Below are 57671 nucleotides of genomic sequence, written 5' to 3'. Positions count from 1 at the left end.
TTTCCGGCTCGTCGTCCTGCACCACCCGCCGCATGAGGGCGCGGTGTCCAAGCGCAAGTCGCTGGATGACCGTCACGCCCTACGCGACGTGCTCGCGCGACGCGGCGCCGACCTCGTTCTCCATGGCCATGCTCACGAGGCGCTTCTGGGCGCTCTGCGCGGGCCAGACGGCGCGACGATTCCGGTGCTGGGCGTCCCCTCCGCCTCGGCGCGGCCCAACCGACACGGCCCGGCCCGCTGGAACGCCATCGAGATCGAGCCGCGGACCAGCGGCGGTTTCGACGTACGGATCGTCGCGCGCGGGATCGAGGCCGGCCGCGAGGGCCTGACCGAACTGGGCCGCTTCAGCCTTTCGAGCGCCGCGGCTCAGCGCGGATAGCGGATCTTGATCCGGATGGTGTTGTCGCCCGGCTTCACCATGAAACGGACGGCGTCATAGGACGGCTTGGCGTACCGGGTCGGCGCGTCGTTCGAGAAGCCGTAGCCCTCCGTCGGCAGGCCTTGCGTATTGCGATCCAGTTGCCGATCGGCGTCGACGTCGTGATAGGCCTCGACCGCATAGGCGTCGGCGACGGGCAGGTTGAAACAGGCCTGGGTCATCGGCGCGGACGCCTTGACCCTTTGGCGCAGCAGCTTGCCGCGCGGAACCAGAAAGCGATCCGGATCAGATGGATAGACCGTGATCGACACCTCGCCGGCGTTCGAGCGCAGCGCGCCGACCTGCACGATCAACCGCACGTCGCCCTTGCGGCCGACGCAGTCCTTGTCGGTCAGAGGCGCGGCAAGCCCCTCGGCGCTCGCCGAACCCGCCGCCAAAGTCGCGAAGATCGCGCCGATGAGAACGGATGGTGCTTTCATCTAAAACGCCGCATCCCTATTGTTACGCCCAGGCGACACCAGCCTGAAGTTCCCGGCTTTCTCATGACCAATCCCACCGCTCTGGCGTTCGGCTATCCCGGTTCCAAGATCGCGGAGACCGATCACTGGCTGATTCTGCTCCGCCCCAAGCAGCCGACATTTGGGTCTTTGGTGCTGGTGTGCAAGGAAGCTGTCCAGGCGTTCTCCGAGGTGAGTCCCGCCGCCTTCGCGGACTTGCAGGTCGCCGTGGCCGGCATTGAGCGCCTGCTGAAGGCTCAGGTCGACTATGAAAAGATCAATTACCTGATGCTGATGATGGTCGACAAAGACGTCCATTTCCATGTGCTGCCGCGCTATGCGGGCGCGCGCGAGCATGACGGGCTGAGCTTCCCGGACGCCGGCTGGCCCGCCGCGCCGGCCCTGGGCTCGGCCGTGGAGCTGTCGCTCGACGCGGTCGAGCGCCTCGCCGCCCGTTTCGCCAAGGCCTGGGTCCAAGCGTGAGCGCCAAGACGATGTCCGCTGGTCCCGTGCGGCTGATCGATCGCTACCTGCTGCGCCTGCTGTTCTGGCCGCTGGTCGGCTGCCTGGGCGTCACGGTGGTGGCCCTTCTGCTGGAGCGCATCCTGCGCCTTCTGGACGCGCTGTCGCAAAGCAGCGCGCGGTTCGGCTATGTCGCCCAGCTCGCCGCCAATCTGGTGCCGCACTATCTGGGCCTGGCCCTGCCGGTGGCCTTCTTCGTGGCGCTGTTCATCGTCATCGTGAGGCTGTCGGACGGCTCCGAGGTCGACGCCCTGCTGGCCAGCGGCCAGTCGCTAGAGCGGATCGCCGCGCCGTTCCTGGCCGTGGGCCTGTTCCTTAGCGTCTTCAGCCTGATCGTCTTCGGCTACATGCAGCCCTACAGCCGATACGCCTATCGCGCGGTGATGCACGCGGCGATCAACGCCGGCTGGAACGGACGTCTGGCGGGCGGCGCCTTCATCGACGACAAGGGCTCGCTGCTGACGGCCGACAGCGCCGACATCGCGGGTCAGCGCCTGACCCGGGTGTTCATCCGCCGGCAAGACAGCAAGGGCCAGGAAGAGATCATCACGGCCGCCTCCGCGGACCTGAAGCTGGATCCCGGCGGCAAGACCGTGACCATGGACCTGCGCGACGGTCGCCGCATCGGCCGCGACGCCAAGGGCGAGTATCGCAATCTGGCCTTCAGCAGCCTGACGACCCAGACGCCGCTGGCGGCGGCGGCCGTCCTGCTGCGCGATCGCGGCGGCGACGAGCGCGAGCTCACCTTGGGCGAGCTGGCCCAGCAGGCCAAGTCGCCGAATCCGGTGGTGTCCAAGGGAACGTTGCTCAGCGAGCTCTACGGCCGTATCGCCCGCGCGGCCTTCTTGCCCTTCCTGCCACTGCTGGCCTTCCCGCTGGGCTTGGCGTCCAAACGCGGCAACCGCGCGCCGGGCCTGATCATGGCCGGCGTACTGCTGCTGGCCTTCCAGCACGCCCTGCTGCTGGGGCAAAGCCTGGCCAAGGCGGACAAGATGGCGGCGGGGCCGGCGATCTGGATCCCGTTCGCCCTGTTCTCGGGATTCGCTCTCTGGCTGTTCCTGGGCAGCCGGACGAGGCCAGGCGACACGCCGGTCTCGCGTCTGGTTCGCCGCGTCAACAACCTGGTCACGCGCCTGGTGCGCGCCCTGCCCCTGCCGAAACGACAACCCGCATGAAGCTGCAGCTCTACGTCCTGCGGACCGTCGCCACCCGCATCCTCGGCGCGGCGCTGATCCTGATGTCCATCCTGCAGATTCTGGACCTGCTGGACGTCACCACCGACATCCTCGACCGCGGCCTGGGCATCGCGGGCGTGGCCTATTACGCCGCCCTGCGCCTGCCCCGCCTGTTCGAGCAGGTCGCCCCGATCGCCGTGCTGGCAGGCGGCCTCTTCGCCTTTTCGCAGCTGGCCCGCGAAAGCGCCGTGGTGGCCATGCGCGCTAGCGGCATTTCCGGTTATCGCATCGTCGCCATGGCCCTGCCGGCCGTCATCGTCGTCATGCTGCTGGACGCCCTGTGCGGCCAAGTCCTGGCGCCGCGCGCCGATCCGGCCCTGGCCGACTGGTGGAAGAAGACAACCCCGGTCGCCGAGCGCAAGGCGCCCTCGCCCCGCACCTTCCGCGCTGGGGCCGACCTGGTCATCGGTACCGACGCCTCGGCGGACGGCCGCCAGATCGCCGGCCTGACCATCTTCCGCCGCAACGCCAAGGGCATTCTGGTCGAGAAGGTCGAAGCGCCGAAGGCCCTGTACGCCCACGGCGCCTGGACTCTGGAAGATCCGAAGACCACCCGCTTCGTCGGCGACCTGGCCCAGGCCTCGACCGCCGCCTCGACCCGCTGGCCGACGGCCCTGCGCCCGCAGGACGTCCAGGGCCTGTTCGGCGACGACAGCGCCCCCACCGCGGCCACGGCGCGGCGCGCGCTTGAGAACGGCGGCTCGGACCGGCCGGAAAGCTTCTACGCCACCCACTTCCAGTCGGCGTTCGCCAGCCCCTTCGTCTCGCTGGTCATGCTGCTGCTGAGCGCGCCCGTGGCTCTGGCCAACTTCCGCAGCGGCCAGGGCGCGGTCCTGCTGACGGCGGGGCTCGGCGCGGGGCTTCTCTTCCTTGTCGCGAACGGCATGCTCACCGCCCTCGGTGAGTCCGGCGCCCTGTCGCCGATCCTGGCCGTGTGGGCGGCCCCCGCCATCTTCGGCGCGTTGGCGGCGCGCACCTTCTTGGCCCTGGAGGGGTGATGCCTTTCGACTCCACGAACGCCGACCTGCAGGTCATCCCGGTCAAGACGCCAGACGAGCTGAAGCGCTTCATCGCCCTGCCCGCGCGGCTGAACGCCAAGGATCCGAACTGGGTCACCCCGCTGACCCTGGAGCGGACCGAGGCCCTGACGCCGAAGACCAATCCGTTCTTCGCCCATGCCGAGGCGCAGCTGTTCCTGGCCACGCGCGGCGGTCGCGACGTCGGCCGGATCAGCGCCCAGATCGACCGCCTGACGCCGCAACCGACGCCGGGCCGCCTGGACGGCCACTTCGGCATGATCGCCGCCGAGGACGACGCGGCCGTCTTCCAGATCCTGTTTCGCACGGCCGAGGACTGGCTGCGGGCGCGCGGCCGTACGCACATCGTCGGCCCCTTCAACCTGTCGATCAACGAAGAGGTCGGCCTGCTGGTCGACGGCTTCGACACACCGCCGATGATCCTGATGGGCCACGACCCGGCCTATGCCGGCAAGCGCGTCGAGGAGCAGGGCTACGTCAAGGCCAAGGACGTCTTCGCCTATATCGCCGACGAGACGGGCGACATCCCCGAGATCGCCCGACGCCGGGTCAAGCGCGGCCTGCCCTCGGGCGTGGTGCTGCGCCAGCTCGACATGTCCCGGTACGACGAGGAGGTCGAGACCCTTACGGACATCCTCAACGACGCCTGGAAGGACAACTGGGGCTTCACCCCCACGACCGAGGCCGAGACCCGCCAGTTGGCCAAGGCGCTCAAGGCCGTGATCGACAAGCGCCTGACCTGGTTCGCCGAGATCGACGGCGAGCCGGCCGGGTTCCTGGTCTTCCTGCCCAACGTCAACGAGGCGATCGCCGACCTGAACGGCAAGCTGCTGCCGTTCGGCTGGGCCAAGCTGCTGTGGCGGCTGAAGGTCAAGCGCGTGAAGTCGGCCCGCATTCCGCTGATGGGCGTGAAGCGCAAGTTCTCGACCACCCAACGCGGCCGCATGTTGCCGTTCTGGATGATGAAGGCGGGCCGCGATACGGCGATCGGGCTGGGCTACAATCGCTTCGAGATCTCGTGGGTGCTCGAGGACAACACGGCCATGTGCCACATCGCCGAGAATGTCGGCGGCACGCACTACAAGACCTATCGGATCTACGAGAAGGCTCTGTGACCAGCTTTAAAGCGCTGATCCTGGCCGGATCGCGCGGCGGCAAAGTCGACTCCGCCGCCGCCTATGCCGGCGTCACGCACAAGGGCCTGATCGTCCTGCAGGGCCGGACGCTGTTGGACCGCGTGCTGGGCGCCGTCCAGGCCGCTGGCGCGCAGACGATCGGCGTCTCGGCCAACGACGAGGCGATCCGCGCGGCGCTCGCCACCGCCGACGTGAAGGTCCTGCCGCCGTCGGCAGGTCCCAGCCAGAGCGTCGCCGATGGCGCGACGGCCCTGGGCTTTCCCCTGGTCGTCACCACGGTGGATCACGCCCTGCTCAAGCCGGAGTGGATCACACAGTTCGTGGCGGACACGCCGGCCGACGCCGATGTCGCCGTGCTTCTGGCGTCGGAAGGGCGCGTGCAAGCCGCCGCGCCCCAGACCAAGCGGACCTATCTGAAGTTCCGCGACGGCCGCTATTCGGGCTGCAACCTCTTCCTGCTGCGCAACGAGAACGCGCTGAAGGTGATCGCCGTCTGGCGCAAGGTTGAAGCTCTGCGCAAGCAGCCCTGGAAGATCGCCGCCATGCTGGGGCCGAGCTTCCTGCTCCGCTACGCCCTGGGCCTGCTGACGCTGGACGAGGCGGTGGCGCGGCTGGGCAGGCTGGCGGACGTAAAGGCGGCCGCCGTGCGGGCGCAGGATGGCCTGGCGGCCGTCGATGTCGACAAGCCGTCCGATCTGGATCTCGTTCGGGAACTGGTAGGCGAGGCCTAAACGGCCTCGGCCTCCTTGGCGGCCCACTGCGCGGTCAGGGCCCGGTTGCGGACCAGATCTTCGGGGAAGTCCATCTCGGCCCAGTCCAGGCCCTCGATCGAGCGCACGCGCACGGCGTCGTGGTTCTGGGCGATCTCGTTGATCACGCTGAGATACCAGCGCTTCAGCCCCTCGGGCGTGCGCATGATCGCCTCCAGCGTCTTCACGAACAGGGCCGAGCCCTCCGTGTTGAAGCGCAGGAAGCCGATCGACTCGGCGTCGTATTCGGTGATCGTCTTGCCGATGGCGCGCAGGGCGTCGCCCTCGGTCAACACCTTCATGTCGTCGGCGTCGTAGCCGCCCGCCTTGCGGTCCACGGTCACCGTGATCGGCGCGTCCGGCGCGCTGATCAGGCGCTCGGCGATGGCCGGCTCGAACAAGGTGTCGCCGTTGAGGATCATGAACGGCCCGCCGCGCATCTCCTCGCGCGCCAGCCAGCACGTCGCGAGGTTGTCGGTCACGCTGTAGAAGGGGTTGTAGAGCGTGCGAACCGTCATGCCCGGCAGCGACAGCCGCGCGATCTCGGCCTCGACCAGATCGCTACGGAAGCCGGTGACGACCACCGCCTCCGGCACGCCCGCCTGATGCAGATGGCGCAGCTGCCATTCCAGGACCGTCTTGCCGGCCAGCTCCACCAGGCACTTGGGCCGATCGTCAGTCAGCGGCGACAGCCGCTTGCCCTGACCGGCGGCGAGGATGAGGGTCTTGACCGGCTGCATGTCGTTCTAAAAATCTCGCTGGATCGGGGCTTGTTATAGCCCGCAAGGAATCGTCGGACCGCGAACCGGGCGGCCGCGAGCGCATAACTGAGCACGAACCAGCCTCGCGGCAAGTCCGCACGCCCCCTCAAAAGCCGCCCGCCTTCCGTTGCGCAAGCCTCGGCGGCTTCTTTTTTCGCGAGGGGGATCAATCGGCAACGGTCGATCGCTTCTTGTCGGCAGCCGATCCGCCGCACCCCATGGTTCAGCTTCGGTTCAGCTTGCCCCAAAGATTGTGGGGATGACCGATGGCCTTCCCCTTCCGGAACCTGAACCATTCCACCATATGCCCATTGTCATATTCGGGTGGGGGCCTCGGAGTCAGACCAGGAGGCGTCGTGCAGCGCGCGGAAAGAAATATTCGTCAGCCCGCTGAGGAAAAGCCCGCCGAAGGCCTTCGCCTCGCCCTTTTCTCAGGCAACTACAACTACACGCGTGACGGCTCCAACCAGGCGCTGAATCGCCTTGCGGCCTATCTGATCGAGGCTGGCGCGACGGTCCGCGTCTATTCGCCGACCACGGACACCCCGGCCTTCGAGCCCGCCGGCGACCTGGTCTCGGCGCCGTCCGTCGCCATCCCCGGGCGTAGCGAATATCGCCTGGCGCTGGGCCTGACCTCCAGCCTGAAGGCCGACCTGGCCGCCTTTCAGCCGAACATCGTCCATCTTTCGGCCCCGGATCTTCTCGGCTCGCAGGCCGGTCGTTGGGCGCGCGCCGCCGGACTGCCTGTGGTCGCCAGCCTTCATACGCGCTTTGAGACCTACCTATCCTACTACGGCCTCGACTGGCTGCGGCCGACCGTCGAGCGCTATCTGGATCGCTTCTATCGCGGCTGCGACCGTGTGCTGGCGCCGAACGCGCCGATCGCGGACCTCCTGCGCGAGCAGGGCCTTGGCGACCGAGTGCGGGTGTGGGGACGCGGCGTCGATCGCGGCCGGTTCTCGCCCGAGCGCAAGGACATGGCCTGGCGGCGGTCGCAGGGGATCGCCGACAACGAAGTCGTGGTCGCGTTCCTGGGTCGTCTGGTCATGGAAAAGGGCCTCGACGTCCTGGCCGAGACCCTGGCCCTCCTCGCCGACCAGCCGATCCGTCCGCTGATCATCGGCGACGGTCCCGCTCGCGCCTTCCTCGAAGAGCGTGCGCCGAACGCGATCTTCACCGGTCATCTGGACGGCGACGCCCTGGGCCGCGCCGTCTCCAGCGCCGACATCCTGTTCAATCCCAGCCTGACCGAGGCCTTCGGCAACGCCAGCCTGGAAGGCATGGCGGCGGGCCTGGCGGTTCTGTGTCCCCGCGCCCCTAGCACCAGCGCCCTGATCACCGACGGCCAAGACGGCGTCCTGGCGCCGAGCGCGGACGCGGCGAGCTATGCGGCGGCCCTTCGCGCCCTGATCGCCGAGCCGCTGCGCCGCTTGAGGATCGGCAGGACGGCCCGCGCCTCCAGCGCCGCCTACGACTGGGATGCGATCTGCGCGGCCGTCTTGGACGTCTATCGCGAACTGGGAGCGGCCCCGACCGCTCGCGCGCGCTCGGCGGCATGACCGAAAAGGCGGGTAAGCGCGGGGCGTCGGCGCGAGGCTGGCTGCTGACCGCCGGCGTCGCGCTGTTGGCGATCCTTCTGGCCACCCACGGCGCCGGCGCCGTGCGCGAAATCCTGGCCCAGGTCGGCTGGCAGGCCGTTCTTGTCATCGCGGCCCACCTTCCGGTGACGTTCTTCGCCACGGTCGGCTGGCAAGTGCTGCTGCCGCCCGACCGCCGCCCCTCCCTGCCCTTCCTGTTTCGCCTGCGGCTGATCAAGGAGGCCGTCAACGCCTTGCTGCCCGTGGCCCAGGTCGGCGGCGAAGTGGTCCGCGCCAAGCTGGCCGTTCGTAAGGGCCTCAGCCTGGCCGAGAGCACGGCCAGCTGCGTCGTCGACGTCCTGGCCGGCACGGTGGGTCTGGTCCTGTTCGTCCTGGCCAGCTTGGCGGTGGCCCTTGTCACGCTGCGCGATCCGCGCCTGGCGCAGGCCGGCCTGACCCTGGTCAGCGTCGTGGCGCTGATCGCCGCCAGCCTGTTCGTCGCCCATAAGGCGGGGGTGGGCCAGCGGATCGGACAGTTCTCGCAGCGCTGGACCGCGATCGCGAGCCGCGTCGGCGCGCTGGGCGACGCCTTTCGCGACATCGGCGCGCGTCGGAAGGAGATCGGCGCTTCCTGGGCCTGGCACATGGCGGCCTGGCTGGCGGGAGCCTTCGAGACCTATGTGTCGATGTGGGCGCTGGGCCTGCATCCCACCCTGGTCCAGGCGCTGATCGTCGAGGGACTGGCGCAGACGGCCAAGGTCGTGGGCTTCGCCATTCCTGGAGCGCTGGGCGTGCAGGAAGGCGGCTATCTGTTGCTGGGCGGCGCGCTGGGCCTTTCGCCAGACCAGGCGATGGCCCTATCGCTGCTGCGACGACTGCGCGAGCTGACCCTGGGCGCCCTGGGCCTGATCCTGTGGCGCACGACGCGTCCGGCGCCCCCCGTGGTCGCGAACGATACGCCGCAAACAGCCACCCCTTAATTCCCACATAACAGGACAATATCCTGTATTTTGACATTGAATCCGTCAGCGAGCGCCGCTACCAAGAGAGCGGACTCTGCGCGCGAGGGAGGCGGCATGATCCTGGATCGGCGCGCCTTGCTGGCGGGCCTCGCGCTCGCGCCTAGCATCTCGCTGGCCAGGGAGGTCGCGCCCGTGTGGGCCTTTGATTTAGAGACAGCGCCTCGGACCCCTTACGACTCCTCCACGGACCATGGCTGGGAGCCGGGCCCTGGCCAACTCTTCTCGGTTCGCGTTCCCGAAGGCGACTATCGCGTCACCCTGGAGCTCGGCGCCGCCAAAGCCTCGGAGACCACCGTCAAGGCCGAGTCCAGACGGCTGATGCTCGAGAGCGTCCCCGTCGCCGCGGGCAAGACCGAGCGCCGGACAATCGTCGTCAATGTGCGCCGGCCCGATCTCGCCCCGCCGCCGCCGAACGCGCCGGGCGAGACCCGGGTGCTGCTCAATCCGCGCGAGGAAGGCAGCTACGACTGGGACGACAAGCTGACCCTCGAGTTTCTCGGCCCGACCGCCGCCATCCGCCGCCTGCGCGTCGAGCCCGTCACCGTCCCGACCGTGTTCCTGGCCGGCGACTCCACCGTCACCGATCAGCGCTTCGAGCCAGCCGCCGGCTGGGGCCAGATGCTGCCCCGCTTCTTCAAGCCCGAGATCTCGGTCGCCAACCACGCCGAGTCCGGCGAGACGCTCAAATCGTTCCTGATCGAGCGCCGCCTGGACAAGATCCTCAGTCGGATCAAGCCCGGCGACTGGATGCTGATCCAGTTCGGACACAACGACCAGAAGACCCAGTGGCCGCAGAGCTACGCCGAGGCCGCCACGACCTATCGCGACTATCTGCGCGTCTATGCCGGCGAAGCGCGGCGGCGCGGCGCGACGCCGGTGTTCGTCACGTCGATGCATCGCCACCGCTTCGACGCGGCCGGCAAGGTGGTCGACACGCTGGGCGACTATCCCAAGGCCATGCGCGAGACGGCGCACGCGCTGGACGTTCCGCTGATCGACCTGCACGCCATGAGCGCCGTGTTCTACGAGGCGCTCGGGCCCAAGGAGGCCTGGAAGGCGTTCAATGACGGGGGCAAGGACCTGACTCACCACAACAACTACGGCGCCTATCAACTGGCGCGCTGCGTGGTGGAAGGCCTCCGCGCCAGCGTTCCCGCCCTGGCCGCGCACCTGGCGACCGACTTGGCGCCGTTTGACCCGGCCCGTCCGCCTTCGCCCGACACCTTCGCCCTGCCGCCCAGCGCGGCCGCCAGCCAGGAGCAGCTCCGTGGAAACTGACCGCCGCGCCGTGCTGGCCCTCGCCGCCGGCATGGCCGCCCTGCCCGTCGTCGCTCGCGCTCAGAACGCGCCGTCGGCCGTCGAGACCGTGGACCTTTGGCCCCAGGGCGCGCCCGGCGGCGAGAAGGTCACCGTCACCGAGCAAGTGATCCTGCGCACGCCGGGCGGTGATCCAAACGACACCGCGTTCCTGAACGTGACCAAGCCCTGGCTGACCATGCGCCGCCCCGCCAAGCCGAACGGCGCGGCGGTGCTGATGATTCCCGGCGGCGGCTATGTGCGCGTGGCGGTCGGCAAGAACGGCGGCCCGATCGATGCGTGGCTGGCCAGCCTGGGGATCACCGCCTTCGTCATGGACTACCGCCTACCCGCCGACGGCTGGGAGGCCGGTCCCGACGTGGCGCTGCAGGATGCTCAGCGCGCCATCCGGCTGATCCGGGCGCGCGCGCCCTCGCTAGGCGTCGATCCGGCCAAGGTCGCGGTGATCGGCTTCTCCGCTGGCGGTCACGTCGCCGCGCGGCTCGCCACCCAGTACGGTCGTGAGACCTACGCGCCGGTCGACGAGGCCGACAAGCTGCCGACCCGTCCCTTCGCGGCCGGCCTGTTCTATCCCGTGATCACCGGTACGGCGCCCTACGCCCACGGCCAGTCGCTGAAGCAACTGCTGGGCCCGAACCCGACAGACGCCCAGCGCCAGGCCGTGTCGGCCGAGCAGCACGTGCCCGCCGACGCCCCGCCGACCTTCATCGCCGCCGCGGCGGACGACAAGGTGGTCCCGGTCGAGAACAGCGTCCTGATGTGGCAAGCCCTCCGCGCCAGGAAGATCCCCGTCGAGATGCACCTGCAGGAGGTCGGCGGCCACGGCTTTGGCCTGAAGGGGCCGGATGGCCAGATCGCCCCGTCCATGCTGGCGCTGGACGTCTTCTTTCGACGGCATGGTCTCTACGCATGACGCGAGGCGGTCCCGCCCTGGCGACCGACGCGATCAACGCGGCGATCGTCCATGCCCATGCACGCGGCGGCGGCGAGGTGGTGCTGCCGGCGGGTCGCCATCTGTCCTTCTCGATCCGGCTGCTCAGCGGCGTCACCCTGCGGCTGGAGGAAGGATGCGTGCTGGAGGCGGCCGATCCGGCGCGTCACGGCGGCGCCTATGATCCGGCCGAGCCCAATCCGCACGATCGCTGGCAGGACTTCGGGCACAGCCACTGGCGCAACAGCCTGATCTGGGGCGAGGATCTCGAGGACGTCGCGATCCTGGGTCCCGGCCTCATCGACGGCGCTGGCCTCACCCGCGAAGGCCCAGGCTCGCGCTGGTCGCGCCAAGCCGGCGAGTTTCCGCTGAGCATGGCCGGCCTGTCCGCGGAGACCCTGGCCGAGCTGTCGCCGGCGATCGAGGCGATGGCGGGGCTCGGTAACAAGACCATCGCTCTCAAGCGCGTGAGGCGGGCGCGGATCGAGGGCCTGACGATCTTCCGAGGCGGCCACTTCGCGGTGCTGGCCACGGGATGTGAGGACCTAGTGCTGCGCGACCTCCTCATCGACACCAATCGCGACGGGCTGGACATCGACGCCTGCCGGGACGTGCTGGTGTCCGGGTGTCGCGTAAACAGTCCCAACGACGACGCCATCGTGCTGAAAAGCTCGCTGGCCCTGGGCGAGGTCATCCCCACCGAGCGCGTGACTATCCAGCACTGCGAGGTCAGCGGCTTCGATCTCGGCACGATGCTGGACGGAACCTTCGGCCGGACCCAGCAGCTCGCGCCCGACCAGGACCGCGTCACCGGCCGCATCAAGCTGGGCACGGAGTCGAACGGCGGTTTTCGCGACATCGTCATCCGCGACTGCCGCTTCAACCGGTCGCGCGGCCTGGCGCTGGAGGTGGTCGACGGCGGGACGATGGAGAACGTCGTCGCCGAGCGTTTGGTGATGCGGGAGGTCACCACCGCGCCGATCTTCCTGCGCGTCGGCGACCGACGTCGAGGGCCGGAGGGCGCGCCCCTGGGCGCGATGCGCGGCATCGTCCTGCGCGACATCGAGGCGACCGACATCCTGCCGGACTACGCCGCCACGATCGCCGGCTTGCCAGACTCGCCGATCAAGGATGTCACCCTGTCGAACATCCGCCTGTCCTATAGGGGCGGCGGATCGCCCGCATGGGCCGAACGGCGGCCCGGTGACCTGCCGCAAGCCTATCCCGAGCCCAGCATGTTCGGCCCCTCCCCCGCCCACGGCCTGTGGGCGCGGCACGTGGACGGCCTGAAGATCGAAAACCTCGTGATCGAGACCGTCGCACCGGACCCGCGCCCGACGCGCCTGTTCGAGAACGTGCGCGAGACGGAGACCGCCTGATGCTCGACCGCCGCAGCCTGTTGGCAAGCCTCGCCGCGACACCTTTCGCCGCGGAGCCGCCGCCAAGCCGCCTGTTCGCCGACGATTTCCGCCAGAGCCTTGGCCAATGGGTCGTGGAGGCGGAAAAGCCGGCTGTCGTGACGGCGCGCGACGGCGTGCTGGATATAATGACGCCGGCGGGCCTGACGGCCTGGTTCAAGCCCGAATTGGTCGGCCCGATCGCGATCACCTACCAGGCCATGGCGGTGTCCGAGGGCGGCCCCTACGATCGGGTCAGCGACCTGAACGCCTTCTGGATGGCGCGCGAGGTCGGCGGCGGCTCGCCGTTGAAGCATCGCCGAAGCGGCGCCTTCGCCGACTACGACACCCTGGAGACCTACTATGTCGGTCAGGGCGGCAACGGCAATACGACCACCCGCTTCCGGCGCTATGTCGGTCGCCCCGGCGAACGCCCGCTGCTGCCGCGCCACGACCACGGCGCGCCGGACGAGATGCTGACTCCCAACCGCTGGACTTCGGTGCGGCTCGTCGCCGACGGTTCGCGCATCGAATACTGGAGCGACGGCCGGCGGCTATTCGACCTCGACGATCCAGCGCCCTATCGCCGCGGCTGGTTCGGCCTGCGGACCACGCAGAGCCATCTGCGCATCCGAGACTTTGCGGTTACCCGCCTGGGCCGCTGACAACCCACGCAGAAAAAAAGGCCGGCGCGGGGCGGAAGTCCCCGGCCGGCTTCTTTCCGGTCGCGAAAAGCAAAACGAAGGCGCGAGGCGCCCGCCGCGCCTCGCTCCTAGTCGCGCCCTAGAACTTCAGACCCATGCCAACGAAGAATCGGCGGCCGAAATAGCCGAGCTCGGTCAGGCGGATGTCGCCAGCGGTCGAGCGCTCTTCTTCCTTGGTCAGGTTCTTGCCTTCGACGAAGAACGAGATGTTCTGGACGCCGAACAGCTGCTGCGGCTTCCAGGTGATCTTGCCGTCGAGATAGCCGGTCGGGTCACGGTAGACCGGCTGGCCCGAGTTATCGGCCGCCGAGACCAGATACTTGGACCGGTAGTTGTAGGCCAGACGGGCGTTGATCGGACCCTTGTCGTACCAGACCGTCAGGTTGGCGCTGTCGGAGGACAGGCCCGGGAACGGCAGCGGCGAGCCGTCGAGCTGCGAGTACAGGCGGACGTTCTTGGCCTTCTGGTAGGTGTAGTTCGCGTCGACGCCGAGGCCCGAAAGCAAGCCCGGCAGGAAGGTGAAAGCGGTTTTGGCCGTGATTTCCACGCCCGAGATCTTGGCGCCGTCGCCGTTGATGTAGGTGTTGTAGTTGTACAGCGTACCATCGCCGTACACGTCGCGCTTACCGATCAAGGTGCGGCTGGAGACGTAGAACGACTCGATATCCTTCTTGAACAGGCCGACCGAGACCTGGGTGTCCTGGTTCGGATAGTATTCGAACGACAGGTCGTACTGGTTGGCGCGATAGGGCTTCAGCTCCGGATTGCCGGCGTTGCAGCTCGGTTCGTCGAACTCGCCGTTCGCGTCGGGCGAGTTGTCGGTGGTGCAGGTCACCGTCGGCATCAGGAAGTCCATCCGCGGACGGGCCATCAGCTGGGCGAAGCCCGCGCGAGCGGTGAGCCGGTTCGGGATGACCCACAGTCCCGCGTTGAAGCTCGGCAGCCACACCGTGTAGCTCTTCTTCATGCTCGCGAGCGAGTTGCCGATTGTGTAGGTCGTCGAAGAGCCGCCGTTAGTAGCCGCATAGGTCTGCTGACGCGTGGAGACACCGCTGCCCGAAGTCTCGGTGTGGACCCGACGCCAACCGAAGTTGCCTTCGACGTCGTAGGCGCCCAGCGGGAACTCGTAGTTGAACTTCAGGTACTGGGCGTCGGTCTTCTCGGCGATGTAGTACGGGAACTGGCCATAGCTCTTGCCATCGCTGCCCGTGGTCCGCTCGAGATTGTTCAGGTTGAAGTGCGAAGTATCGAGGTACTGCGCTACCGAGCTGAAGTTGGGATAGTTCCAGGTCGACGGGATCGAGCCGCCCCCGAAATAGAAGTCGCTGGGCAGGCCCGTCATCGCCTGAGCGAAGACCGAATTCGAGAAGGCGCGCGACCAGGTCTCGGTCGTCGACCAGTAACCCGTCGTCGAAGCCGCCGAAGCGTTGACCGGGCTGGTCTGATCCAGCGCCTGGGACGACAGGATCGTGGCCGTCGAGTTGACGGCGTTCGAGTAGATGACGGTGTCGTCGGCGGTCGAGTATGGGTTCGAGCCGGCGTTCAGGATGAAGCCGCCGTAGCCATAGCCCTTGGTCGAGAAGTCGGTCGCACGACCGCCGAACTCGATCTTCGGGATGAACGGCAGGCGCGTGTCGTAGTCGAAGTCGAGCTTGTACTGCTCTTCCTTAGAGGCCGCGTTGGATGGACGGTATTGAATCTGCCACTGGCGGATCGCCGAGGCGTCGGACGGGCTGTAGCCGCTCGCGAAGGCGAACGACGGATTGCCGGTCGCCGGGTCCAGCGTCACCGCCATCCCGGGCGTGTCGAAGGTTACACTGACATTGTTGGTCTGAGCGACGTTGCTGGTGTCGGCCTTGGAGCCCTGGAACTCCACCTGCAGGCGGTCGCCGCGGTAGTTGGCGCCGAAGTTGTAGTAGTTGCTGCTGGTGTCGTTCGAGAAATCGCGGGCGCTGATGCCGAACCCGCCGTAGCCGCCGGCGGCCGACGTGGTCAGGCAATTGCCCAGCGTGTAGGACGTGACGTTGTGGTTGGCGTCGACCTTGACCGACGACGCCGTCGTGTCGGTGGCCGAGCAGGCTGTGGCCGAGGCGGCGTTACGCAGACGCGTGACCGACGTGAAGTCGGTGCCGTAGTTGATGTCGTTGAGACGGTTTTTGCGCTCGTTGCGATTGTAGCTGACCCAGGCGTCGATCTTGTCGGTAAAGCGGTACTGGACGGTGAACTCGGCGGAGATGCGCTCATCGTTCCGAGTCCAGACGCCATAACGCGCGGTGCGCGGGGCGTAATCGTACCATTGCGAAAGGCAAGCGGTGCGCAGGTTGGTGGTCGAAATCTGGGTGGCGTCGGGCGTGGTCAGCGTGCTGCAGCCTGCCGCCGTGGTCACGCCCTTGGCCAAGGCGTTGATCTGCGCGTTGTAGGCGGTGCTGTAGTAGTCGACCGTCTTGTTGGCCGAGTTGTCGAAGTCGGCGAACCGGCCCCACGACGTGTTGCGGACATAGTCGCCCCGCGTGTCGACCTTGTCGTAAGTGACGTTCGCCATCAGACCCAGGCGGCCATCCAGCAGGCGGGTCGCGGCGAACAGGTTCCCCCGCGGCCGCCACTTGCTGGCGGTGTCGAGGTTCTGGGCCGAGGCCGTCAGCGACAGGGTCGGCTTCTTGAAGTCCAGAGGCTTGCGGGTCTTGACCGACACCGTGCCGCCGACGCCGCCTTCGGTCATGTCGGCGGTGAAGCCCTTGAACACGTCGATGGACGCGACCAGCTCCGAGGCCAGCTCGCGGAAATCGTTGGAACGACCGCCGCCGCCGTAGACCTGCAGGTTGCCAGCCGTGGACAACGTGCTCATGCCGTTGATCTCGACCCGGTTCAGGTCGGGCTCGACGCCGCGGATCGACACCGCGCTGCCTTCGCCGAAGTCGCGCGCCAGCTGTACGCCAGTGATGCGCCCCAGAGCCTCGCCGACGTTCTTGTCGGGGAACTGGCTGATGTCCTCGGCGACGATCGAGTCGGAGATGGTGCCCGCGCGCTTCTTGCGATTCATCGCGGACTGCAGGCTGGCGCGGGTGCCAACCACGATCTCCTCGACGACTGTCGCCTCGGAGTTGCTGGCGGGCGCGGTCTGGGCCGCAGCCTGATCGGCGATGGCGATGCCGGCGCTCAGCGCCAGGATAGACGCGGTGGCGGCGGCCTTCCGGCGACGAGCCGTCGAGAACTTCATGTTGCCCCTCCCTTACATGGCCTTGTCGCCCGACTGAGGACGACCGGACGCCTGTGGCGCGGGAGCTCGCCCCATGGGACGCGCTCCACGCACAACGGCTCATTGTTAGGACAAATTCCTAAGTGCCATATATTGAGATGTCAATGCAATTTATGGGAAGACAAAACGACGATTTCATGGTGTAACCGCGACGTCCCGATCAGGCGCGCGCACGGCCTCCAGAAGCCGCCACCAGGCGGTCGCGGGATCGCGTAGGCTTGAGGGAGGCCGCCATGCACAAGCTCTTCCGAACCCGACTCGGCGCCGGCGCCTGCGCCCTGGCCTTGCTGCAGGCCAGCGCCGCCGCTCAAGCCGCGCCGCGTTGGATGGAGGCGCTGGATCGGGGCGTCGTGGCGGTTCCGGCGGTCGATGGCGGCGTGCTGGTCAGCTGGCGATTGCTGGGCGACGATCCGAGCGGCGCGGCTTTCAACGTCTATCGCGATGGCCGGAAGCTGAACGCCAAGCCGCTGACCGGGGCCACGAACTTCGTCGACAGGAGGCCCGGCGCCGGGATCTACACGGTGCGGCCGGTCAGCAAGGGCCAGGAAGGCCCCGCCAGCGCGCCCGCCAAGGTCTGGGCCGAAGGCTATCTCTCGATCCCGATCGAGCCGCCGCCGGGCGGTGTCACACCGGCCGGCGAGGCCTATGCCTATACGGCCAACGACGCCAGCGTCGGCGATCTGGACGGCGACGGTCGCTACGAGATCGTTCTGAAGTGGGACCCGACCAACTCCAAGGACAACGCCTTCGGCGGCTATGCCGGGAACGTCCATCTCGACGCCTATACGCTGGAGGGGCGGCGGCTGTGGCGCATCGATCTTGGCCGCAATATCCGGGCCGGCGCGCACTACACCCAGTTCGAGGTCTATGACTATGACGGCGACGGCAAGGCCGAGATCGCCGTGCGCACCAGCGACGGGACGATCGACGGGGCCGGCAAAGCGCTGGGCGATCCCAACGCCGACTGGCGCGAGACCGGCGGCGAGCGCCCCCAGGCCGACCGCACCGGCGCCTTCGTCCAGCCGGACGGGACCAAGGTCGCCAAGGTTCAGGGTCGGATCCTCAAGGGCCCCGAGTTCCTGACCATCTTCGAAGGCGCGACGGGCAAGGCGCTAGCCAGCGCGCCCTACTCGCCCCCGCGCGACCCGCGCACGGACGCGCCCAGCGTCGAGCAGATGACGCAGGTCTGGGGCGACGGCTACGGCAACCGCTCGGATCGTTTCCTGGCCGGCACGGCCTATCTGGACGGCCAGCGGCCCAGCATCATCATGGGACGCGGCTACTACGCGCGCTCGACCATCGCCGCCTGGGACTATCGCGACGGCAAGCTGACCCAGCGCTGGCTGTTCGACAGCGCCGCCCCTGGCAACGAGGCCTATGGCGGCCAGGGCAACCACCAGCTCAGCGTCGCCGATGTGGATGGCGACGGCCGCGACGAGATCCTCTACGGCTCCATGGCGATCGACGACAATGGCGAGGGCCTGTGGAGCGCCCGCCTGTTCCATGGCGACGCCATGCATGTGGGCGACCTCGATCCGACGCATCCGGGCCTGGAGAAGTTCGGCGTCCACGAGAGCCCGAAGGCCAATGGCGGCGTCGGCGCGGCCATGTTGGACGCGCGCACCGGCAAGGTTCTTTGGAGCACGCCGACCGATCACGACACCGGGCGGGGCCTAGCCGCCGACATCGATCCGCGCTTCTCTGGAGACGAGGCCTGGGGCTCGAATCAGGACGCGCTCTACACCGCCCAAGGCAAGGTCATCGAAGGCGTGAAGCATCCGCGCCAGAGCAACTTCGCGATCTGGTGGGACGGCGACGAGCTGCGGGAACTGCTGGACAGGAACCAGATCAGCAAGTGGGACTGGAAGACCGGCCAGTCGGTCCCGCTGCTCACCGCCGAGGGCATGACCTCGAACAACGGCACCAAGGCCACGCCGACGCTGTCGGCCGACATCCTGGGCGACTGGCGCGAAGAGTTGATCCTGCGGGCGGAAGATAACAGGTCGCTGCGGATTTACGTCACGCCCTACCCCACCGAGCGGCGGCTGGCGACACTGATGCACGATCCTCAGTACCGCGTCTCGATCGCCTGGCAGAACACCGCCTACAACCAGCCGCCGCATACGAGCTTCCATCTCGGCGAGGGCATGGAGACGCCCAAGCCAGCGGCCATCGTAACCCGCAAGGCCTCGCAATGAAGTCGTTCCTGATCGGCGGCGCGGCCGCCCTGCTGCTGGCGGGCTTGGCGCTGGCCCAAGACCTGCAGACCACTGCCAAGCCCGGCGCGCCCGAGCCGCCGGTGGAGTGGGTCGACAAGGCCACCGGCCACCGGATCGTCCGCCTGTCGCGCGAGCCCGGCAGCTCCAGCCTCTATTTCAACTACAACGCCTATACGCCCAAGGGCGACCGGCTGGTCTTCGCGACGCCGACCGGCGTCACGGCGATGGACCTGAAGACCCGCGCCCTGACCAGGATCGTCGAGGGTAAGGTCAAGCTGCTGTTCGTCGGCCGCAAGACGGGGGCGGTCTACTACGAGAAGGCGCTGACCGCCGATCCCATGGGCCCAAAGGTCGTGATGGCCGCCGATCCCTACACCAAGGTCACCCGCGAGGTCGCCAAGGTGGATCGCGGCGGCTTCCAGACGATCAATGCGGACGAAACCCTGCTGGCCGGCGTCGCCGTCCGCACGGACGTCCCGATCCCGCCGAACCTGGCCGACGCCCTCCCCAAGAACCCGGACGACGTCAAAAGCGCCGACGGAAAGGATCTGTCCTACGCCGAAGGGCGCGAGGTGCAGCTGAATGCGCGCCTGGACAGCCGCATCCCGATGGAGATCTTCACGATCAACACGGTCACCGGCGAGCGCAAGGTCGTGCATCAGGCTGCGGACTGGCTGAACCACCTGCAGTTCTCGCCGACCGATCCGGGCCTCCTGATGTTCTGCCACGAGGGGCCGTGGCACAAGGTCGATCGGCTATGGCTGGTGCGGACCGACAAGACGGGCGACGCGCCGGTCAAGATCCACACCCGCACCATGAACATGGAGATCGCTGGCCACGAGTGGTTCAGCGCCGACGGCAAGACCGTCTGGTACGATCTGCAGACCCCGCGCGGCGAGGACTTCTGGGTCGCGGGCTACGAGATCGCGACCAGCAAGCGAACTTGGCTGCACGTCCAGCGCAATGACTGGTCGGTTCACTTCAACTCGTCGCCCGACGGCAAGCTCTTCGCCGGCGACGGCGGCGACAGCGAGATGGTCGCCCACGCCTCCGACGGCAAATGGATCGTGCTGCTCAAGCCGCGCGCCATTCCGGACGTGGCGGGCATCCACGCGCCCGGCGCCGAGCACCTGATCAGCCCCGGCGTCCTGGAGTCCGAGCGCCTGGTCGACATGCGCGGCCACGACTATCGGCTGGAGCCGAACGTCAACTTCACGCCGGACGTCAAGTGGCTGGTGTTCCGCTCGAACATGCACGGCGCCAACCAGGTCTATGCGGTGGAGATCGCCAAGACGCGGCCCTGAGCCGGCCTCAACGACCGCCGAACAGCGCTTTGTCCGCCACCTCGGCCATGCGGCGTCGCCAGGATGCAGGAAGTCGCCGCTGTGCAGGCCTTCCAGCATTCGCGACGGCTTGCCGGGATCCTTCATCGCCGCGTCGAAATCGATGACGCCGTCGAACTCGCCGCTGGTCCGGATCCAGGCATTGACCGCCTGGCGCGTCGCCTCGCCGGCGGCGTGGAAGTACATCGCGCCCTCGAACGGCGGCAGCGTGCCGGCCAGGATCTTCACGCCGCGCGCGTGGGCCCGCGCGATCAGCTGGCGATAGCCGGCGATCAGATCGTCGGCGGTGACGGTCTCGCTGGCGTAGCCCGGCTGGGCGGGGCGACCGATATCGTTGATACCCTCCAGCAGGACCACGCTGGATAGACCCGGAATCGAAAGCACGTCGCGATCGAAGCGGGTCAGGGCGCTGGGGCCCGCCCCTTCTCGCAGCACCCGGCCGCCGCTGATCCCGGCGTTGACTACGGCGACATCGACGCCGCGCGCCGCGAGCCGCGCCGCCAGCTGCTCGGGCCAACCCATGTTGGCGTCGGGCGTGGATCGCGCGCCTTCGGTGATCGAGTCGCCGATGGCGACGATCACGGGCCTCTGGCTGGCGCCGCGCACCTCGACGCCGGAGATCAGGCCGGGGCCGCGCAGAGCCTGCTCGCCGGGGACCTCGCGCTTGCCGGCGTGGTTGCCGGGCGGCGAGACGAACAGGCGCATGCGGTGTCCGGCCGGCGCGGTCGGCTCGACATAGAAGGTCGAGACGGACAGGTGGTCCATGGCCTTGACCGGCAGCGCGATCGGATCGCTGAGCAGCGGCGCGCCGGGGGGCATCGAAGCCTCGGACTTTCCGCCAAAGGTGACGGGAACGGGCGTCCCCTTGAGCTTCCCGTCGGCGTCCGCCAGCGCGACGGTCATCGCGCCGACCTTCAGGCCCCGTTCGCTCAGTTCGTTGGTCAGCCGTAGGCGGACGGCGTCGCCGCCGAGGTTGAGCCTGACGACCTGGCGAACGGTGGCGTCCGTGAAGGCTCGCACCTCGTTCGGCCGGGCCACCGCCGCCGGCGGCAGCGGCGCGCTGAACCACGCCGCCGACCAGGTGGAAAGCGGCGCGGCCGCCACGGCGGGTTTTGGCTTCGGCGCCGCGAGGCTGGGTCCGGTCGTCAGGACGACCGCTATGACCGCCAAGGTCAGAACGGCGGGTGAGCGCTTCATGGTCAGTCTCCCGGACAGCTGGGGCCGCCCAGTCGCGGCTGACCGGCGACGGACGCCGGTTGAACGTGACGCGAGATCGGCAGCTTCAGGCTCGCCAGCCGCGTCGCAACCAGCGCCGCGCCGAGACGCGCCCCCGCCTCGTTGATGTGGGTGTCGTCGGCGATCCCTTCGGGATAGCGCGCGACGTGGTCATAGGGCTTGTACTGGAGATAGAGCCTTTGCGAGGCGAGCTCTCCCCTCGCCTTCAGCGCCGCCATCATGTCGCCATCGAGGTCGACCAGCGGAACCTTCAGGTCGGCGGCCACACGATGGATCGTCGCTGCGTATGGCCCGTGGGCGTCCTTGGGCTCGCCATTCTCCCACATCCAGCGGGCGATCGGGGTGACCAGCACCGGCGTCGCCTTGGCCTTGCGGACGTCGGCCACGAAGCGCCGCAGATTGACGTCGTAGGCGCCGTTCGGATCTGTATGGCGCTCCATCTTCTTGGTGTCGGCGTCGTTGTGGCCGAACTGAATCAGCACCGTGTCGCCGGGGCGGAGCTGAGCGACCAGTTGGTCCCATAGCCCCTCCTCGATGAAGGTCTTGGTCGAGCGACCGCCGCGCGCCAGGTTTACGACCTCCACATTCGGGTCCAGCGAGCACTTCAGCACCATGCCCCAGCCCATCTGCGGGTAGCGCTCGGCGCTGTAGTTGGCGGCCGTGGAGTCGCTGGCGATGACGACGCGTGGCGGCGTCGCCGCGACGGCGGCCGCGAGCGCGAGAGCGGCGATCACGACTTCAACTCCGCGAGAATGGATCGGTCGATGCTGGCGACGTCGCGCACGCCGGTCAGGGCCATGGCGACGCGCATCTCCTTCTCGATCAGGTCCAGCAGTTGGGTCACGCCCGCCTCACCGCGCGCGGCCAGGGCGTAGACGAAGGCGCGGCCCAGCAGGACTCCCTTGGCGCCCAGAGCCAGCATTCGCACGACGTCGAGCCCCGAACGCACGCCGCTGTCGGCCAGCACGGTCAGCCGGTCTCCCACCGCCTCGGCGATCGCCGGCAGCGCGCGGGCGCTGGACAGCACACCGTCCAGCTGTCGCCCGCCATGGTTGGAGACCACCACCCCGTCGGCGCCGATGTCGGCGGCGGCCTTGGCGTCCTCCGGATCGAGCACGCCCTTGATGATCAACGGCCCCTTCCAGAGGTCGCGGATCCACTCCAGGTCCTTCCACTGGATGGACGGATCAAAGTTCGCCCCCAGCCATCCCATGAAGTCCTCGAGGCCGGAGTTCTCGCCCAGCACCGGCGCGACATTGCCGAGCGTGTGGGGACGGCCCATCACGCCGACGTCCCAGGCCCAGGACGGCTTGAACATCGCCTGGACGATCCGTCTGGCGGCGGCGTTCGGGCCGCTCATGCCCGAGTGGGCGTCGCGGTAGCGGGCGCCGGGCACCGGCATGTCGACCGTGAACACCAGGGCCGTGGCGCCGGCGTCTCGCGCACGGACCAGCAGGTCGCGCATGAACGCCCGGTCGCGCAAAACATAGAGCTGGAACCAGATGGGCGCGGACGAGGCCTTGCTGACCTCGTCGACGTCGCAGACCGACACGGTGGACAAGCAGAACGGCACGCCCTTCTTAGCCGCGGCGCGGGCGGCCTGGACTTCGCCCCGGCGAGCATACATGCCCGTCAGCCCGACCGGCGCCAGGGCGACCGGAAGGGCCTGCTTGACGCCGAACAGCGTGGTCGAGGGATCGCCGGCCGAGACGTCCTTCAGCACCCGTTGGCGCAAAGCGATGTCGGCCAGGTCGGAGACGTTGCGCTGAAGCGTCCGCTCGGCATAGGCGCCGCCGTCGATATAGTCGAACAGGAAGCGCGGCAGCTTGCGTCGCGCCGCCTCGCGGAAGTCGGTCGTGGAGGAGACGATCATCGGCCTACTGCAGGTTCACGAAGGCGCCGCCGTCGACCAGCAGGGCCGCGCCGGTGACGTACTTGGCGAGATCCGAGGCCAGGAACACGATGGGCCCGGCCAGGTCGTCGGGCTCTCCCAGGCGTCCCAGCGGGATGCGGCCTTCCATGTATTCGCGCTTGGCGACGTCGGAGAGGTCTTCCTTGTTGATGGCGGTCTCGATTGTGCCCGGCAGCACCGAGTTGCAGCGGATGCCGTGCTTGCCCAGCGCGATGGCCGTCGACTGCATCAGGCTGTGCACCCCGGCCTTGGTCGGGGTGTAGTGGGTCTGCATGCCGCCGCCGACCAGCGCGCTGATCGAGCTGACGGCGATGATCGCGCCGCCGTGGCCTTGACGGACCATCTGATTGGCGGCCGCCTGGACCATGTAGTAGGCGCCGAACAGGTTGACCTTCATCGTCCGCTCCATGACCTCGGGCGGCATGTCGAGGAAGGCGTGGAACGGACAGATGCCGGCGTTATTGACGAACACGTCGACCTTGCCGAACGCTTGCACGGCGGCTTGAACGAAGGCCTGGGCGGTGTCGACCTCGGCCACGTCGCCCTTCACGGCGATCGCGCGACGGCCAAGCGCTTCGATCTCGCGCACGGCGTCGGCCGCGCCCGCTTCGTCGGAATGGTAGTTGATCGCCACGTCCGCGCCGTGCCGGGCGCAGCCGATCGCGGCGGCCTTGCCGATCCCCTGCGAGGCGCCGGTCACCAGCACCACCTTGTCCTTCAGAAGCATCGTTCCTCCACTCCGTTACCGCCGCCTAGCGCTTGCCGACGGTGGTCCTCTTGCCGTTCCAGCCGAGATCGCGACCGATGGCGTTGGCGGTGTCGCGGACGTCGTCCACAAGCGCCTTCATGCGGTCGTCGTCCATGTACTGGGCCGCGCCGGAGACGCTGATCGCCCCGACGATCTGGCCCGAGGCCCCGCGGATCGGCGCGGCGACGCAGCGGATGCGGTCCTCGTTTTCTTCCAGGTCGAAGGCGACTCCGCGCTGGGCGTAGTCGCGCATCCAGTCGATCCATTGCGCTTCGTCGGGCGCGCCTGGCGCGGGCGGGCCTTCGGAGCGATAGAGCGTACGCCAGCGGTCCTCGCGCTCATCCAGCACAAGCGCCTTGCCCAGGCCCGTCGAGCGGATCGGCTGGCGATCGCCCACGCGCGAGCTGATGTTGATCCGGCGTCGGCCGGTCAGCTTGTCGAGATAGAGCGCCCGGTCATCGTCCAGCACGCCCAGGTGCACCGTGTCCTCGGTGTCTTCCCAGAGCTTTTCGAGATGCGGCCGCGCGATACGCGGCAGGTCCATCTGCTGGCTGGCCAGATAGCCGAGCTCCAGGAGCTTGGAGCCCAGGCTATAGCCCTCGCGCGGCGCCTGCGACAGGAGCCGGCGCTCGACCAGGGCGGTGGCGAGGCGGTGCGTCGTGCTGCGGGTCAGGCCCAGCTGCTTGGCGAGCGCTGGCAACGCGATGGTTCCGGACTCGGCGACCACGTCCAGAAGATCCAAACCGCGGAACAGGGTCTGGCTGCCGCTCGGAGACTTGGGCGCCGTTTTGTCGTCCCCCGCCATCGTCCCCGTTCCCCTTGACGCTCGTTTCATTTTATAGCACTACCTCTCATATTGTGGAACGCAAGGCAAGCGGGCGCGTGGCGACTCTCATCGCCGACGAGCCAAGTGAACCGTTAGCGTGTCATAGGTTGTATTGGGGAGGTAGGCGCGGGCAAACCGCGTCCAGTCTTGCCGAAAATATTCGGCGGATGGGCTTCCTCGTCCCGGGGGTCGTCGAAACGGCCACCCAATAGGTTGGAGCCTCGTCGTTCATGGCGTTCCCGGTCATCAAGCACGTCCGCGCCTTCGTCGTCCGGGGGGGCGGCGCCGACTATCACGACCAAGGCGCGGGTCACTGGATCGATGACCACATCGCCACGCCGATGTCGCGCTATCCCGAGTACCGCCAGAGCCGCCAGAGCTTCGGCATCAACGTGCTGGGCACGCTGGTCGTCGAGATCGAGGCCGCGGACGGCACGATCGGCTTCGCGGTCACCACCGGCGGCGAACCCGCCGCCTACATCGTCGAAAAGCACCTCTCGCGCTTCCTGGAAGGCCGCGATCCCAGCGAGGTCGAGAAGATCTGGGACCAGATGTACTTCTCGACCCAATACTATGGCCGCAAGGGCTTGGTGGTGAACGCCATCTCGGGCGTCGACCTGGCGCTCTACGACCTGCTCGGCAAGCTGCGCCAAGAACCCGTCTACGCCCTGCTGGGCGGCAAGGTCCGCGACGAGCTGACCTTCTACGCCACGGGCGCGCGTCCGGACCTGGCCAAGCAGATGGGCTTCATCGGCGGCAAGATGCCCCTGCACCACGGCCCGGCCGAGGGCGAGGAAGGCCTGCGTAAGAACATCGAAGAGTTGGCCACGATGCGCGAGCGTTGCGGCGAGGACTTCTGGCTGATGTTCGACTGCTGGATGTCGCTGGATCTCAACTACGCCACCAAGCTGGCCCACAAGGCCCATGAGTATGGCCTCAAGTGGATCGAGGAGGCGCTGAGCCCCGACGACTACTGGGGCTATCGCGATCTGAAGAAGAACGCGCCTCCCGGCATGCTGGTCACCACCGGCGAGCACGAAGCCACCCGCTGGGGCTTCCGCATGCTGCTGGAGATGGAGTGCTGCGACATCATCCAGCCGGACGTGGGCTGGTGCGGCGGCGTCACCGAGCTGATCAAGATCGCCAACCTGGCCGACAGCAAGGGCGTGCTGATGATCCCGCACGGCTCGTCCGTCTACAGCTACCACTTCGTCATCACGCGCCATAACAGCCCGTTCGCCGAGTTCCTGATGATGGCTCCCAAGGCCGACGAGGTGGTGCCGATGTTCCACCCGCAACTGATCGGCGAACCCGTGCCGGTGAACGGCAAGCTCAAGCTCTCCGACGCGCCGGGCTTCGGCGTCGAACTCAATCGCGAGGTCGGTCTGCACCGGCCTTACGCCCGCTAGTCCTCCCTGAAGGCTCAAGACCTATGAAACTGCTCCGCTACGGCTCCAAGGGCTCCGAGAAGCCCGGCCTCCTCGACGCCGACGGCAAGATCCGCGACCTGTCAGGCCACGTGCCCGACATCACCGGCGCCCAGCTGTCGCCCGCCAGTCTGAACACCCTGGCGTCGATCGATCCGGCCACCCTGCCCCTCGTCGAGGGCGCGCCGCGCTACGGCTGCCCGGTCGCGGGCGTCAGCAAGTTCATCGCCGTCGGACTGAACTTCGCCGACCACGCGGCCGAGTCGAACCTGCCGATCCCCGAAGAGCCCGTGATCTTCACCAAGGCGGTCAGCTGCATCCAGGGTCCCAACGACCCGGTGATGCTGCCCAAGGGCTCGCTGAAGACCGACTGGGAAGTCGAACTGGGCGTCGTGATCGGTTCGCGCGCCCGCTACGTCTCGGAAGCCGAGGCCCTGGGCTATGTCGCTGGCTACGTCCTGATCAACGACGTCTCCGAACGCGCCTTCCAGATCGAGCGCGGCGGCACCTGGGACAAGGGCAAGGGCTGCGACACCTTCGGCCCGATCGGCCCGTGGCTCGTGACCTCGGACGAGGTCGGCGACCCGCAGAACCTCGGCATGTGGCTGGAGGTCAACGGCCAGCGCAAGCAGGACGGCTCGTCCAAGACCATGATCTTCCCGATCAGCAAGCTGGTTTCCTACATCAGCGAATTCATGACGCTGGAGCCCGGCGACCTGATCACCACCGGCACCCCGCCGGGCGTTGGCATGGGCCAGAAGCCTGAGCCCGTCTATCTGAAGGCCGGCGACGAGATGCGCCTGGGCATCGAGAAGCTGGGCGAGCAGCGCCAGCTCGTCGTCTCCTGGACCAAGGAAGGCGTCGCGTGAGCACCGTCTTCGCAAATCGTTTTGCGGGCCGTACGGCCGTCGTTACCGGCGGGGCTTCCGGCCTGGGCAAGGCGGTCGCCGCGCGCATCGTCGCCGAGGGCGGCAAGGTCTCGCTGTGGGACGTGGACGCGGAAGGCGTGAAGACCGCCGCCGCCGAGGTGGGCGCCAGCCACACCGCGGCGCTCGACGTGTCGGACGAAGTCGCCGTGCAGGCAGCCGCCCAGAGCGCCAACGCCGCCCTGGGTCGGATCGACATCTTGGTCGCCTCGGCGGGCATCACAGGCGCCACGGCCACCGTTTACGAGTACCCGACGGACAGCTGGAAGCGCGTGTTCGACATCAACGTCAACGGCGTCTTCTACAGCTGCAAGGCCGTCGTGCCGTTCATGCTGACGAACGGCTATGGCCGGATCGTCAATGTCGCCTCGGTGGCCGGCAAGGAAGGCAATCCCAACGCCGGCGCCTATTCGGCCTCCAAGGCGGCGGTGATCGGCCTGACCAAGTCGCTGGGCAAGGAACTGGCCACCAAGGGCGTGATCGCCAACAGCCTGACGCCAGCCACTTTCGAGAGCCCGATCCTCGACCAGCTTCCGCCGAGCCAGGTCGAGTACATGAAGGGCAAGATCCCGATGGGCCGCCTGGGCGAAGTCCACGAGAGCGCCGCCATGGTCTGCTTCATGGCGTCGGAAGAGTGCAGCTTCACCACCGCCGCGACCTTCGACACCTCCGGCGGCCGGACCACGTTTTAAAGGAAGAGTTGGAGCCATGGCGTACACGGGCCCCATCGTCGATCCCCACATGCATCTGTGGGACCTCGATCGGCACTACTACGCCTGGCTTCAGGACACGCCGCTGCCGAACAATCCGGCCGGCGACATGACGCCGATCGCCTACAAGTCTTATGGGCTCGACGACTATCTGGCCGACGCCAAGGGCTGGAACGTCGTCGAGGTCGTGCATGTCGAATGCGGCCTGCCGCCCAAGGACCAGTTGTCGGAAACCGACTGGCTGCAATCCATCGCCGACCAGCGTGGCGTGATCGGCGGCATCGTGGCCGGGGCGAACCTCGACGACCCTGGCGTCGAGGCGATGCTGGCCGCGCACGCGGCGCGGCGGAACGTCCGGGGTGTCCGCCAGATCGTCAACTGGCACCAGGACCCGGCCAAGACCTACGGCCCGACGGACAAGCTGCTCGACGCCCAGTGGCGGAAAGGTTTCGCGCTGCTGGCCAAGTACGGCCTGTCGTTCGACCTGCAGCTCTATCCGTCGCAGATGAAGGTCGCGGCCGAGTTGGCCGACGCCCACCCGGACATTCCGCTGATCGTCAATCACACAGGCATGCCGACGGACCGCGACGAAGCTGGTCTCGCCGCCTGGCGCGACGGCTTGGCCGCGCTGGCCGAACGTCCGCATGTCAGCTGCAAGATCTCCGGCTTGGCGATGATCGATCGCGCCTGGACCGTCGAGAGCCTCAAGCCCTTCGTGCTCCAGGTGATCGAGACCTTCGGGGTCGAGCGCAGCCTGTTCGCCAGCAACTTCCCGGTCGAGAAGGTGCACGGGAGCTTCGGCGCCTTCTACGCGGCTTATGACGCGATCACGACGGGCTTCAGCGACGAGGAGCGAGAGGCGCTGTTCGCCGCCAACGCCCGGCGGATCTACCGGCTGCCGAACTGACAAGAACAAGACCGAACGGGAGGACGACATGAGCACGACCACGGAAAGCCGCCCCCTCGCCTTCCGCATGCAACTGAAGCCGGGCGTCGCCGCCGAGTACGAGCGTCGCCATGACGAGCTCTGGCCCGATCTCGCTCAGGCGCTGCGCGACGCGGGCATCCACGATTACTCGATCTTCCTGGACGAGGAGACCATGAGCCTCTTCGCCGTGCTGCGCCTGCGCCCCGACCACAGGAAGGACTCCCTGCCCCTGCAGCCGGTGATGAAGCGCTGGTGGGACTACATGGCCGACCTTATGGCGGTCCATCCCGACAACCGGCCCGTCGAATGGGCGCTCAAGCCCGTTTTCTACTTCGAGGGCTGACCATGCGTTCGCCCCTCCTGCTCGGCCTGACGGCCGCCCTCCTGACTACCAGCGCGCTCGCCGAGCCCGTTCGCTACACGATGACGGCGTTCACCAACGCCAGCCAGTCGAACATGAGCGTCTACGACTCGGCCGACGGCGCGCGGTTCACCCTAAAGAAGCCGCTGGCCTACACGCCGCCCAAGGGCCTGATCCGCGATCCCAGCGTGATGAAGCACACCGACGGCTGGTACTACGTCGCCTACACCACCGGCTGGTCGGGCGACACCATCGGTCTGGCGCGCAGCAAGGACCTTTCGGACTGGACCTTCCTGCGCGACGTCAAGGTCGAGGTTCCCGGCGCGACCAACAGCTGGGCGCCGGAATGGTTCGTCGACGAGGACGGCTCGGTGAACCTGATCCTCTCGGTCTCGACCACCGGGCAGCAAGGCCAGTTCCAGCCCTATCGCCTGACCGCCACCGATCCCTCCCTGGCCAACTGGAGCGCGCCGAAGCCGCTGGCGGGTCTGGGCCCGAACTTCATTGATGCGTTCGTGGTGCGCGAGGGCAGCCTCTACCAGGCCTTCGCCAAGAACGAGACGAGCAAGTTCATCGAGCTTTGGAGCGCGCCGTCGCTGGACGGACCGTGGCAACCCAAGGGGACCGGCGACTGGGCCGGCTGGGGTCGCTTCCTGGAAGGCCCGGCCATAGCCCGCACGCCCGACGGCGGTTGGCGCATCTATTTCGACGAGTACATGTCCAAGCGCTACTGGTACTCCGACAGCAAGGACGGCTTCCGCACCTGGACGCCGAAAACCGAGCTGCCCGAGCTGTCCGGGACGGTGCGCCACTTCACCGTGCTGAAGGAAGGCGGCGATCAGGCCGCCGCGACCAAGCCGGCGCAGGTCCACAAGATCACCTGGGACAAGTATTCGCTGATGGTCGATGGCCAGCGGATATTCTCGTGGGGCGGCGAGTTCCACCCCTTCCGCGTGCCGAGTCCCGAACTGTGGCGCGACATCCTCCAGAAGATGAAGGCCAGCGGCTACAACACGGTCGCGATCTATTTCGACTGGGGCTACCACTCGCCCAAGCAGGGGGTCTACGACTTCTCGAGCATCCGGGACATGGATCGCGTGCTGACCATGGCCAAGGAAGAAGGCCTCTACGTCATCACGCGGGCGGGTCCCTATGTGAACGCCGAGCTGACGCGCGGCGGCTTCCCCGGATGGCTGGTCAACCAGCAGGCTCGCGCCCGCACCGACGCGCCGGAATACATCACCGCCTCTGACGAGTGGCTCACCCAGATCAACGCCGTCATCGCCCGCCACCAGCTGACGACCGGCCAGGGCACGGTCATCGCTCACCAGATCGAGAACGAGCTCGATGTCGTCGGCGCGCCGCAGCAGCGCTACATGCAGTGGCTGTTTGATAAAGCGAAGGCGGAGGGGATCACCGTCCCGATCTTCCACAACGACAAGGGTCGCAACGGCTACTGGGTCCCCAAGGGTTCCAACGTTCCGGGGACGGTGGAAGGGCCGAACGACCTCTACGCTTTCGACGGCTATCCGGGCGGGAGCTGCAAGGTCGACTCCACGCCCTCCAGCCCCGGCGTCGCGCCGGACTGGGGAATCTATGGGACCGGCGGCGCCAAGGGCGGAGCTTCGGCCAGCCCGAACACGCCTGGGTTCCTGGCCGAGTTCGGCGGCGGCTGGTTCGACTACTGGGGCAGCAACGGCGACTACGACTGCACGGCCCTTCACCGCGGGGTCGGTTATCAGCGGGTGTTCTACGGTACGAACATCGCCAATGGCCTGACGCTGCAAAGCTTCTACATGACCTACGGCGGGACCAGCTGGGGCTGGCTGCCGGCGCCGGTCGTGTTCACCTCCTACGACTATGGCTCGGCCATCGACGAGGCCCGGGGCCTGCGCGACAAGGCGCGGGTGATGAAGCAGATGGGCGAGTTCATCGCCTCTGTCCCCGACCTTACCCGCATGGACAAGGGCGAGGCGGTCGTTCCGTCGAACGACAAGGTCCGCATCTATCACAACGTCAACGCCGAGACGGGCAGCCACCTCTATGTGGTGGTCCACAACCCCAGCAGCGCCACGGGCGACGAGGCCTTCACCTTCAAGGTGAAGGCCCGCGACGGCGAGTATGTGGTCCCTTCGCGGATCAAGGGCCAGGACAGCAAGATGCTGATGGCCAGCTACGACCTGGGCGGCCAGCGGCTGGTCTATTCGACCTCAGAGATCCAGACGCACCTGAAGTGGAACGACGGCGATCTGGCCCTGCTCTACGGCCGCGCCGGCGAGGCGGGCGAGACGGTGCTGCGCTACGCCAGCGCGCCGAAGGTCGAGGTGATCGAAGGCGAGGTGACGTCTAGCTTCGACCCGGCGAAGGGCGACCTGAAGCTGACCTATGCGCACAAGGGCCTCGCACGAGTGCGGATCACGGGCGGCGGTCGTCCCGCCCTGACCCTGCTGCTGGCCGACGCCGAGACCGGCCAAACCTTCTGGCGGCGCGAGAACGCTCTGCTCCGAGGTCCGGGCCTGGTGCGCAGCGACACAAGCAAGGGCGGCGTCCTCAGCCTGACCGGCGACACCGAGACCGACAGCCCGCTGGAAGTCTTCGCGCCCAAGGCCGTGACCTCGATCCGCTGGAACGGCGCCAAGGTCCTTGTGAAGACCACCGCGTCGGGCAGCCTGCTGGCTGACAAGCCGCTAGCGGGGCCGGCGGCGATCACCCTGCCCGACCTCGCCAAACTGGACTGGAAGACCTCCCCCGGCTCGCCGGAAGCCGATCCGAAGTTCGACGACAGCGGCTGGATGAAGACCGAAGGCCGCCGCAGCGCCTCGACCGTGCGGGGCCCCACCGGCCAGCCCGCGCTCGACATGAGCACCTACGGCTTCCACAACGGCGACGTCTGGTACCGGGGTCGCTATCAGGGCCGCGCCGACATCGACACCCTGACCTTGCACTACGGCGCCGGCGGCGCGGGGATGCTGCAGGTCTGGCTGGACGGCAAGTTCCTGGGCCAGCACGAACTGGACGGCGGCCTGCCCCGCCCGATCACCACGGGTGTCGCGACCTTCCAGATCCCCGCCGAGCTGCGCGGGACGGGCGAGCACCTGCTGTCGGTCATGGTCCGCAACAACGGCCATAACTGGGACCTCGACGCCGACGACTTCCATAAGGAGGCGCGCGGCCTGGTGTCGGCCTCTCTGTCGGGTCCCGGGACCTACAGCTTCGCCGTGCCGATCGCCTGGAAGATCCAGGGCAACAAGGGCGGCGAGGATATCGCCGATCCGGTGCGCGGCTCGCTCAACAACGGCGGCCAGTACGGCGAGCGCGAGGGCTGGCACCTGCCGGGCTTCCCGGATACGGCCTGGGCCAAGGCCGACATGGCCGGGACCAAGCCCTACGCCGGCACGACCTGGTATCGGACGAGCTTCGACCTCGCCCTGCCCAAGGATCACGACGTGAGCCTGGGCCTGACGATCGGCGATCCGGACAAGCCCCGCTCGCCAAACAAGCGCTATCGCGTGCTGATCTTCGTCAACGGCTGGAACATGGGGCAGTTCATCGCCCATGTCGGCCCGCAGCGGACCTTCGTGCTGCCCAATGGGATCATCGATCCGCGCGGCAAGAACACCCTCGCCCTGGCGGTCACCAGCGACGGCGCTCCTGGCGACGCGCTGGAGACCGTCAAGCTCGTCAACCTGCGGACCGTGCGCGGCGGCGTTCCCGTCGCCCGTGTCCCGGCGCCCGATTTCAAACCCTAAAGACCGGCGCTCCCCCGCCGACTGCTACTGGAGACACCCGTGCCCAATCTCGCCCACGGCCTCGAGGCCAAGGACATCAAGGCCAAGATCGCCGCCCTGATCAGCAACCTGGTCGACATCACCGACGAGACCGGCGAGTTCCTGCTGCGCCTCGACGACGGCCGGGTGATCGACACCAAGGGCTGGAACGACTGGGAATGGACCCATGGCGTCGGGCTCTACGGACTGTGGAAGCAGTACGAGATGCACGGCGACGAACGCGCCTTCGACATCATGACCCAGTGGTTCGCCGACCGCTTCGAGGCCGGCACGCCGACCAAGAACATCAACACGGTCTCGCCGTTCCTGACCCTGGCCTACCTCTACGAGGCCACCGGCGACCACACCTACATCCCCTATCTCGAGACCTGGGCCGACTACGTCATGTACGAGGGTCCGCGCACCGAGGAAGGCGGCTTCCAGCACATCGTCTTCAACAGCGAGAACCCGCAGCAGCTGTGGGACGACACGCTGATGATGAGCGTGCTGCCGCTGGCCAAGATCGGCCTCTTGCTCGACCGCCCCGACTTCGTCGAGGAGGCCAAGCGCCAGTTCATGGTCCACATCAAGTACCTGGCCGACCGCAAGACCGGCCTGTGGTTCCACGGCTGGACGTTCCTGGGCCGCCACAACTTCGCCGACGCCCTTTGGGCGCGCGGGAACTGCTGGGTGACGATCGCCATCCCCGAGTTCATCGAGCTCTTGGACCTGAAGCCGGGCGATGGCCTGCGCGCCTTCCTGATCGACGCGCTGGAAGCCCAGATCAAGGCGCTGACGCAGTTCCAGGACGAGGAGACGGGCCTGTGGCACACGATCATCAACGACAAGACCTCGTACCTGGAAGCCTCGGCCACCGCCGGCTTCGCCTACGGCATCCTCAAGGCCGTGCGTAAGCGCTACATCGGCAAGGAATACGAGGCCGTCGCCATCCGCGCGATCAAGGGCGTGCTGGCCAATATCGACGACAAGGGCGAGCTGCAGCAGGTGTCGTTCGGCACCCCGGTGTTCGACACGATCCAGGGCTACAAGGACATCCCGCTGACCTCGATGCCCTACGGCCAGTCGCTGGCCATGCTGGCGCTGGGCGAGTTCCAGCGCGCCTTCATCTAGGGCCCACAGGCCTTTGTATCGATTACCGGTCCGGCCCTTCGCGGTCGGACCGGATGGGGCGGCAAGACCCCTTTAGCCGGGAACGGAACGCACATGGCCAGCTCGGACGCGCGCAAACCCACATGGGTCAACTATTGGGGCTGGGGTTCGGGCGACATGCTCGGCGCTGGCGCCCAAGCGGTGATCACCGGCTGGCTGGCCTATTTCTTCATCACCTTCTGCGGGCTGTCGCCGGTCGAGACCGGCTTGATCCTGGGCCTGCCGCGCCTCTTGGAAGCGATCACCTGTCCGCTGATCGGCTACATCTCCGACAACCTGCGTCACACCTGGGTGGGGCGAAAGATCGGGCGGCGGAAGATCTTCCTGATCCTGACCATCCCGCTGCTGCCGGCCTTCGCCCTGATCTTCGTGACGGGCCAGACCTTCGCCTACTACCTGACGACCTTCATCTTCTTCGAGTTCGTCTACACGATGTTCCTGATCCCGTGGGAGACCCTCGCGGCGGAGATGACCAAGGACTACAAGGAGAAGGCCAAGTTCGCCGGCGCGCGGATGCTGGTCGCCCAGAGCTCGGCGATCCTGGCCTCGTACCTGCCGACCCTGATCATCAACCACTTCGGCGGTAAGGACTCGCCCAACACCTTCCTGATCATGGCCGCCATCTTCGGCGTGCTGTTCAGCCTGGTCGTGACCCTGGTGATCCTGCTCTCGTGGGAGCGGCCCTACACCGAGGACGAAAAGCTGATCCAGCCCGAACCGATGGACTGGGGCAAGGCGGCGATGATCCCGGTCAACATGTTCCGCGACCTGTTCTCGACCCTGAAGATCAAGGCCTTCCGCCAGCACCTGTCGCTCTATCTGGGCGGCTATATCAGCCAGGACATCTTCAACACCGCCTTCCCGCTGTTCGTGGCGACGGTGATGGTCGGCTCGACCCTGATCATCTCGCAGCTGATGACCACCATGTATGTGGCCCAGCTGATCTCGGTGATGATCGCCATCCGCGTCATCATCCGCACCGGGCCGGTGGTCGCCTATCGCATGGCCATCACCAGCGTCGGCGCGGCCCTGCTGCTGTTCCTGGCCTTCTACCTGATCCGCCCGGCGGGCTTCGCCGACGGCGTCGCGGCGCTGAACGGCGACATCTTCAACCTGGCCTCGAGCCCGGCGGTGCTGTTCTGGCTGTTCGTTCCGATCATCCTGGCGGGGCTAGGCCGCGGCACGCTGAACTTCGTGCCGTGGGGCGTCTACAACTACCTGCCCGACGTCGACGAGGCGGTCACGGGCCAGCGCCGCGAGGGTATCTTCGCCGGCGTCATGACCCTGACCCGCAAGGTCGCCCAGTCCGGCGCCATCCTGCTGACCACCAGCCTGATCGGCCTGGGCGGCTTCGTCTCCGCGCCCAAGGGCCAGCCGCTCGCCCAGCAGACGCCGGAAGCCATCCAGGCGCTTGTCCTCGTGATGGTCGGCGGGCCGCTGCTGGTGATGATCGCCGGCATGCTCATCTCCTGGCGCTTCCACCTGAACGCCCGCACGCACGAGGTGCTGGTCCACGAGGTCGAGCGTCTGCGCGCCGGCGCGACCGAAGCGGAGACGCCAGAGTCAAAGCAGATCGTCGAGGACCTCACCGGCTGGAAGTGGGAGCGGCTCTGGGGCCGCGGCTAGCAACGGCTGCGCTGACAGGGTCGGCGTCCCTCGTTGTCGAGGCCAACATGCTTGTGTCCGGCGCGGCGCATCAGCGCCGCCCGTCACCGAGCCGACATGACAAACGTCACCTTGCCGCGGTCGCGCGCGAAACCCGACCTTGGAGAGGCGACCAGCGGCGCGTTACAACCGAAGTCGATGTGAGTCCCTGGGGAGGCCGATCGCGCCATGCATACGCAGAGAATTCTCGTGACGGGCGGCGCGGGCTTCGTCGGATCGCACCTGTGCGACCGGCTGCTCGAGAGCGGCGCCGAGGTGCTCTGCGTGGACAACTACTACACGGGCTCGCGCCTGAACGTGGCGCAGAACCTGTCGAATCCCCGCTTCGAACTGCTGCGTCACGACGTGACCATGCCGCTCTATGTCGAGGTCGATCAAATCTACAATCTGGCCTGCCCGGCCAGCCCGGTGCACTACCAGTTCGACCCGGTGCAGACGACCAAGACCAGCGTCCACGGCGCGATCAACATGCTGGGCCTGGCCAAGCGGGTGAAGGCCAAGATCCTGCAGGCCTCGACCTCCGAAGTGTACGGCGACCCGAGCATCCACCCGCAGGTCGAGAGCTACTGGGGCAACGTCAATCCGATCGGCATCCGCTCTTGCTACGACGAGGGCAAGCGCTGCGCCGAGACTCTGTTCTTCGACTATTGGCGCCAACACAGGCTGCGCATCAAGGTCGCGCGGATCTTCAACACCTATGGCCCCCGCATGCACCCGAACGACGGGCGCGTGGTGTCGAACTTCATCGTCCAGGCCCTGAAGGGCGAGGACATCACCCTCTATGGCGATGGAAACCAGACCCGATCGTTCTGCTACGTGGATGACCTGGTCGATGGCCTGATCCGGCTGATGAACACGAGCGACGACGTCACCGGCCCCATCAACCTGGGCAATCCCGTCGAGTTCACGATGAAGCAGTTGGCCGAGCTCGTGCTCGAGCTGACGGGAAGCCCCTCGCAGATCGTCCATCGTCCCCTGCCCTCGGACGACCCTCGCCAGCGTCAGCCGGACATCACGCTGGCCAAGCAGCACCTGGACTGGACGCCGACGGCGCCGTTGAACGTGGGCCTGATGAAGACCATCGAGTATTTCGACAGCCTGCTGAAGGCGGCATGACGCGGCTAAGCCTTGCCGCGATCGAGGCTCGACAGTAACAGCCAGTCATGGCGCGTAACATTTCCCTGCTGGCCCTGATGCTGGCCACATCCCTCCCGGCTTTCGCTCAGTCGCAGGAGGTCGAGGCCATCTCGGTCTGGGGGCGACGCGCCAACGATCTGGGCCGCGCGACCTCGGCCAGCGAGGGCCGCATCGCCTATGCCGACTTCGCCGTCCGCCCCCTGCTGCGCCCTGGCGAGCTGATCGAGGCGGTGCCGGGCCTCGCCGCGACCCAGCACTCCGGCGCGGGCAAGGCCAACCAGTATTTCCTGCGCGGCTTCAATCTGGACCACGGCACGGACCTGGCCGCCTCGCTGGACGGCGTTCCGCTGAACCTGCCGTCGCACGGCCACGGCCAGGGCTATCTGGACCTGAACCTGCTGACGCCGGAATTCGTCCACGACATCAGTTTCAAGAAGGGACCCTATTCGGCCGAGAACGGCGACTTCGCCACGGCCGGCGCGGTCGCCTTCGAGACCGCCGACCACCTGCACGGCGATGGCCTGCAGGCCTGGGTGGGCGAGAATGACTATTATCGCGCGGTCGGCTCCAAGGCGCTGACCGACAACGTCCTGATCGCCGCCGACCTCTCGACCGCGCGCGGCGCCTGGACCAATCCCGAGGACCTTCGCAAGATCAATCTGCTGGGCCGAGCGCTCGCGGGCGGCTGGTCGATCACCGCCCTCGCCTACGACGCCAAGTGGAACGCCACCGACCAGATCCCGCGCCGGGCGGTCGAGGCCGGCGTTCTGGATCGTCTGGACGCCGTCGACACGACCGATGGCGGGAACACCTCGCGCTACATCGTCTCGGCTCGCCGCCGCGACCTGCTGCGCGGCCTCGACGCCGTGGTCTACGTGCAGCGCTACACGCTCGATCTCTATTCGAACTTCACCTACTTCCTCGACGATCCGGTCAATGGCGACCAGTTCGAGCAGGTCGATCGTCGCTGGGTCTATGGCGGCTCGCTGATCAAGCGCTGGAGCCTGGGAGACGCCTGGAGCGCCCGCACGGGCGTCTCCGCGCGCGTGGACGACATCGGCAAGGTCGGCCTCTACCGCACCACCGCTCGCGCCCGGCGCGCGACAGTCCGGCAAGACGCCCTGACCGAATGGTCGACGGCGTTCTGGGGCGAGGCCTCCCGTCGCTTTGGCAAGCTGGACGCCACCTTCGGCCTGCGCGCCGACGCGATGGGCGCCGAGGTCGACGCCGGCGATCCGCGTAACGCCGGAACGGTCAGCGACCTGCAGGTCAGTCCGAAACTGGCCCTGGCTTGGCGGGTCTCCAAGACCTTCGAGCTCTATGCCGACGCCGGGCGCGGCTTCCATTCCAACGACGCGCGCGGCGCGGTGATCACGGTCGATCCAGTCACCGGCGATCCGGCCGAACGCGCGCCGCTGCTGTCGCCGACCGACGGCGCGGAGCTTGGATTGCGCTGGAAGCGCGGCGACCTGACCCTGACCGCCGCGGCCTGGGCGCTGCGCGTGGATTCCGAGCTCGTCTATGTCGGCGACGCTGGGTTCACCGAAGCCAGCGGCGCGACCCGTCGGCGGGGCGTGGAACTGCTGGCCGATTGGCGGCCGACGTCGCGCCTGAGCCTGACGGGCTCCTACGCCGCCACCCACGCGCGGTTCGCGGACGATCCGCCGGAGGGCGACCGCATTCCCAACGCGGTGAGCTCGGTGCTGTCCGCCGGCGCCAACTGGACGCCGGTGAAGGGCTCCACCCTGTCGCTGACCTATCGCCGCCTGGGCGGCGCGCCGCTGGTCGAGGACAACTCAGTCCGTTCGCGCCCGACCAGCTTGGTCAACGCCCTGTTCGTCCAGGACCTGGGCCGCGCTAGCCTGATGGTCGAAGTGCTGAACCTGACCAACAGCAAGCGCGACGACATCGCCTATCTCTACGCCTCGCGGCTGCCCGGCGAGCCGGCGGCCGGGATCGAGGACGTGCATTTCCACCCCGTGGAACCGCGGGCTGTGCGCGCCGGGATCAAGATCAACTTCTGACGCCTCCAGACGGAAAAAAGGGATGATTTCCCCCACCGTCCTGGCCAAGGTGTCGCCGGGGTTCATCAGGGTTCTGAATTGAGGGGCTGAACTTGTCCAAGGGTTCCATTCGTTACGCCGTGGCCGGCGTCATCGCGGCCGCGCTCGCCGTTTCTGTCGCTCACGCCGACGCCATCAAGCAGACCAAGGCGCCGTTCGAGGACAAGTTCCGCCAGCTGGAGGGCGAGGACTGGCCGACTCCGACCGACTACCGCAACGCCTCGGGCGCGCCAGGCTATCGTTACTGGCAGCAGAAGGTCGACTACGACGTCGCGGTGCGTCTGAACGAAGACGCCAAGACCCTGACCGGTCGCGAGACGATCACCTATCGCAACAATTCGCCCGACAACCTGCCCTATCTGTGGCTGCTGCTGGACCAGGACTACAAGCGCGACTCGATCAGCAAGATGACCGAAACGGTCTCGGGCGAGTCGATGAGCCTTGGCCAAGTCCGGCGCATCCAACGCCTGAAGGAATGGGAAGGCGGCTTCACGATCAAGTCTGTGAAGGACGCCTCGGGCCGTCCTCTGAAGTTCACCGTCGTCGACACCCTGCTGCGCGTCGACCTGCCGGCCGCCGTGCGGGCTAATGGCGGCGAGACCAAGTTCACGATCGAATGGTCGCTGCCCATGGTCGAGAACAAGGTGATCGGCGGCCGCAGCGGCTACGAGTGCTTCACCGGCAAGGGCGAGGACGGCAACTGCATCTACGAGGGCGCGCAGTGGTTCCCGCGTCTGGCCGTCTATTCGGACTACGAGGGCTGGCACAACAAGGCCTTCCTCGGCTCGGGCGAGTTCACGCTCGAGTTCGGCGACTATCGCGTCGCCCTGACTGTGCCGTCGGACCACGTGGTGTCCGCCACCGGCGTGCTGCAGAACCCCGCCGCGGTGCTCTCGCAAGCCCAGCGTGATCGTCTGGCCAAGGCCCGCACCGCCAGCGAACCGGTCTATGTCGTGACGCCCGAGGAGGCGCTGGCCGCCGAGAAGGGCAAGGCCAAGACCGAGAAGACCTGGGTCTTCCAGGCCAGCAACGTCCGCGACTTCGGCTGGGCCAGCTCGCGCAAGTTCGTCTGGGACGCCCTGGGCGTGAAGCAGGCGGACGCCAAGGCCGAGCACCCGGTCGTGATGGCCATGTCCTTCTTCCCGAAGGAAGCCCGCCCCCTGTGGGACGCCTATTCGACCAAGTCGATCGCCCACACCCTGAAGGTCTATTCGGACTTCACCTTCGCCTATCCCTATCCGGTGGCCCAATCGGTCAACGGCCCGGTCGGCGGGATGGAATATCCGATGATCTCCTTCAACGGCCCGCGGCCGGTGAAGGACAAGAAGACCGGCGCCCTCACCTATACCGAGCGCGCCAAGTACGGCCTGATCGGCGTCGTGATCCACGAGGTGGGCCACAACTATTTCCCGATGATCGTCAATTCCGACGAGCGTCAATGGACCTGGATGGACGAGGGCCTGAACAGCTTCCTCGAGTTCCAGGCCGAAGTGCAGTGGGACAAGAAGTTCCCGTCGCGTCGCGGCGAGCCCAAGGACATCGTCGAGTACATGGTCAGCCAGGACCAGGTGCCGTTGATGACCCAGTCGGACTCGGTGATCCAGTTTGGTCCCAACGGCTACTCCAAGCCCGCGACGGCGCTGGTCATCCTGCGCGAGACGATCATGGGCCGCGAGCTCTTCGACCGCGCCTTCAAGGAATATTCGAACCGCTGGCGGTTCAAGCACCCCACGCCGTATGACTTCTTCCGCACCATGGAAGAGTCCTCGGGCATCGATCTCGACTGGTTCTGGCGCGGCTGGTTCTACTCGACCGATCACGTCGACATCGCTCTGGACAAGGTCGTCCAAGGGCGTCTCGACAGCGGCGATCCCGACGTCGAGGCCTCCGTTCGCAAGGCCGAGCGCGCCAAGGAGCCGGAATCGCGCACGGCCGCGAACAACAAGGCGCCGACGGTCGTCGAGCTCGATCCCAAGACGCGCGACTTCTACAATGCGAACGACGAGTTCGCGGTGTTCGACAGCGCCCGCAAGAAGGCCAAGTCGGCGCGCGAGGACCTGACGCCGGAAGAGCAGGCCGCCCAGGACTTCAAGGACAACCTCTATCGCTTCACCTTCCGCAACATCGGCGGCCTGGTGATGCCGGTGATCCTGAAGATGGACTTCGCCGACGGCTCCTCGGAGACGGTTCGCATCCCCGCGGAGATCTGGCGCAAGAACTCCAAGCAGGTCACCTGGCAGTACGTGTCGACGAAGCAGCTGAAGGGCGCGCAGATCGATTCTCTGTGGGAGACGGCCGACGCCGATCGCGGCAACAACGTCTACGAAGGCGCGATCGTCCCGACGACCATCAAGATCGCCAAGCCGCCGGAAGGCGCCAACCGCATGAAGGACGCCAATCTGAAGGTCGAACCCGACAGCCTGGCCACCCTGCCCAATGCGGAGCCCAAGAAGGACGAAGGCTCCAAGTGAACCGGCGCGCGGCCGTTCTGCTGGCGGTGGCGAGCCTCGTGCTCGCCCCGCTCCCGGCGGCCGCGCACCGCGGCCACGGCGCGCTCAGCGTCGTGGAGATCGATGGCAAGACGGGCGCCGTCACGGTCACCCATCGCATCCCGGCTCACGACGCGGAGCCGGCGCTGGCCGTGATCGCGCCCGACGCGCAGGCGAGCCTCGACGATCCGGACGCGATCGAGGCGCTGAAGACCTACATGGCCCAACGGTTCGCGGTGGCGGTGTCCGGCGCTCCGGTCCCGCTCGTTCTCAAGGACATGACGCTGGGCGCTGACGAAGTCCGCCTGGAATACGTCGGCAAAATCACCCCCGGCGACATTTCGGCGGAGATCACCGTACGCGCCGCCATGTTCGCGGACGTCTACGGCGATCAGGTCAACCAGGTGAACGTCCGCCGCCTGGGCGTCACCCGGACCCTGATCTTCAATGGGTCGGAGGCGGCCGCGCCTCAAACATTGGACGCGCTCGCGCCCTGAGCCCACATGACAAACGTCCCCTCCAGCGCGTGACCGCGGGCACTGCAACGCTTTGAGTCGTCCTGGCAGGTTCCTCGCAACAGAGGAGACCCTTCCATGACCCACGCCCCCGCCGCGCCGCCCTGCTGGCCGCCGCGGCCTGGTCGCTTTCAGCGCCAACGCCTACGCCCAGACGCCGGCCTCGACTCCGCCGCCCGCGAAAAAGGAACCGTCGGCTGAGGTGCGGGCGTGACCATCACCGCCCCGTCCAACCAGGACATCAAGACCTCGATCGACCGCCGCAGCTACAGCCTGGGCAAGGACATCCAGGCCCCTCGGCGACAAGCTGGTCATCCAGAAGGCCGCCCTGAAGGAGCGCCGAGCCATGGACCTCGACCTGCGAGCTGTCTTTGTCGGCATAACCTACGGCTTCGGCGGCCAGGCGCGGCCACCTCCCATCGTCCGCGCGAGCCGGCTTTCGACCTCCAGGCCAACCCGGGCGGCGTGGCCCGATGTAGAGCCAAGCGGCGGCTGGCGAACCTCGCCGGCCGCCAAGCGGGTCCCGAAACCGCGTAGGCTGCGACAACCTGCCCTATAGCCTTTGTCGCCCGGTCGGCCTTCTGCATGGGGCATGACAAGCTTAGCCGCAACACAAGCGCCCTCGCCCGCCGTGCTGGCGACCGAAGGGCGTTTGCCCGCGGCGGCCGCGGCGCGCGTGGCGATGGACTTCCTGCTCGATCACCTGATCGCCGGCCTCCAGGTCCATGACGGCGATCTGCTTTCGGTGCTCGTGCTGGCCGCGCTGAGCTCGGGCAACTGCGCCCACCTGCCGGCCGAGCAGTTCGCAACGCTGGACAAGGCGCCGCCGGACCGGGAGCGTCGCCCCCTTACGATCCGCCAGGTCGCCCAATCGCTAGGTCAGCCCTACGAGACCGTGCGACGCCGCTTCGTGGCGCTGGAGGCCAGCGGACAGATCGTCAGGCGCGGCCGCAACGGCTTCATCGTCCCGGAAACCGCCGACAACACCCCCGAGCGCCGGGACGCCGCGCGGCGCACGCACGCCAAGGTCCAGCGCATGATGAAGACGCTGCAGGCCTTCGAGCGACGCTCGGCGTGAAACGAAAACCGCCGCGGCCAGGGCCGCGGCGGCGTCGTGGAATGGAGGCCAGAGCTGGCCTTCGATCCGCTTGCAAGCAGCCTAGAACTCGTACCGCAGCGAGACCTGCATGTACCAGAGCGACAGGCCCGTGTTGCGGGTCTTGGTCACCGAGGTCGGGACGCTGGAGTAGCGATAGCGGAGGCACGCAGAGTCGCTGGCCGTCGCCAGGGCGTTGCCTTCCTTCAAGCAGTCGACCCGAGCCAGGGTGTTGATGTCGCCATATTCCGACACCAGGCCCCAGTCGCGGTTGATCAGGTTCAGCAGGTTGCGGACATCGACCTGGACCTTCAGCTTGTGGCCGTTGATCAGGTCGGCAGCTCCCGGCTGAACTGAGCGTCCAGGCGGTTCACCGGCGCGTTGGTGTTGGAGTTCTTCTTCACCAGCCCTGTCGGCAGGTTGAACTGCGTCACGTACTTCTTGAACAGCTCAACCGCGTGCGACGCGCATCGACCAAGCTGGACGGAAGTGTGATGGCGGAGACGGAGGGATTCGAACCCTCGATACCCTTTTGAGGTATGCCGCTTTAGCAAAGCGGTGCCTTCAGCCTCTCGGCCACGTCTCCTCCTGAGAGGGAGCGGTTCGATAGCCTGTTCGGTGCGACATGACAACGGCGTCAATGCCAAAAATGTGCGTGTTAACGTCGCACTTAGAAGCCTTCACTACATTGAACGATGTTTTCCGAACATCGGTCGCCATGCAGCCTATTCCAGAGCCCAATTCCACGCGCGTCTCGGCCTTCGCGTTCAACGCCTCGGGGGACGTCTTGGCCCGGGGCGGCCAAGAGGACTCTGCGCGCGGCGAAAGGCGGCGGCAGCCTTCGCTGCGCCCGGGGAAACTGCTGCCGTCGCGCTCGCGGATGGATGCGCGGTGGCTCGCACGGGCGTTTCGCGTCGTGGACGTCGCCAGCGCCGTGCTGATGGCCGCGCCCGTCACTCTGGGCCGAGATCTTCTGACGGGCGCGGCTTGGACGCTCGCGGTTCCCATCGCGATGCGGGTGTTCGGCGCCTACGCCTTTCCGCGCAGGCAGAGTCTGGCGCGCCATCTAAGCCACGTGGGCAAGGCTCTGACGGTTGCGGCGATTTCCGCCACCCTCGCCTCCTTGATCTTCAATCCCATGGACGCGCGCTCAGCGCTCCCCCTGCTGGCCGCCAGCGCCTTCCTAGTCGCTCTGCATGGGGTCTGGTGGAAGCTTATCGACCATGCGCGTCGCCAGGGCCTGCTGACACCGAATGTGGTGGTCGTCGGGGCCACGGCCAACGCTCAGCGCTTGATCGAGGCGGCGATGCGCACCGGCGAAGTGAATGTGCTGGGCCTGTTTGATGATCGCTTGCGTCGCGCGTCCGTGAACATCCTGGGCGTGCCGCTGCTGGGCGACACTGACGCCCTGCTCCAGCATCGGCTCACACCTTACATCGACCGGGTGGTCATCGCCATCACCGCCAGCGCCGAAACGCGCGTCCACGAACTGTCCGAGAAGCTGGGCGTCCTGCCCCATCCTCTGAATCTGTTCGTGGACGGTGGAACGCCCGACGAGGATGACGCGACCCTGGCGCGGATCGCGATGGGCGTAGAGCATTCGCTATCGGGCTGGCGCGATCTTCGCGGTCGCATCGTCGCCAAGAGAGCCATGGATCTGACCCTTGCGACGCTGGGCCTGGTCGCGGCGGGTCCGGTGATGCTGGCGACAGCGCTCGCCGTGAAGCTGGACAGTCCGGGCCCGGTCTTCTTCCGCCAGCGCCGTCACGGCTTCAACAACGAGGAATTCCTGGTCTGGAAGTTCCGTTCGATGCGCCACGAGGCGGCGGACGCGCAAGCCGCGCGCCAAATCCGCGCCGGCGACGATCGGGTGACGCGCGTCGGTCGCTTCATCCGCAAGACCAGCCTGGATGAGCTGCCTCAGCTCTTCAACGTTCTACGCGGCGAGATGTCGATCGTGGGTCCCCGCCCCCACGCGGTCGGGATGAAGACGGCTGGCGTCGAGTCCGCCAAGCTGGTCGCCGAATACGCCCATCGCCATCGCATGAAGCCCGGCCTCACGGGCTGGGCGGCGATCAAGGGCTCGCGCGGGCCCGTCGACACGCCCGAATGCGTGCGGCGCCGGGTTGCGCTGGACGTCGAATATATCGAGCGCCAGTCGTTCTGGCTGGACCTCTACATCATCCTGATGACCGCGCCGTGCCTGCTGGGCGACCGCTCGGCGGTGCGCTAGGCGGCGGATCGAGCCAGGCTGGACGCGCGAGGATGCGACCAGAAACGCCCCTGGTCACAGGCCGGGCTTAGAAGCGCCGGCCCTGCGAGGGGCGCGATCAAAAGCTAAGCGGCAGGCGGCCGCTGTATGCGGCGCCCGTTCAGGCGACTGCGGACAAGGAACAGGGAGCCCGGAGATCCGGGCTCAGCCGTGGGCGAGCCATTCGCGCGCCTGGCGCTGAGCCTCGGCGACGTCTTCGCTAGCCATCTCCTGCGCCAGCTCCTTGCGGTAGAGCTTGGCTTCGATCGAACCGCGCATGGCGGCCAGGTTGAACAGCATGTGGGCCGAGACATAGTCCAGCGGCGCGCCGCCTTGACCGGTCGAATACAGCAGGCCCATGCGGAACAGCTCGTCGCCGGTGGACTCGGCGGTCGGCAGCGGCAGGGTGGCGACGACGGCCGGCGGTTCGTTCATCAACATCATGGCTCATCTCCTTTCTTAGGCTCGCCACGGCGTTCTGCCGGATCAGAGCACGAATGGAGGAAAGTCCAGCGCGACTGAACATATAGTTAATCACGCTGACATGATGAATGCGGCGAAATGTATACTAGTCGCTCAGCCTTATTACTGACTGTAAACGATAGTATACGCCGCCTTAACGCGCGCGCTGTCCAAACAGCACCTTTCGCGCCTCTTCGGCCGCTTTTCCTGAGGCTTGTAGGCCTTGCGACCGCAGCTCCGCGCCCAGCTTGAAGCCTTTCTGGACGGCTTCCCGGGCGCCGACCCGCTCAAACCAGCTCCTCAAATTGGGGAACTCATCCAGGATAATGCCCTGGTTCCTCCAGGGAACGATCCAGGGCCAGACCATGAAGTCGGCGATGGACAGATCGCCGCAGATGAAATCGCGTCCCTCCAGTTGCTTGTTCAATACGCCATAGAGACGATGGGTCTCGTTGGTGTAGCGGACGACGCCGTAGGCGATCTGGCGCTGGTCGGCGATGATCGCCGGCGCGTACTGGCGGAAGTGGTGGGTTTGGCCGGCCATGGGACCAAGTCCCGCCATCTGCCACATCACCCACTGGTCGATCGCGACCCGATCCCGCTCGGTCGCGCCATAGAATTGGCCGGTCTTGCGCGCCAGGTACTGTAGGATCGCGCCGGACTCGAAGATCGAGATCGGCTGGCCGTCCGGCCCGTCAGGATCGACGATGGCCGGCATCCGGTTATTCGGGCTGATCGCCAGGAAGTCAGGCTTGAACTGCTCGCCCGTCCCGATGTTCACCGGGATCATCTCGTACGGCAGGCCCATCTCCTCCAGGGCGATCGAGACCTTCCAGCCATTGGGCGTCGGCCAGTAGTAGAGCGCGATCGGTCGGGTCATCGGTTTCCTCCGTCTCGTTGTCGGCGTCTCAAGACCATGGCGGCGCCGCGGCCGGCCGCCAAGACCTCCCCTTCGTCATAGCTGTCGGCCGCGTTCAGGCCAGGTTCAGTCGCCGGCCCCGATCATGCGGTCAAAGGTCGAGGGAACCTCTCGGCGGTTTCGGCCGTCGTCCATAGGAGAAGACGACATGAAACGTCTGCTGCTCACGATCGCCGCCGTCGCTTCGGTGGCCGGCCCGATGGCCCTGTCAGCGACGGACGCCAGCGCCCAGGACCGCGGTCGCTGGGACCATCGCGACCGTGAATGGGATCGTGATCGCGGCCGTTGGGACAACGGCCGTCATAACGGCTGGGATCGCCGCGATCGTTGGGACCACGGTCGCCACAATGGCTACTACTACAACAGCCGCTGGCACTACGGCCCGCCGCCGGTCGCCTATTACGGGCGCCCCGGTTATCGGCCGGGCTATGAGGCTTGGCGACGAGGCGCTTATCTTCCCTCGTACTATCGCGGCCGGGGTTATGTGGTGAACGACTACTATCGCTACCACCTGCGCCCGCCGCCCCGCGGTTACTATTGGTACCGCACGGGCAATGACTATGTGCTCGCGGCCATCGCCACGGGCCTGATCTTCGACGTCATCGCCAACCGCTAGACCTGCCGAGTCTTGGCGCCAAAGAGCGGCGTCCTGGGTTATGCCTCGGGACGCCGTTTTACGGCCACGCGCGCCGCAACCCTGCCGCGCATGGGGCGCAATGACCTGATTGTGAAGTCATTTCGACCGCATTGCCCCTTCAGCGTGAACGGTGCGTCACAACCCGACGCCGCCGAAACAGGTCCGAGACCATGAAAACCCCGCGCATCACCGCCGCCGCCGTTGCTCTGGCCGCCGCCGCCTTCGCCGGCTCGGCCATGGCGCAAGCCACCCTCCCCCAAACCTCGCCCGCCAACCCGTCGCCGATGACGTCGACGCCCGCGCCGACCAACGACCCCGCCGCCCAGACGGGAACCACGACCCAGACTTCTCCCGAGATGGCCGCTCCGGCCGACAGCGCCGGCGCTCCGACCTCGGCGACCGCGCCCATGACCGGCGACCAGTCCGCGATGACGGGCGAAAAGACGGCCAAGAAGGCCAAGAAGCACAAGGACCACCGTGGCGACACGACGGCCAATCCGAGCGATCCGTCGGCGGCTGGAACGACCGCGTCTCAGCCCACGACGCCGCGATAAGAAAAACCGTTCGTATCAACGAAGAAGGGCCCGCGGCTTTCGCCGCGGGCCCTCGTCATTTTGGAAGCCGCTGACGTCTATTCGACGCCGAGCTTCTTGCGCAGCAGTTCGTTGACGGTGGCGGGATTGGCCTTGCCGCCGGTGGCCTTCATCACCTGGCCGACGAACCAGCCCAGGGCCTGCGGCTTGTCCTTCACGGCCTCGGCCTTGTCCGGATTGCCGGCGATCAGGTCGTCGATGGCCTTCTCGATCGCGCCGGTGTCGTTGATCTGCACCAGGCCGCGCTTCTCGACGATCTCGGCGGGACGGCCCTCGCCGTTCCACATGTGCTCGAAGACCTCCTTGGCGATCTTCGACGAGATCGTCCCGTTCTCGATCAGCTCGACCAGCTGCGCGATGTCCGACGACGGCAGCGGCGAGTCGGTGAACGAGATCCCGGCCGCCGACAGCTTGGCCAGCAGCTCGTTGGTCACCCAGTTGGCGACCAGCTTGGCGTCGCGGCCTTTCGCGGCGGCCTCGAAATAGTCGGCGCGGTCGGCGTCGATGATCAGCACGCCGGCGTCATAGGCCGAGAGGCCATACTGGCTCTGCAGACGCGCCTTCTTGGCGTCCGGCAGTTCCGGCAGCGTCTGCTCGATCTCCTTCACCCAAGCCGGGTCCAGCACCAGCGGCAGCAGGTCGGGATCGGGGAAGTAGCGATAGTCGTGCGCCTCTTCCTTGCTGCGCATCGAACGGGTCTCGCCCTTGTTCGGGTCGAACAGGCGGGTTTCCTGGTCGATCTTGCCGCCGTCCTCCAGGATCTCGATCTGGCGACGGGCTTCGTACTCGATCGCCTGCTGGATGTAGCGGTAGCTGTTGACGTTCTTGATCTCGCAGCGCGTGCCCAGGTGCTTGAAGTCGCCGGTGGCGCGGAACTTCTCGTAGTCGCCGGGACGGCAGACCGAGACGTTCACGTCGGCGCGCAGGTTGCCCTTCTCCATGTCGCCGTCGCAGGTGCCGAGATAGACGAGGATCGTCCGCAGCTTCTTGACGTAGGCGGCCGCCTCTTCCGAGGTGCGCATGTCCGGCTTGGAGACGATCTCCATCAGCGCCGTGCCCGCGCGGTTCAGGTCGACATAGGTCGCGTTCGGATCCTGGTCGTGCAGCGACTTGCCGGCGTCCTGCTCCAGGTGCAGGCGCTCGATGCGCACGTCGAAGGTCGTGCCGTCGTCGCGTTCGACGCTGACCACACCCTCGCCGACGATCGGCTGGTCGAACTGGCTGATCTGATAGCCCTGCGGCAGATCCGGATAGAAGTAGTTCTTGCGGTCGAAGCGGCTCTTCAGATTGATCTGGGCCTTCAGGCCAAGGCCCGTCTTCACCGCTTGCTCGACGCAGAACTTGTTCAGCACCGGCAGCATGCCCGGCATGGCGGCGTCCACGAGGCTGACCTGCTCGTTCGGGCCCGCGCCGAAGCCGACGGCGGCGCCGCTGAAGAGCTTGGACTTGCTGGCGACCTGAGCGTGCACCTCGAGACCGAGGACCATTTCCCAGGGGCCGGTGCGGCCTTGGATCTGTTTGGATTCTTGCGTCATGGCCGTCTCTCTACATCAAGCGCCCTAGGCCGGAAAAGCTCTGGGACGCCGCTCTGGACATGTTCTCCAACCTAAAGACCCGCAAGACTTTGAAGGCGTTGGCGGTAAGCGGAAGCGTTCGTTTTCCCGCTTTCGAGAATAAGGCGAGAATCCGTCAAATCCGGCGCCATTGCGAGGCAAGGGAACCGTCGAGTTTTCGCATCGTTCATTTTCTCGAACAGCTCACCTACGGAGGTAGAAATGCCCACCGCTTACACTACCCGCCCCGCCCTGAACTTTGATTCTCCGGAACCCGCCGTCTCGACGGACGCGAATGCTTCGGCCCTGTTTCCCTCGCAGCCGATCTATGCTCGCACGCCGAAGAAGAAGGCGTCGAACAATCTGCCGCTTCTGATCGGCGTGCCCGTCGTGGCGGTCGCCGCCGGGGCCCTGACCTTGGGCTTGATGACCAACCGCTCAGAGGCGCCGACCGATCCGCAATCACTTCAGGTCGCCGCCGCCGAGAGCCCGGCGCCGCTGAAGGCCCCGCTTCCCCCGGAGGCGACGCCGTCGCCGATCCCGCAACCGACCGAGTTGGCCGCTAACGAGACGGCCGCGCCGGCCCCGGTCGCTCGCGCCGAGACGCCGCGCGCCGCCGCCCCGACTCGTCCGGCCGCTCGCCGCGCCGCGCCGGTCGAGACCGCCGCGCCTGACGCTTCGAGCGCCTCGAGCAACGTCAGCGCCACCGTCCCGGCCGCGCCGCCCACCGTCAGCGCCGCGCCGGCCCCGGCGATCGCTGAACCGGCCCCGCTGGTGGTTCCGACGCCGGCCGCTCCGCAGGCGGCGCCGGCGACCGAGCCGAGCAACCCGATGTAAGTCGGGTCCCACACCCCGGAACGAAGAAGGGCGGCTCCATCGGAGCCGCCCTTTTCAGATCACCACCACTTTTCGGCTTTCGCCGAAAAGTTAGCGGCCTTCTCGACCGCCCCGGCGACCGAGAACACCGTCGCCTCGTCCAGAGGCTTGCCGATGATCTGCAGGCCTAGCGGCAGGCCGTTGGAGTCGAGACCGGCCGGCAGACTGAGGCCCGGCAGACCCGCCAGGTTCGTCGTCACCGTGAAGACGTCGTTCAGGTACATGGCGATTGGATCGTTGCTGTTCTCGCCCAGGCCGAACGCCGCCGAAGGCGCGGTCGGGGTGAGGATCGCGTCGCACTTCGTCCAGGCGTTGTCGAAGTCCTCGGCGATGCGACGACGCACCTTCAGGGCCTTCAGGTAGTAGGCGTCGTAATAGCCGTGCGAGAGCACATAGGTGCCGATCAGAATGCGGCGCTTGACCTCGTCGCCGAAGCCCGCGGCCCGGGTGTTCTCGTAGATCTCGGTCAGGGTCGCGCCCTCTTCCCGCAGGCCGTAGCGCATGCCGTCATAGCGAGCGAGGTTCGAGGACGCCTCGGCCGGGGCCACGATGTAGTAGGCCGGCAGGGCGTACTTGGTGTGGGGCAGGCTGATGTCGACGATCTCGCAGCCGGCCTCCTTCAGCCAGGCGATGCCGTCCTGCCAGAGCTTCTCGATCTCGGCCGGCATGTTGTCGACGCGGTATTCCTTCGGAATGCCGATCTTCAGGCCCTTCACCGACTTGCCCACGAACTGGGTGAAGTCCGGCACGGGCACGTCGAGGCTGGTCGAGTCCTTGGGGTCGTGGCCCGACATCGAAGTCAGCAGCAGGGCCGCGTCCTCGACCGTCTTGGCGATCGGGCCGGCCTGGTCCAGCGAGCTGGCGAAGGCGACGACGCCCCAGCGCGAGCAGCGGCCGTAGGTCGGCTTGATGCCGACGGTGCCGGTGAAGGCGGCCGGCTGGCGGATCGAGCCGCCGGTGTCGGTGGCCGTGGCGCCCAGGCACAGGTCCGCCGCGACGGCCGCGGCCGAACCGCCGGACGAGCCGCCCGGCGTCAGGGCCTTGGTCGAGCCCTTCGCCCGCCAGGGATTGGTGACCGGGCCGAAGTAGGAGGTCTCGTTCGACGAGCCCATGGCGAACTGGTCGAGGTTCAGCTTGCCCAGCATGACCGCGCCGTCGCGCCACAGCTGGCTGGTCACGGTCGACTCGTAGGTCGGCACGAAGTTCTCAAGGATCTTCGAGCAGGCCGTGGTGCGCACGCCCTCGGTGCAGAAGAGATCCTTCACGCCCAACGGCGCCCCTTCCAGCGGACCGGCTTGGCCTTGCGCCCGGCGAGCGTCGGACTGGGCGGCCATGTCCAGGGCCTTTTCCGGCGTCTCCAGGATGTAGGCGTTCAGGCCGCGCGCGGCTTCGATCGCGTCAATGTGCGCCTTGGTCAGCTCGACCGAGGTGAATTCGCCCTTGGCCAGGCCATCGACGGCGGCCTTCAGGGTCAGGTTCGTCAGCGCGCTCATTATTCGACCACCTTCGGCACGACGAAGAAGTTGTTCACCGACTTCGGCGCGTTGGCGGTCACCTTGGCCGGATCGCCGCCCATGGTCACGACATCCTCGCGCATCGGCAGGCCGGCGGCCACAACGCTGGTCAGAGGCTCGCAACCGTCGGTGTCGACCTCGGCCAGCTGCTCGATCCAGGTCATGATGCCGTTGAGCTCTTGAGCCAAGGCCTCGATGCGCTCTTCGGGTTCGGCGATGCGGGCGAGCCGGGCGACCTTCCGCACCGTGGCGGCGTCAATGGCCATGGGGATCTCCTGAAATTCGAACGCGTCGGTTACTAGGCTGGAGACAAGGTTTCAAGCGGCGCGGCTGCTGATAAAGAGAGCCATGCCCGTTCTCGACATCGAAGACTTCGCCGCCGCCCTGCCCCAGTATGCGCCCGTGGTGGGCCTGGACCCCGGCGAGAAGACCATCGGCGTGGCCGTCTCGGACGTCACCCGCACCGTCGCCAGCCCCCTGGCCCTGATCGAAAAGACCAAGTTCAGCAAGGACGCCGAGGCCCTGTTCAAGCTTATGGACAGCCGCGGCGCGGTCGGGATCGTCATCGGCCTGCCGATGAACATGGACGGGACAGAGGGCGTGCGCTGCCAGAGCAACCGGGCGCTCGGCCGCAACCTGCTGCGCCTGAAGCCCGACCTGCCGATCACCTTCTGGGACGAGCGCCTGTCGACGGCGGCGGTGACGCGGGTGCTGATCGAGGAGCATGACGTGAACCGGAAGAGACGGGCCGAGGTCGTGGACAAGATGGCGGCCGGCTGGATCCTGCAGGGCGCGCTGGAGCGGCTTCGGGCTTTCTAGTTCCTCCCCCGCGATGCGGGGGAGGTGTCGCGGAGCGACGGAGGGGGCGAGCTGGAGGTCGGCCGAGATGGCCCCCTCCGGCCCTCTGGGCCACCTCCCCCGCATCGCGGGGGAGGATCTACCCCGCCTAGTTCACCTGCCGCTCGCGCCCTTCCCAATACGGCGCCCGCAGCTCTCGCCGCAGGATCTTGCCGGAAGCGTTCCGGGGCAGCGCCACCACGAAGTCCACGCTCTTGGGCGCCTTGAAGTGGGCGATGCGCGAGCGGGCGAAGGCGATGATGTCGGCGGGGTCGGGCGTGACGCCGGGCTTGGGCGCGACCACCGCCTTGACGGCCTCGCCCCACTTCTCGTCGGGCACGCCGATCACCGCCACCTCGGCCACGTGCGGATGGCCGTAGACGGCGCTCTCGACCTCGGCGGGATAGATGTTCTCGCCGCCCGAGATGATCATGTCCTTCACCCGGTCGTGGATGAAGAGATAGCCGTCCTCGTCCAGGTAGCCGGCGTCGCCGGTGCGCAGCCAGCCGTCGGCGTCGATCGTCTTGGCCGTGGCCTCGTCCAGCTTCCAGTAGCCGGCCATGGTCGAGCGCGACCGGATCGCCACCTCGCCCACGGTGTTCGGCGGCAGGCTGTTCCCCGCCTCGTCGACGACCTTCAGCTCGACGCCCGGCATCGGCAGGCCCGCCGCGCGCATGCGCTTGGCGCCGGCCGGATCGTGGTCCTCGGGCGGCAGGTAGACCACCGTGCCGGTTGTCTCGGTCATGCCGTACTGCTGGACAAAGCCGCAGCCGAACACCTCCATGCACTCGCGCAGCAGGTCCAGCGGGATCGGCGCGGCGCCGTAGAGGATGTGGGACAGGCGCGAATAGTCGACCTCGCGGGCTCTGGGCAGCCGCACCACGATCTGCAGCGCCGCCGGCACCATGAACATCTTCGAGACGCGGTCCTTCTCGATATAGTCCAGCACCTTGGTCGGATCGAACTCGCGCGCCACCACGCCCTTGGCGCCGTTCAGCAGGCCGACGAGCCCCCAGCCGGTGCCGCCGATGTGGGCCACGGGCATGGCCACCAGACTGACGTCCTGTGGTCCCCAGCGGTTCCACGGCAACTGCGTCGCCGCCGGCTCGCGCCGCATGGCCAGCAGGTTGTCGTGGGTCAGCATCGCGCCCTTCGGCCGGCCGGTCGTGCCCGAGGTGTAAAGCTGGATGGCGATGTCGGACGTGGCGATGGGCTTGTGCGGATCGGTGTCAGGCTGGGCGTCGCGCCAGGCCTCGAAGGTCTGGTTCTCGCCCGCGCCCTCCGGCTCCATGGCGATCACGACCGGGCGATGGGTCAGCTCGGCGGCGACCTCCTCGACGTGGCCGATCAATTCGGGACCGACGAAGACCAGCTTGGCGTCGCTGTCGGCGACGATGTAGGCGATCTCGGGCGCGGCCAGGCGCCAGCCGATCGGCGTGGTGACCACCCCGGCCTTGGCGGCCCCGATCAGCAGCTCGAAGTACCAGTCGCTGTTCTTGCCGACATAGGCGACGCGGTCGCCGGTCTCGAGGCCCGCCGCGATCAGGGCATGGGCGACCTGGTTCGTGTGCCGGTCGAAGTCGGCGAAGGTGGTGTCGCGCCCCTCGAAGCTGAAGGCGACGGCGTCGGGCCGCGCCTCGGCGTGATAGCGGGCGACGTCGCCCAAGGTCCGCATCCGCTCGAAGTCGATCGCGTCCGACATCCGTCCTGGCTCCCTCGTACGCCGGCTCTGCGTCCGGTCAAACGGATGTTGGGCCAGGCTTCCGCGCGCGGCAAGCCATCCATGACGATAGAGCGTCGCGAGCGCGTCAGCGCCAGGCTCTGACGCCGATCACCACCGCCGTGCTCCCGGCGCGCTCGCCCGCCATGACGGCCGGCCCGAAGACCCGCTCGCGCACGACGCCAACATAGGGCGCGAACTCCCGCGTGATCTCGTAGCGCAGACGCAGGCCGCCCTCGAGCCGCGCGGCGCCGGCCTCGGCGAGATCGCCCTCCAGCCTCGGCTGCAGGATCAGCTTCTGGGTCAGGCGCAGGTCGTAGGAGGCCTCGGCCCGGGCCGACACGTCGCCTTGGTCCGACAGATAGACCGCGCCCTGAACCTCGAACCAATACGGCGCCAGCCCCTCGAAGCCGAGCGTCGCATACGCTCGTCCCTTCGGCGCCAAGTCATAGCGGACGCCGGCCTGCAGGTCGAAATAGGGGCCAACCGGCCAGGCCTTCAGCGCCTCGGCCTCGCCGCGCTCCCAGCCTTCGCCGGCCTTGCGCTCGCCGCGCGCTTTCACGACCCAGCGCGAGGCGTCGCCGCCCCACCAGGCCTCGCCCTCGAAGGCCTGGCCGTCGGCGCCCTTCATGGCGCGATGCTCCAGCACGTCGGCGCGGACGGTCCAGGCGGTCCCGCCGCCGTGCTCCTTGGCCAGCTGGGCGCGCGCGGCGGCCATCACCGCCGGGCTGTAGAACCGTTCGGCGGCGTGATCGGTCGGGATGGGCGGAGGCTTGGCCTCCGCCGCCGGAGCGGCCGGCGCGGGCATGTGGTGGCCGGCGTGCGGGTCGGCCGGCGCCGGCATTTGATGTCCCGCGTGAGGATCGGCGGCCGGCGCGGCCTGGTGGTGCTCGTGCTGAGCGGCGGGGGGCAGATCGACCAGCATCACGCCGCCTCCCCGTCCATCGGGCGCACGGTGACCACCGCGAACATCCCCGCGTGCATGTGCAGCAGCATGTGGCAGTGGAAAGCCCAGTCGCCCGGCTCGTCGGCGGTCAGGTCGAAGGCGGCCTTGCTCCCCGGCGCGACATTGACCGTGTGCTTCAGCGGCTGCCGCGCCTGACCATTGACCAGCTCGAAGAAGTGGCCGTGCAGGTGGATCGGGTGGGACATCATGGTGTCGTTGACCAGCACCACCCGCACCCGCTCGCCGCGCGCGAAGGCGTAGGGCTTGCGGCCAGGCCCGTAGGGCTGGCCGTCGAACGCCCACATGAAGCGCTCCATGTTGCCGGTCAGGTGGATCTCGATCGTGCGTCCCGGCGGGCGCTTGTCGGCCGGCTCATGGAGATTGGCGAGGTCGGCATAGGTCAGGACCTTGTGGCCGACGTCCTCCAGCCCCTGGGGCGGCTCGGCCATGCGGTCCATCGGCATCGGCGAGATGCTCTGGACGCCGGGCGTCAGCGGCACGCTTGGGGCGTTGCTCTGGGACCGCATCGACATGTCCATGCCGGGCATGTCCATGCCGTGGGCCATGGCGCCCATGCCCATGTCCTTCATGGTCGCCAGCGGCCGCTTGCGCAGCGGCGGGACGGGGGCGGTCATGCCCAGGCGCGGCGCCAGGGTGGCGCGGCCCATTCCCGAGCGGTCCGAGGCCTCGGCGACCAGGGTGAAGGCCTTGTCCTCGGCGGGCCGGACGATGACGTCATAGGTCTCGGCCGGCGCGGTCTGGAATTCGTCGACGCGGACTGGGACCACCGGCTGACCGTCGACGGCCACGACCTCCAGGGCCAGCCCTGGGATCCGGACGTTGAAGGTGGTCATGGCGGCGGCGTTGATGATCCGCAGCCGCACCCGCTCGCCCGGCGAGAACAGGCCCGTCCAGTTGTCGCCCGGACCGTGACCGTTGACGAGGTAGGTGTAGGCCGAGCCGGTGACGTCCAGCACGTCGGTCGGGTCCATCCGCATCTTGGACCACTCGACCCGATCCCTCAGCGATTGGTCCTCGCCGCGCAGCAGGCCGGCCACGGTCTGCTTCTGACGGTTGAAGTACCCCGCCTGGGCCTTCAGCTTCCGGAACAGCTCGTGCGGATGCAGGAAACTCCAATCCGACAGCACCACGACGTGCTCGCGGTCATAGGCGATCGGATCCTCGCCGGCCGGGTCGATGATCATCGGCGCGTAGTGGCCGACCTGCTCCTGAAGACCCGAATGGCTGTGCCACCAGTAGGTGCCCGACTGCCGGACCGGAAAGTCGTAGGTGAAGGTCTCGCCGGGCTTGATCCCCGGGAAGCTGACGCCCGGCACGCCGTCCATCTGGAATGGAACGAGCAGGCCGTGCCAATGGATCGAGGTGTCCTCGTCGAGCGCGTTGGTCACGGCGATCCGAACGTTCTGGCCTTCTTTCAGGCGGATCAGCGGTCCCGGGATCGTGCCGTTGATCGCCACGCCGTGGCCCGCCCGTCCGTCGATGCGCGGCATGGCGTGACCGATGGTCAGCTTGATGTCCTCGCCGCTCAGCGCCGCCGGCGATCGCGCGCCCTCGGCGGCCCGCGCCCAGGCCGGAAGCAGTCCCAAGGCGCCCAGGCCAAGGGCGCCGCGCAGCAAGGTTCGTCGATCGAAAGCCGTCATCACCGTTCCGTATTCCACCGTCGGAAGCACTTGGGTATGACCGGGATCATGTCCAAGAGCACCCCCGCCACGATCGCACTGACCAAGGCCGGCGTCGCGTTCGACCTTCATACGTACGACTACGATCCTGGATCGGAGCGAGTCGGCCTGCAGGCCGCCGAAGCCCTGGGCGAGAACCCGCGCCGGGTGCTCAAGACGTTAGTCGTCATGCTGGACGGCAAGCCGGCCTGCGCCATCCTGCCCTCGGACAAGGAGGTCAGCATGAAGAAGCTGGCCGCGGCGCTGAGGGGCAAGTCGGCGGCCATGGCGCCCGTGCCCGACGCCGAGCGGATCACCGGCTACAAGGTCGGCGGCGTCAGCCCCTTCGGCCAGAAGAAGCGTCTGCCGACGGTGATGGAGCAAGCCGCCCTCGCCGAGCCCTATGTCTTCATCAATGGCGGCCAGCGGGGCTTGCAGGTGAAGCTCGCGCCGAGCGATGCGGTGAAGGCGCTGGGCGCGACGGCGGCGGCGATCGTGGCGGATTAGCGCTTCGCGCTAGGCGGGCTTGAAATCCCGCGCGGTTGTCGCCTATAAGCCGCGCCTCCTGGTCTGGCTGGGTAGCTCAGATGGTTAGAGCGGTGGATTCATAACCCACAGGTCGGCGG

General features: G+C 67.4%; 50 protein-coding genes, 1 tRNA gene and 1 pseudogene (1 of these 52 running past the window's edge). 34 read left to right on the top strand and 18 right to left on the bottom strand.

The annotated features are described in order from the left end of the window. Positions 1-379, top strand: the end of a protein-coding gene (locus AX690_RS06115) for a metallophosphoesterase (RefSeq protein ID WP_066685230.1). 533 nt of this gene lie to the left of the window's left edge; 379 of the gene's 912 nt are visible here — the last part of the coding sequence; its start codon lies off the left edge, out of view; it ends in the stop codon at positions 377-379. Here AX690_RS06115 and AX690_RS06110 read toward each other — a convergent pair. Further along, positions 367-858, bottom strand: coding sequence for a DUF2141 domain-containing protein (locus AX690_RS06110; protein ID WP_066685233.1), 492 nt, complete (start codon positions 856-858; stop codon positions 367-369). The two genes, AX690_RS06115 and AX690_RS06110, sit on opposite strands and share 13 nt — an antisense overlap. A gap of 63 nt (positions 859-921) precedes the next feature. Between AX690_RS06110 and AX690_RS06105 the strand changes: the two genes are divergently transcribed. The 5 genes from AX690_RS06105 to AX690_RS06085 are packed head-to-tail and all read left to right on the top strand — an operon-like array spanning position 922 to position 5537. Next, complete coding sequence (locus AX690_RS06105; protein ID WP_066685238.1) at positions 922-1359, top strand: HIT family protein; 438 nt, start codon at positions 922-924, stop codon at positions 1357-1359. Between the two features lie 11 nt (positions 1360-1370). Continuing rightward, complete coding sequence (locus tag AX690_RS06100) at positions 1371-2573, top strand: LptF/LptG family permease (protein WP_369798180.1); 1203 nt, start codon at positions 1371-1373, stop codon at positions 2571-2573. Further along, positions 2570-3631 (top strand): LptF/LptG family permease, encoded by a 1062-nt coding sequence (locus tag AX690_RS06095; RefSeq protein ID WP_066685242.1) that lies wholly within the window; start codon positions 2570-2572, stop codon positions 3629-3631. Before AX690_RS06100 ends, AX690_RS06095 begins: the two co-directional genes overlap by 4 nt. Beyond that, positions 3631-4785 (top strand): ceramide synthase, encoded by a 1155-nt coding sequence (bcerS, locus tag AX690_RS06090; RefSeq protein ID WP_066685245.1) that lies wholly within the window; start codon positions 3631-3633, stop codon positions 4783-4785. The genes AX690_RS06095 and bcerS overlap by 1 nt, the downstream gene beginning before the upstream one ends. After that, positions 4689-5537 (top strand): nucleotidyltransferase family protein, encoded by an 849-nt coding sequence (locus tag AX690_RS06085; RefSeq protein ID WP_082769531.1) that lies wholly within the window; start codon positions 4689-4691, stop codon positions 5535-5537. Before bcerS ends, AX690_RS06085 begins: the two co-directional genes overlap by 97 nt. Here AX690_RS06085 and AX690_RS06080 read toward each other — a convergent pair. Next, positions 5534-6295 carry an NTP transferase domain-containing protein gene (locus AX690_RS06080; protein WP_066685257.1) on the bottom strand — a complete coding sequence of 254 codons (762 nt, stop codon included), beginning with the start codon at positions 6293-6295 and terminating at the stop codon, positions 5534-5536. The two genes, AX690_RS06085 and AX690_RS06080, sit on opposite strands and share 4 nt — an antisense overlap. A 377-nt stretch (positions 6296-6672) precedes the next feature. Here AX690_RS06080 and AX690_RS06075 point away from each other — a divergent pair, with 377 nt between their 5' ends. From AX690_RS06075 to AX690_RS06050, 6 genes are all read left to right on the top strand, one after another. Further along, positions 6673-7875 carry a glycosyltransferase family 1 protein gene (locus AX690_RS06075; protein WP_082769530.1) on the top strand — a complete coding sequence of 401 codons (1203 nt, stop codon included), beginning with the start codon at positions 6673-6675 and terminating at the stop codon, positions 7873-7875. After that, positions 7872-8873 (top strand): flippase-like domain-containing protein, encoded by a 1002-nt coding sequence (locus tag AX690_RS06070; protein ID WP_066685259.1) that lies wholly within the window; start codon positions 7872-7874, stop codon positions 8871-8873. Before AX690_RS06075 ends, AX690_RS06070 begins: the two co-directional genes overlap by 4 nt. Positions 8874-8969: 96 nt before the next feature. Next, complete coding sequence (locus AX690_RS06065) at positions 8970-10193, top strand: rhamnogalacturonan acetylesterase (RefSeq protein WP_066685262.1); 1224 nt, start codon at positions 8970-8972, stop codon at positions 10191-10193. After that, positions 10183-11145, top strand: a complete 963-nt coding sequence (locus AX690_RS06060; RefSeq protein WP_231732131.1) for an alpha/beta hydrolase — start codon at positions 10183-10185, stop codon at positions 11143-11145. Before AX690_RS06065 ends, AX690_RS06060 begins: the two co-directional genes overlap by 11 nt. After that, on the top strand, positions 11142-12542 hold the full coding sequence (locus AX690_RS06055; protein ID WP_066685265.1) for a glycoside hydrolase family 28 protein: 1401 nt from the start codon (positions 11142-11144) through the stop codon (positions 12540-12542). Before AX690_RS06060 ends, AX690_RS06055 begins: the two co-directional genes overlap by 4 nt. Then, positions 12542-13225: a DUF6250 domain-containing protein gene (locus AX690_RS06050; protein ID WP_066685268.1), complete on the top strand. Its 684-nt coding sequence runs from the start codon at positions 12542-12544 to the stop codon at positions 13223-13225. Before AX690_RS06055 ends, AX690_RS06050 begins: the two co-directional genes overlap by 1 nt. A 118-nt stretch (positions 13226-13343) precedes the next feature. On the opposite strand, the gene AX690_RS06045 is transcribed toward AX690_RS06050, so the two are convergent. Beyond that, entirely contained in the window at positions 13344-16481 is a 3138-nt protein-coding gene (locus AX690_RS06045) for a TonB-dependent receptor (RefSeq protein WP_066685270.1), read from the bottom strand. A 272-nt stretch (positions 16482-16753) separates the two neighbouring features. Between AX690_RS06045 and AX690_RS06040 the strand changes: the two genes are divergently transcribed. Both AX690_RS06040 and AX690_RS06035 read left to right on the top strand, forming a co-directional pair. Further along, complete coding sequence (locus AX690_RS06040) at positions 16754-18718, top strand: rhamnogalacturonan lyase (RefSeq protein ID WP_066685272.1); 1965 nt, start codon at positions 16754-16756, stop codon at positions 18716-18718. Continuing rightward, a complete protein-coding gene (locus tag AX690_RS06035; protein ID WP_066685274.1) occupies positions 18715-20043 on the top strand; it encodes an oligogalacturonate lyase family protein in 1329 nt (442 codons plus the stop codon). The genes AX690_RS06040 and AX690_RS06035 overlap by 4 nt, the downstream gene beginning before the upstream one ends. A 108-nt stretch (positions 20044-20151) precedes the next feature. Here AX690_RS06035 and AX690_RS24210 read toward each other — a convergent pair. Further along, positions 20152-20604 (bottom strand): annotated as a pseudogene (locus AX690_RS24210) (GDSL-type esterase/lipase family protein); the annotation flags it as partial. 13 nt (positions 20605-20617) lie between these two features. Between AX690_RS24210 and AX690_RS23210 the strand changes: the two are divergent. After that, positions 20618-20821 (top strand): hypothetical protein, encoded by a 204-nt coding sequence (locus tag AX690_RS23210; RefSeq protein ID WP_197426797.1) that lies wholly within the window; start codon positions 20618-20620, stop codon positions 20819-20821. A gap of 460 nt (positions 20822-21281) precedes the next feature. On the opposite strand, the gene AX690_RS06025 is transcribed toward AX690_RS23210, so the two are convergent. Genes AX690_RS06025 through AX690_RS06010 form a run of 4 tightly spaced genes read right to left on the bottom strand, consistent with a single transcriptional unit; the run spans position 21282 to position 24783 of the window. Beyond that, the gene (locus AX690_RS06025; protein WP_066685284.1) at positions 21282-22052 is read right to left on the bottom strand and encodes a rhamnogalacturonan acetylesterase; all 771 of its coding nucleotides are present in this window, start codon (positions 22050-22052) and stop codon (positions 21282-21284) included. Beyond that, complete coding sequence (gene lldD, locus AX690_RS06020; protein ID WP_066685288.1) at positions 22049-23191, bottom strand: FMN-dependent L-lactate dehydrogenase LldD; 1143 nt, start codon at positions 23189-23191, stop codon at positions 22049-22051. The genes AX690_RS06025 and lldD overlap by 4 nt, the downstream gene beginning before the upstream one ends. 4 nt (positions 23192-23195) lie before the next feature. Beyond that, on the bottom strand, positions 23196-23957 hold the full coding sequence (locus AX690_RS06015) for an SDR family NAD(P)-dependent oxidoreductase (protein WP_066685291.1): 762 nt from the start codon (positions 23955-23957) through the stop codon (positions 23196-23198). A 25-nt stretch (positions 23958-23982) separates the two neighbouring features. Next, entirely contained in the window at positions 23983-24783 is an 801-nt protein-coding gene (locus tag AX690_RS06010; protein WP_066685294.1) for an IclR family transcriptional regulator, read from the bottom strand. A gap of 251 nt (positions 24784-25034) precedes the next feature. On the opposite strand from AX690_RS06010, the gene rhmD reads away from it, so the two are divergent. The 13 genes from rhmD to AX690_RS05945 all read left to right on the top strand — a co-directional run bounded on the left by rhmD (position 25035) and on the right by AX690_RS05945 (position 43040). Continuing rightward, entirely contained in the window at positions 25035-26213 is a 1179-nt protein-coding gene (gene rhmD / locus AX690_RS06005; RefSeq protein WP_066685296.1) for an L-rhamnonate dehydratase, read from the top strand. A gap of 23 nt (positions 26214-26236) precedes the next feature. Continuing rightward, on the top strand, positions 26237-27100 hold the full coding sequence (locus tag AX690_RS06000; protein ID WP_066685298.1) for a fumarylacetoacetate hydrolase family protein: 864 nt from the start codon (positions 26237-26239) through the stop codon (positions 27098-27100). Next, the gene (locus AX690_RS05995; RefSeq protein ID WP_066685301.1) at positions 27097-27849 is read left to right on the top strand and encodes an SDR family NAD(P)-dependent oxidoreductase; all 753 of its coding nucleotides are present in this window, start codon (positions 27097-27099) and stop codon (positions 27847-27849) included. Before AX690_RS06000 ends, AX690_RS05995 begins: the two co-directional genes overlap by 4 nt. A 16-nt stretch (positions 27850-27865) precedes the next feature. Next, positions 27866-28774 carry an amidohydrolase gene (locus AX690_RS05990; protein ID WP_066685304.1) on the top strand — a complete coding sequence of 303 codons (909 nt, stop codon included), beginning with the start codon at positions 27866-27868 and terminating at the stop codon, positions 28772-28774. A 28-nt stretch (positions 28775-28802) separates the two neighbouring features. After that, on the top strand, positions 28803-29138 hold the full coding sequence (rhaM, locus tag AX690_RS05985; protein WP_066685307.1) for an L-rhamnose mutarotase: 336 nt from the start codon (positions 28803-28805) through the stop codon (positions 29136-29138). Positions 29139-29140: 2 nt separating this feature from the next. After that, the gene (locus AX690_RS05980) at positions 29141-32905 is read left to right on the top strand and encodes a beta-galactosidase (RefSeq protein ID WP_082769528.1); all 3765 of its coding nucleotides are present in this window, start codon (positions 29141-29143) and stop codon (positions 32903-32905) included. A gap of 39 nt (positions 32906-32944) precedes the next feature. Then, on the top strand, positions 32945-34054 hold the full coding sequence (locus tag AX690_RS05975; RefSeq protein WP_066685310.1) for a glycoside hydrolase family 105 protein: 1110 nt from the start codon (positions 32945-32947) through the stop codon (positions 34052-34054). Positions 34055-34147: 93 nt separating this feature from the next. Further along, a complete protein-coding gene (locus AX690_RS05970; protein ID WP_066685312.1) occupies positions 34148-35719 on the top strand; it encodes an MFS transporter in 1572 nt (523 codons plus the stop codon). A gap of 207 nt (positions 35720-35926) precedes the next feature. Continuing rightward, positions 35927-36874: a UDP-glucuronic acid decarboxylase family protein gene (locus AX690_RS05965; RefSeq protein ID WP_066685313.1), complete on the top strand. Its 948-nt coding sequence runs from the start codon at positions 35927-35929 to the stop codon at positions 36872-36874. A 47-nt stretch (positions 36875-36921) separates the two neighbouring features. After that, positions 36922-38919, top strand: coding sequence for a TonB-dependent receptor (locus tag AX690_RS05960; protein ID WP_066685314.1), 1998 nt, complete (start codon positions 36922-36924; stop codon positions 38917-38919). Between the two features lie 86 nt (positions 38920-39005). Then, on the top strand, positions 39006-41429 hold the full coding sequence (locus AX690_RS05955) for a M1 family metallopeptidase (RefSeq protein ID WP_066685316.1): 2424 nt from the start codon (positions 39006-39008) through the stop codon (positions 41427-41429). Next, positions 41426-41944 carry a DUF6702 family protein gene (locus AX690_RS05950; protein WP_066685319.1) on the top strand — a complete coding sequence of 173 codons (519 nt, stop codon included), beginning with the start codon at positions 41426-41428 and terminating at the stop codon, positions 41942-41944. The genes AX690_RS05955 and AX690_RS05950 overlap by 4 nt, the downstream gene beginning before the upstream one ends. 649 nt (positions 41945-42593) lie before the next feature. Beyond that, complete coding sequence (locus tag AX690_RS05945; protein WP_156449583.1) at positions 42594-43040, top strand: hypothetical protein; 447 nt, start codon at positions 42594-42596, stop codon at positions 43038-43040. An 81-nt stretch (positions 43041-43121) separates the two neighbouring features. On the opposite strand, the gene AX690_RS23590 is transcribed toward AX690_RS05945, so the two are convergent. Both AX690_RS23590 and AX690_RS05935 read right to left on the bottom strand, forming a co-directional pair. After that, on the bottom strand, positions 43122-43313 hold the full coding sequence (locus AX690_RS23590; RefSeq protein ID WP_066685322.1) for a hypothetical protein: 192 nt from the start codon (positions 43311-43313) through the stop codon (positions 43122-43124). Positions 43314-43553: 240 nt separating this feature from the next. Then, positions 43554-43644 (bottom strand) — tRNA-Ser (locus AX690_RS05935). A 330-nt stretch (positions 43645-43974) separates the two neighbouring features. Here AX690_RS05935 and AX690_RS05930 point away from each other — a divergent pair. After that, positions 43975-45291: an exopolysaccharide biosynthesis polyprenyl glycosylphosphotransferase gene (locus tag AX690_RS05930; protein WP_369798177.1), complete on the top strand. Its 1317-nt coding sequence runs from the start codon at positions 43975-43977 to the stop codon at positions 45289-45291. 183 nt (positions 45292-45474) lie between these two features. Here the strand turns inward: AX690_RS05930 and AX690_RS05925 are convergent, their stop codons facing one another. Beyond that, the gene (locus AX690_RS05925) at positions 45475-45753 is read right to left on the bottom strand and encodes a sel1 repeat family protein (RefSeq protein WP_066685325.1); all 279 of its coding nucleotides are present in this window, start codon (positions 45751-45753) and stop codon (positions 45475-45477) included. A 172-nt stretch (positions 45754-45925) separates the two neighbouring features. Continuing rightward, complete coding sequence (locus AX690_RS05920) at positions 45926-46651, bottom strand: glutathione S-transferase N-terminal domain-containing protein (RefSeq protein WP_066685326.1); 726 nt, start codon at positions 46649-46651, stop codon at positions 45926-45928. Between the two features lie 187 nt (positions 46652-46838). Between AX690_RS05920 and AX690_RS05915 the strand changes: the two genes are divergently transcribed. Together AX690_RS05915 and AX690_RS05910 are read left to right on the top strand one after the other, a co-directional pair. Then, a complete protein-coding gene (locus AX690_RS05915; protein WP_082769527.1) occupies positions 46839-47306 on the top strand; it encodes an RcnB family protein in 468 nt (155 codons plus the stop codon). 191 nt (positions 47307-47497) lie between these two features. Then, complete coding sequence (locus AX690_RS05910) at positions 47498-47881, top strand: hypothetical protein (protein WP_066685330.1); 384 nt, start codon at positions 47498-47500, stop codon at positions 47879-47881. Positions 47882-47958: 77 nt separating this feature from the next. On the opposite strand, the gene gatB is transcribed toward AX690_RS05910, so the two are convergent. Continuing rightward, positions 47959-49455 carry an Asp-tRNA(Asn)/Glu-tRNA(Gln) amidotransferase subunit GatB gene (gatB, locus tag AX690_RS05905; protein WP_066685332.1) on the bottom strand — a complete coding sequence of 499 codons (1497 nt, stop codon included), beginning with the start codon at positions 49453-49455 and terminating at the stop codon, positions 47959-47961. Positions 49456-49695: 240 nt separating this feature from the next. On the opposite strand from gatB, the gene AX690_RS05900 reads away from it, so the two are divergent. Beyond that, positions 49696-50310, top strand: coding sequence for a hypothetical protein (locus AX690_RS05900; RefSeq protein WP_066685334.1), 615 nt, complete (start codon positions 49696-49698; stop codon positions 50308-50310). Positions 50311-50369: 59 nt separating this feature from the next. Here the strand turns inward: AX690_RS05900 and gatA are convergent, their stop codons facing one another. Together gatA and gatC are read right to left on the bottom strand one after the other, a co-directional pair. Continuing rightward, on the bottom strand, positions 50370-51842 hold the full coding sequence (gatA, locus tag AX690_RS05895; protein WP_066685340.1) for an Asp-tRNA(Asn)/Glu-tRNA(Gln) amidotransferase subunit GatA: 1473 nt from the start codon (positions 51840-51842) through the stop codon (positions 50370-50372). Further along, on the bottom strand, positions 51842-52129 hold the full coding sequence (gene gatC, locus AX690_RS05890; protein WP_066685342.1) for an Asp-tRNA(Asn)/Glu-tRNA(Gln) amidotransferase subunit GatC: 288 nt from the start codon (positions 52127-52129) through the stop codon (positions 51842-51844). The genes gatA and gatC overlap by 1 nt, the downstream gene beginning before the upstream one ends. Positions 52130-52211: 82 nt before the next feature. Between gatC and ruvX the strand changes: the two genes are divergently transcribed. Beyond that, on the top strand, positions 52212-52682 hold the full coding sequence (ruvX, locus tag AX690_RS05885; RefSeq protein WP_066685345.1) for a Holliday junction resolvase RuvX: 471 nt from the start codon (positions 52212-52214) through the stop codon (positions 52680-52682). Between the two features lie 127 nt (positions 52683-52809). On the opposite strand, the gene AX690_RS05880 is transcribed toward ruvX, so the two are convergent. The 3 genes from AX690_RS05880 to AX690_RS05870 form a co-directional block, all read right to left on the bottom strand. Next, positions 52810-54402, bottom strand: a complete 1593-nt coding sequence (locus tag AX690_RS05880; RefSeq protein WP_066680622.1) for a fatty acid--CoA ligase — start codon at positions 54400-54402, stop codon at positions 52810-52812. A 106-nt stretch (positions 54403-54508) separates the two neighbouring features. Next, complete coding sequence (locus AX690_RS05875) at positions 54509-55345, bottom strand: copper resistance protein B (RefSeq protein WP_066680620.1); 837 nt, start codon at positions 55343-55345, stop codon at positions 54509-54511. Next, the gene (locus AX690_RS05870; protein ID WP_156449582.1) at positions 55345-57030 is read right to left on the bottom strand and encodes a copper resistance system multicopper oxidase; all 1686 of its coding nucleotides are present in this window, start codon (positions 57028-57030) and stop codon (positions 55345-55347) included. Before AX690_RS05870 ends, AX690_RS05875 begins: the two co-directional genes overlap by 1 nt. Positions 57031-57075: 45 nt before the next feature. Between AX690_RS05870 and ybaK the strand changes: the two genes are divergently transcribed. Further along, positions 57076-57552 carry a Cys-tRNA(Pro) deacylase gene (ybaK, locus tag AX690_RS05865; RefSeq protein WP_066680624.1) on the top strand — a complete coding sequence of 159 codons (477 nt, stop codon included), beginning with the start codon at positions 57076-57078 and terminating at the stop codon, positions 57550-57552. The last annotated feature ends 119 nt before the right edge of the window (positions 57553-57671 follow it).

The organism is Caulobacter sp. CCH9-E1 (genome assembly GCF_001556515.1).
GTDB lineage: Bacteria > Pseudomonadota > Alphaproteobacteria > Caulobacterales > Caulobacteraceae > Caulobacter.
Note: the sequence above shows the minus strand (reverse complement) of the source record. Positions and strands in the feature narration are given on the sequence as shown.

What these genes read in the sequence shown, in the direction of transcription:
- rhaM (WP_066685307.1), top strand. Translation starts at nt 28,803, where the DNA reads ATGAGCACGACCACGGAAAGCCGCCCCCTCGCCTTCCGCATGCAACTG.
- AX690_RS05915 (WP_082769527.1), top strand. Translation starts at nt 46,839, where the DNA reads ATGAAACGTCTGCTGCTCACGATCGCCGCCGTCGCTTCGGTGGCCGGC.
- AX690_RS05880 (WP_066680622.1), bottom strand. Translation starts at nt 54,402, where the DNA reads ATGTCGGACGCGATCGACTTCGAGCGGATGCGGACCTTGGGCGACGTC.
- AX690_RS05920 (WP_066685326.1), bottom strand. Translation starts at nt 46,651, where the DNA reads ATGACCCGACCGATCGCGCTCTACTACTGGCCGACGCCCAATGGCTGG.
- AX690_RS06105 (WP_066685238.1), top strand. Translation starts at nt 922, where the DNA reads ATGACCAATCCCACCGCTCTGGCGTTCGGCTATCCCGGTTCCAAGATC.
- AX690_RS05965 (WP_066685313.1), top strand. Translation starts at nt 35,927, where the DNA reads ATGCATACGCAGAGAATTCTCGTGACGGGCGGCGCGGGCTTCGTCGGA.
- AX690_RS06080 (WP_066685257.1), bottom strand. Translation starts at nt 6,295, where the DNA reads ATGCAGCCGGTCAAGACCCTCATCCTCGCCGCCGGTCAGGGCAAGCGG.
- AX690_RS06065 (WP_066685262.1), top strand. Translation starts at nt 8,970, where the DNA reads ATGATCCTGGATCGGCGCGCCTTGCTGGCGGGCCTCGCGCTCGCGCCT.
- AX690_RS05980 (WP_082769528.1), top strand. Translation starts at nt 29,141, where the DNA reads ATGCGTTCGCCCCTCCTGCTCGGCCTGACGGCCGCCCTCCTGACTACC.
- AX690_RS06100 (WP_369798180.1), top strand. Translation starts at nt 1,371, where the DNA reads ATGTCCGCTGGTCCCGTGCGGCTGATCGATCGCTACCTGCTGCGCCTG.
- AX690_RS06110 (WP_066685233.1), bottom strand. Translation starts at nt 858, where the DNA reads ATGAAAGCACCATCCGTTCTCATCGGCGCGATCTTCGCGACTTTGGCG.
- ybaK (WP_066680624.1), top strand. Translation starts at nt 57,076, where the DNA reads ATGTCCAAGAGCACCCCCGCCACGATCGCACTGACCAAGGCCGGCGTC.
- AX690_RS06070 (WP_066685259.1), top strand. Translation starts at nt 7,872, where the DNA reads ATGACCGAAAAGGCGGGTAAGCGCGGGGCGTCGGCGCGAGGCTGGCTG.
- AX690_RS06000 (WP_066685298.1), top strand. Translation starts at nt 26,237, where the DNA reads ATGAAACTGCTCCGCTACGGCTCCAAGGGCTCCGAGAAGCCCGGCCTC.
- ruvX (WP_066685345.1), top strand. Translation starts at nt 52,212, where the DNA reads ATGCCCGTTCTCGACATCGAAGACTTCGCCGCCGCCCTGCCCCAGTAT.
- AX690_RS05960 (WP_066685314.1), top strand. Translation starts at nt 36,922, where the DNA reads ATGGCGCGTAACATTTCCCTGCTGGCCCTGATGCTGGCCACATCCCTC.
- AX690_RS05970 (WP_066685312.1), top strand. Translation starts at nt 34,148, where the DNA reads ATGGCCAGCTCGGACGCGCGCAAACCCACATGGGTCAACTATTGGGGC.
- AX690_RS06015 (WP_066685291.1), bottom strand. Translation starts at nt 23,957, where the DNA reads ATGCTTCTGAAGGACAAGGTGGTGCTGGTGACCGGCGCCTCGCAGGGG.
- AX690_RS06010 (WP_066685294.1), bottom strand. Translation starts at nt 24,783, where the DNA reads ATGGCGGGGGACGACAAAACGGCGCCCAAGTCTCCGAGCGGCAGCCAG.
- AX690_RS06040 (WP_066685272.1), top strand. Translation starts at nt 16,754, where the DNA reads ATGCACAAGCTCTTCCGAACCCGACTCGGCGCCGGCGCCTGCGCCCTG.
- AX690_RS06055 (WP_066685265.1), top strand. Translation starts at nt 11,142, where the DNA reads ATGACGCGAGGCGGTCCCGCCCTGGCGACCGACGCGATCAACGCGGCG.
- AX690_RS05900 (WP_066685334.1), top strand. Translation starts at nt 49,696, where the DNA reads ATGCCCACCGCTTACACTACCCGCCCCGCCCTGAACTTTGATTCTCCG.
- rhmD (WP_066685296.1), top strand. Translation starts at nt 25,035, where the DNA reads ATGGCGTTCCCGGTCATCAAGCACGTCCGCGCCTTCGTCGTCCGGGGG.
- gatC (WP_066685342.1), bottom strand. Translation starts at nt 52,129, where the DNA reads ATGGCCATTGACGCCGCCACGGTGCGGAAGGTCGCCCGGCTCGCCCGC.
- AX690_RS06095 (WP_066685242.1), top strand. Translation starts at nt 2,570, where the DNA reads ATGAAGCTGCAGCTCTACGTCCTGCGGACCGTCGCCACCCGCATCCTC.
- AX690_RS06035 (WP_066685274.1), top strand. Translation starts at nt 18,715, where the DNA reads ATGAAGTCGTTCCTGATCGGCGGCGCGGCCGCCCTGCTGCTGGCGGGC.
- gatA (WP_066685340.1), bottom strand. Translation starts at nt 51,842, where the DNA reads ATGAGCGCGCTGACGAACCTGACCCTGAAGGCCGCCGTCGATGGCCTG.
- bcerS (WP_066685245.1), top strand. Translation starts at nt 3,631, where the DNA reads ATGCCTTTCGACTCCACGAACGCCGACCTGCAGGTCATCCCGGTCAAG.
- AX690_RS05990 (WP_066685304.1), top strand. Translation starts at nt 27,866, where the DNA reads ATGGCGTACACGGGCCCCATCGTCGATCCCCACATGCATCTGTGGGAC.
- AX690_RS05875 (WP_066680620.1), bottom strand. Translation starts at nt 55,345, where the DNA reads ATGCTGGTCGATCTGCCCCCCGCCGCTCAGCACGAGCACCACCAGGCC.
- AX690_RS06050 (WP_066685268.1), top strand. Translation starts at nt 12,542, where the DNA reads ATGCTCGACCGCCGCAGCCTGTTGGCAAGCCTCGCCGCGACACCTTTC.
- AX690_RS06045 (WP_066685270.1), bottom strand. Translation starts at nt 16,481, where the DNA reads ATGAAGTTCTCGACGGCTCGTCGCCGGAAGGCCGCCGCCACCGCGTCT.
- AX690_RS05925 (WP_066685325.1), bottom strand. Translation starts at nt 45,753, where the DNA reads ATGATGTTGATGAACGAACCGCCGGCCGTCGTCGCCACCCTGCCGCTG.
- AX690_RS05910 (WP_066685330.1), top strand. Translation starts at nt 47,498, where the DNA reads ATGAAAACCCCGCGCATCACCGCCGCCGCCGTTGCTCTGGCCGCCGCC.
- lldD (WP_066685288.1), bottom strand. Translation starts at nt 23,191, where the DNA reads ATGATCGTCTCCTCCACGACCGACTTCCGCGAGGCGGCGCGACGCAAG.
- gatB (WP_066685332.1), bottom strand. Translation starts at nt 49,455, where the DNA reads ATGACGCAAGAATCCAAACAGATCCAAGGCCGCACCGGCCCCTGGGAA.